48 protein-coding genes and 1 pseudogene (2 of these 49 cut by a window edge) are annotated in these 57671 nt (G+C 47.5%); 41 read left to right on the top strand and 8 right to left on the bottom strand.

Features of this window, described 5'->3' with window-relative positions; genetic code table 11:
• From wecB to M1D71_RS23445, 6 genes and pseudogenes are all read left to right on the top strand, one after another.
• Nucleotides 1-850 carry the 3' portion of a non-hydrolyzing UDP-N-acetylglucosamine 2-epimerase gene (wecB, locus tag M1D71_RS23470; RefSeq protein WP_458123905.1) on the top strand. Its footprint begins 242 nt before the window's first position, so only the last 850 of its 1092 coding nucleotides appear in the window; the start codon falls outside the window, past its left edge; it ends in the stop codon at nt 848-850.
• Nucleotides 843-1829 (top strand): polysaccharide biosynthesis protein, encoded by a 987-nt coding sequence (locus M1D71_RS23465; RefSeq protein ID WP_458123904.1) that lies wholly within the window; start codon nt 843-845, stop codon nt 1827-1829. Before wecB ends, M1D71_RS23465 begins: the two co-directional genes overlap by 8 nt.
• Entirely contained in the window at nt 1826-2653 is an 828-nt protein-coding gene (locus M1D71_RS23460) for a dTDP-4-dehydrorhamnose reductase family protein (protein WP_458123903.1), read from the top strand. Before M1D71_RS23465 ends, M1D71_RS23460 begins: the two co-directional genes overlap by 4 nt.
• A complete protein-coding gene (locus M1D71_RS23455; RefSeq protein ID WP_458123902.1) occupies nt 2635-3576 on the top strand; it encodes an NAD-dependent epimerase/dehydratase family protein in 942 nt (313 codons plus the stop codon). Before M1D71_RS23460 ends, M1D71_RS23455 begins: the two co-directional genes overlap by 19 nt.
• Entirely contained in the window at nt 3573-4289 is a 717-nt protein-coding gene (locus tag M1D71_RS23450) for a glycosyltransferase (RefSeq protein ID WP_458123901.1), read from the top strand. The genes M1D71_RS23455 and M1D71_RS23450 overlap by 4 nt, the downstream gene beginning before the upstream one ends.
• A 587-nt stretch (nt 4290-4876) precedes the next feature.
• Nucleotides 4877-6015: pseudogene (locus M1D71_RS23445) on the top strand (IS3 family transposase).
• Between the two features lie 415 nt (nt 6016-6430).
• Here the strand turns inward: M1D71_RS23445 and M1D71_RS23440 are convergent.
• Complete coding sequence (locus M1D71_RS23440) at nt 6431-8146, bottom strand: ABC transporter ATP-binding protein (protein ID WP_458123900.1); 1716 nt, start codon at nt 8144-8146, stop codon at nt 6431-6433.
• A 1215-nt stretch (nt 8147-9361) separates the two neighbouring features.
• Between M1D71_RS23440 and M1D71_RS23435 the strand changes: the two genes are divergently transcribed.
• On the top strand, nt 9362-10078 hold the full coding sequence (locus M1D71_RS23435) for a glycosyltransferase (RefSeq protein ID WP_458123899.1): 717 nt from the start codon (nt 9362-9364) through the stop codon (nt 10076-10078).
• A gap of 158 nt (nt 10079-10236) precedes the next feature.
• Here the strand turns inward: M1D71_RS23435 and M1D71_RS23430 are convergent, their stop codons facing one another.
• Nucleotides 10237-11124 (bottom strand): putative RNA methyltransferase, encoded by an 888-nt coding sequence (locus tag M1D71_RS23430; protein WP_458123898.1) that lies wholly within the window; start codon nt 11122-11124, stop codon nt 10237-10239.
• A 322-nt stretch (nt 11125-11446) separates the two neighbouring features.
• Here M1D71_RS23430 and M1D71_RS23425 point away from each other — a divergent pair, with 322 nt between their 5' ends.
• Complete coding sequence (locus M1D71_RS23425; RefSeq protein ID WP_458123897.1) at nt 11447-11977, top strand: GNAT family N-acetyltransferase; 531 nt, start codon at nt 11447-11449, stop codon at nt 11975-11977.
• 262 nt (nt 11978-12239) lie between these two features.
• Here the strand turns inward: M1D71_RS23425 and M1D71_RS23420 are convergent, their stop codons facing one another.
• Nucleotides 12240-12410: a hypothetical protein gene (locus tag M1D71_RS23420; protein WP_458123896.1), complete on the bottom strand. Its 171-nt coding sequence runs from the start codon at nt 12408-12410 to the stop codon at nt 12240-12242.
• Nucleotides 12407-13645: a glycosyltransferase family 4 protein gene (locus tag M1D71_RS23415; protein WP_458123895.1), complete on the bottom strand. Its 1239-nt coding sequence runs from the start codon at nt 13643-13645 to the stop codon at nt 12407-12409. The genes M1D71_RS23420 and M1D71_RS23415 overlap by 4 nt, the downstream gene beginning before the upstream one ends.
• A 184-nt stretch (nt 13646-13829) precedes the next feature.
• Between M1D71_RS23415 and M1D71_RS23410 the strand changes: the two genes are divergently transcribed.
• Nucleotides 13830-14189, top strand: a complete 360-nt coding sequence (locus M1D71_RS23410) for a hypothetical protein (RefSeq protein WP_458123894.1) — start codon at nt 13830-13832, stop codon at nt 14187-14189.
• Between the two features lie 263 nt (nt 14190-14452).
• Nucleotides 14453-15934, top strand: coding sequence for a DHA2 family efflux MFS transporter permease subunit (locus M1D71_RS23405; RefSeq protein ID WP_458123893.1), 1482 nt, complete (start codon nt 14453-14455; stop codon nt 15932-15934).
• Between the two features lie 59 nt (nt 15935-15993).
• Here M1D71_RS23405 and M1D71_RS23400 read toward each other — a convergent pair whose 3' ends face one another.
• Entirely contained in the window at nt 15994-17067 is a 1074-nt protein-coding gene (locus M1D71_RS23400; RefSeq protein WP_458123892.1) for a glycosyltransferase family 4 protein, read from the bottom strand.
• Nucleotides 17068-17311: 244 nt separating this feature from the next.
• Between M1D71_RS23400 and M1D71_RS23395 the strand changes: the two genes are divergently transcribed.
• The 10 genes from M1D71_RS23395 (at nt 17312) to M1D71_RS23350 (ending at nt 26845) form a co-directional block, all read left to right on the top strand.
• Entirely contained in the window at nt 17312-18439 is a 1128-nt protein-coding gene (locus M1D71_RS23395) for an ABC transporter ATP-binding protein (RefSeq protein WP_458123891.1), read from the top strand.
• Complete coding sequence (locus tag M1D71_RS23390) at nt 18436-19152, top strand: ABC transporter permease subunit (RefSeq protein WP_458123890.1); 717 nt, start codon at nt 18436-18438, stop codon at nt 19150-19152. Before M1D71_RS23395 ends, M1D71_RS23390 begins: the two co-directional genes overlap by 4 nt.
• A gap of 4 nt (nt 19153-19156) precedes the next feature.
• A complete protein-coding gene (locus M1D71_RS23385) occupies nt 19157-20551 on the top strand; it encodes a GldG family protein (RefSeq protein WP_458123889.1) in 1395 nt (464 codons plus the stop codon).
• The gene (locus tag M1D71_RS23380; RefSeq protein ID WP_458123888.1) at nt 20548-21561 is read left to right on the top strand and encodes a DUF4340 domain-containing protein; all 1014 of its coding nucleotides are present in this window, start codon (nt 20548-20550) and stop codon (nt 21559-21561) included. Before M1D71_RS23385 ends, M1D71_RS23380 begins: the two co-directional genes overlap by 4 nt.
• 186 nt (nt 21562-21747) lie before the next feature.
• Nucleotides 21748-22728, top strand: coding sequence for a YhcN/YlaJ family sporulation lipoprotein (locus M1D71_RS23375; RefSeq protein ID WP_458123887.1), 981 nt, complete (start codon nt 21748-21750; stop codon nt 22726-22728).
• 245 nt (nt 22729-22973) lie between these two features.
• Complete coding sequence (locus tag M1D71_RS23370; RefSeq protein WP_017692532.1) at nt 22974-23198, top strand: helix-turn-helix domain-containing protein; 225 nt, start codon at nt 22974-22976, stop codon at nt 23196-23198.
• A 301-nt stretch (nt 23199-23499) separates the two neighbouring features.
• Nucleotides 23500-24363 (top strand): MurR/RpiR family transcriptional regulator, encoded by an 864-nt coding sequence (locus M1D71_RS23365; RefSeq protein ID WP_458123886.1) that lies wholly within the window; start codon nt 23500-23502, stop codon nt 24361-24363.
• Nucleotides 24364-24366: 3 nt separating this feature from the next.
• Nucleotides 24367-25095, top strand: coding sequence for a glucosamine-6-phosphate deaminase (gene nagB / locus M1D71_RS23360; protein ID WP_458123885.1), 729 nt, complete (start codon nt 24367-24369; stop codon nt 25093-25095).
• Complete coding sequence (gene nagA, locus M1D71_RS23355) at nt 25092-26306, top strand: N-acetylglucosamine-6-phosphate deacetylase (protein ID WP_458123884.1); 1215 nt, start codon at nt 25092-25094, stop codon at nt 26304-26306. The genes nagB and nagA overlap by 4 nt, the downstream gene beginning before the upstream one ends.
• Before the next feature lie 167 nt (nt 26307-26473).
• Nucleotides 26474-26845, top strand: a complete 372-nt coding sequence (locus tag M1D71_RS23350; RefSeq protein WP_458123883.1) for a hypothetical protein — start codon at nt 26474-26476, stop codon at nt 26843-26845.
• A 632-nt stretch (nt 26846-27477) separates the two neighbouring features.
• Here the strand turns inward: M1D71_RS23350 and M1D71_RS23345 are convergent.
• The gene (locus M1D71_RS23345; RefSeq protein WP_458123882.1) at nt 27478-28833 is read right to left on the bottom strand and encodes a dipeptidase; all 1356 of its coding nucleotides are present in this window, start codon (nt 28831-28833) and stop codon (nt 27478-27480) included.
• A 214-nt stretch (nt 28834-29047) separates the two neighbouring features.
• Here M1D71_RS23345 and M1D71_RS23340 point away from each other — a divergent pair, with 214 nt between their 5' ends.
• The 8 genes from M1D71_RS23340 to M1D71_RS23305 all read left to right on the top strand — a co-directional run bounded on the left by M1D71_RS23340 (nt 29048) and on the right by M1D71_RS23305 (nt 43400).
• Complete coding sequence (locus M1D71_RS23340; RefSeq protein ID WP_458123881.1) at nt 29048-31453, top strand: AraC family transcriptional regulator; 2406 nt, start codon at nt 29048-29050, stop codon at nt 31451-31453.
• A 274-nt stretch (nt 31454-31727) separates the two neighbouring features.
• Nucleotides 31728-32714 carry an ABC transporter permease gene (locus tag M1D71_RS23335; protein WP_458123880.1) on the top strand — a complete coding sequence of 329 codons (987 nt, stop codon included), beginning with the start codon at nt 31728-31730 and terminating at the stop codon, nt 32712-32714.
• Between the two features lie 12 nt (nt 32715-32726).
• Nucleotides 32727-33614: a carbohydrate ABC transporter permease gene (locus M1D71_RS23330; protein ID WP_017692544.1), complete on the top strand. Its 888-nt coding sequence runs from the start codon at nt 32727-32729 to the stop codon at nt 33612-33614.
• Between the two features lie 18 nt (nt 33615-33632).
• Nucleotides 33633-35138: an extracellular solute-binding protein gene (locus tag M1D71_RS23325; RefSeq protein WP_458123879.1), complete on the top strand. Its 1506-nt coding sequence runs from the start codon at nt 33633-33635 to the stop codon at nt 35136-35138.
• A 238-nt stretch (nt 35139-35376) separates the two neighbouring features.
• The gene (locus tag M1D71_RS23320) at nt 35377-38673 is read left to right on the top strand and encodes a glycosyl hydrolase (protein ID WP_458123878.1); all 3297 of its coding nucleotides are present in this window, start codon (nt 35377-35379) and stop codon (nt 38671-38673) included.
• Nucleotides 38674-38685: 12 nt separating this feature from the next.
• On the top strand, nt 38686-40302 hold the full coding sequence (locus tag M1D71_RS23315) for a glycoside hydrolase family 43 protein (RefSeq protein WP_458123877.1): 1617 nt from the start codon (nt 38686-38688) through the stop codon (nt 40300-40302).
• Between the two features lie 41 nt (nt 40303-40343).
• On the top strand, nt 40344-41165 hold the full coding sequence (locus M1D71_RS23310; protein ID WP_458123876.1) for a polysaccharide deacetylase family protein: 822 nt from the start codon (nt 40344-40346) through the stop codon (nt 41163-41165).
• Nucleotides 41166-41222: 57 nt separating this feature from the next.
• Nucleotides 41223-43400, top strand: a complete 2178-nt coding sequence (locus M1D71_RS23305; RefSeq protein WP_458123875.1) for a glycoside hydrolase family 88/105 protein — start codon at nt 41223-41225, stop codon at nt 43398-43400.
• A gap of 186 nt (nt 43401-43586) precedes the next feature.
• Here the strand turns inward: M1D71_RS23305 and M1D71_RS23300 are convergent, their stop codons facing one another.
• Nucleotides 43587-44462, bottom strand: coding sequence for a DUF72 domain-containing protein (locus M1D71_RS23300; RefSeq protein WP_458123874.1), 876 nt, complete (start codon nt 44460-44462; stop codon nt 43587-43589).
• A 225-nt stretch (nt 44463-44687) separates the two neighbouring features.
• Here M1D71_RS23300 and M1D71_RS23295 point away from each other — a divergent pair, with 225 nt between their 5' ends.
• The 5 genes from M1D71_RS23295 to M1D71_RS23275 all read left to right on the top strand — a co-directional run bounded on the left by M1D71_RS23295 (nt 44688) and on the right by M1D71_RS23275 (nt 48949).
• Nucleotides 44688-45428, top strand: a complete 741-nt coding sequence (locus tag M1D71_RS23295) for a class I SAM-dependent methyltransferase (protein WP_458123873.1) — start codon at nt 44688-44690, stop codon at nt 45426-45428.
• Nucleotides 45429-45453: 25 nt separating this feature from the next.
• Nucleotides 45454-46437, top strand: a complete 984-nt coding sequence (locus M1D71_RS23290) for an MBL fold metallo-hydrolase (RefSeq protein WP_458123872.1) — start codon at nt 45454-45456, stop codon at nt 46435-46437.
• Between the two features lie 368 nt (nt 46438-46805).
• Complete coding sequence (locus tag M1D71_RS23285) at nt 46806-47222, top strand: hypothetical protein (protein ID WP_458123871.1); 417 nt, start codon at nt 46806-46808, stop codon at nt 47220-47222.
• Nucleotides 47219-48259: an FAD:protein FMN transferase gene (locus M1D71_RS23280; protein ID WP_458123870.1), complete on the top strand. Its 1041-nt coding sequence runs from the start codon at nt 47219-47221 to the stop codon at nt 48257-48259. Before M1D71_RS23285 ends, M1D71_RS23280 begins: the two co-directional genes overlap by 4 nt.
• A 36-nt stretch (nt 48260-48295) precedes the next feature.
• Nucleotides 48296-48949: a ferric reductase-like transmembrane domain-containing protein gene (locus M1D71_RS23275; protein WP_458123869.1), complete on the top strand. Its 654-nt coding sequence runs from the start codon at nt 48296-48298 to the stop codon at nt 48947-48949.
• 161 nt (nt 48950-49110) lie between these two features.
• On the opposite strand, the gene M1D71_RS23270 is transcribed toward M1D71_RS23275, so the two are convergent.
• The gene (locus M1D71_RS23270) at nt 49111-49677 is read right to left on the bottom strand and encodes a phosphatidylglycerophosphatase A family protein (RefSeq protein WP_458123868.1); all 567 of its coding nucleotides are present in this window, start codon (nt 49675-49677) and stop codon (nt 49111-49113) included.
• Nucleotides 49678-49950: 273 nt separating this feature from the next.
• Between M1D71_RS23270 and M1D71_RS23265 the strand changes: the two genes are divergently transcribed.
• From M1D71_RS23265 to M1D71_RS23230, 8 genes are all read left to right on the top strand, one after another.
• Nucleotides 49951-51006: a GerMN domain-containing protein gene (locus M1D71_RS23265; RefSeq protein ID WP_458123867.1), complete on the top strand. Its 1056-nt coding sequence runs from the start codon at nt 49951-49953 to the stop codon at nt 51004-51006.
• Nucleotides 51007-51124: 118 nt separating this feature from the next.
• On the top strand, nt 51125-51880 hold the full coding sequence (gene rph / locus M1D71_RS23260) for a ribonuclease PH (RefSeq protein WP_017692572.1): 756 nt from the start codon (nt 51125-51127) through the stop codon (nt 51878-51880).
• Between the two features lies 1 nt (nt 51881).
• Nucleotides 51882-52505, top strand: a complete 624-nt coding sequence (locus M1D71_RS23255) for an XTP/dITP diphosphatase (RefSeq protein ID WP_458123866.1) — start codon at nt 51882-51884, stop codon at nt 52503-52505.
• 348 nt (nt 52506-52853) lie between these two features.
• Nucleotides 52854-53696, top strand: a complete 843-nt coding sequence (locus tag M1D71_RS23250; RefSeq protein WP_458123865.1) for an STM4015 family protein — start codon at nt 52854-52856, stop codon at nt 53694-53696.
• 21 nt (nt 53697-53717) lie between these two features.
• Nucleotides 53718-54965: an STM4014 family protein gene (locus tag M1D71_RS23245; protein ID WP_458123864.1), complete on the top strand. Its 1248-nt coding sequence runs from the start codon at nt 53718-53720 to the stop codon at nt 54963-54965.
• Nucleotides 54958-55743: an STM4013/SEN3800 family hydrolase gene (locus tag M1D71_RS23240; RefSeq protein ID WP_458123863.1), complete on the top strand. Its 786-nt coding sequence runs from the start codon at nt 54958-54960 to the stop codon at nt 55741-55743. The genes M1D71_RS23245 and M1D71_RS23240 overlap by 8 nt, the downstream gene beginning before the upstream one ends.
• A gap of 16 nt (nt 55744-55759) precedes the next feature.
• A complete protein-coding gene (locus tag M1D71_RS23235; protein ID WP_458123862.1) occupies nt 55760-57148 on the top strand; it encodes an STM4012 family radical SAM protein in 1389 nt (462 codons plus the stop codon).
• Nucleotides 57145-57671, top strand: the 5' portion of a protein-coding gene (locus M1D71_RS23230) for an STM4011 family radical SAM protein (RefSeq protein WP_458123861.1). The gene runs 370 nt beyond the window's last position; 527 of the gene's 897 nt are visible here — the first part of the coding sequence; it begins with the start codon at nt 57145-57147; its stop codon lies off the right edge, out of view. Before M1D71_RS23235 ends, M1D71_RS23230 begins: the two co-directional genes overlap by 4 nt.

The following is a 57671-nucleotide window of genomic DNA, read 5'->3' as shown; positions in this document are numbered from 1 at the left end:
GATATTACAGGAGAAGCCCGATAAATTACTGCTGCTCGGAGATACCAATAGCGCATTGTGTGCTGTGCTGGCTGAGCGCATGGGCGTTCCTGTTATTCATATGGAAGCAGGCAATCGATGCTTCGACCTGGATGTGCCTGAGGAGAAGAATCGCAAGGTGATTGATGCTATCTCCACCATTAATATGCCTTACACGGAACAGAGCAAGAAACATCTGGTTAGCGAAGGGGTGCCCAGCAGGCGGATCGTGCTCACGGGCAATCCCATCTATGAAGTGATGCAGCACTATGACGCACAGGTAAGCTCCAGCAAAATACTCAAGAAGCTCAAGCTGAAGTCCGGGCAATACTTTTTGGTTACTGCCCATCGGGCTGAGAATGTGGATCACCCTCCTCATTTGCTGGAGATTATGAAAGGACTGAACCAGGTCGCTGAGGAACATGGGTTGCGTGTGATCTGTAGCATTCATCCACGAACAGCGATCCGGATTGCGGAACATTTGCAACTGGAGATGAACCCGCTGGTGGAGTTTCATGAGCCGTTTGGATTCTTCGACTTTGTAATGCTCGAACGTCATGCTCGCTGTGCACTCACGGATAGCGGTACCGTGCAGGAGGAGTGCTGCATTATGGGTGTACCGACCGTGACCATGCGTCGAACGACAGAACGCCCGGAAACAGTAGATTGCGGTAGCAATGTGGTCTCCGGTCTGGATGCGGCACGTATCGCCGATTGTGTGAAGGTCATGACTCAGATGTCTAACGATTGGGACTGCCCGCAAGGTTACAAAGCAACAGACGTATCCAGTAAAGTGGTTAAATTTCTGCTTGGAGGGAAAATGCATGTTTGAAAATAAGCGTATACTCGTGACTGGCGGTACGGGATCATGGGGTTATGAACTTGTGGCTCAACTGCTGCCCCAGCAGCCCAAAGAAATTATTGTGTATTCCCGGAACGAGTCCAGCCAAGTGGCCATGAGTCGTGAATTTGAAGACTCGCGTCTTCATTTCCGGATTGGAGATATCCGTGACAAGGAGGCCTTGACGGCTGCCTGCCAGCATGTGGACTATGTATTCCATCTGGCTGCGCTCAAGCATGTTCCGGTGTGTGAAGATCAGCCGTACGAAGCACTCAAAACCAATGTCATTGGTACACAGAATGTGATCGAGGCGGCTATTGAAAACAGGGTGAAAAAGGTTATCTATATCTCGACTGACAAGGCTGCCAATCCGTCCAACTTCTATGGAATGACAAAGGCCATCGGCGAGAAATTAATCGTATATGCGAACTTGTTACACAGCGATACCAAGTTTGTTACAGTGCGGGGCGGGAATGTATTGGGAACAAATGGAAGTGTGGTGCATCTGTTCAAAAATCAGATCCGCCAAAAAGGCCAGGTATCCATTACGGATATGAGCATGACTCGATTCTTTCTTACCTTGAAGGACGCGATTACCCTGCTGTTCAAAGCATCGGTGGAGAGTGTCGGTGGAGAGATCTTTGTCATGACGATGCCGACATGCAAAATCGTGGATCTCGCTGAAGTGTTGATTGAGGATTCCGGCGTGGATAACGTGGCCATTGTGGAACGTGGTATTCGCCCAGGTGAGAAAATTCATGAAATACTGATGAGTGAATTCGAGAGCATGACTACCGTTGTTTACGATGAGCAGTACCTGGTCATTCTCCCAACACTCGGTATACCGGGGCTACGTGAACATTACACGAATTGTCCTCCGGTCTCCTTCAACAGCTTCAGTTCAGAACATCAACTGATGACCAAAGAGGAGATTCGTGAAATTCTGAAACGCGGAGGATTCCTGTCATGAAACTGCTGATACTTGGTGGGAACGGAATGGCCGGCCATATTCTGGTCGACTATTTCCGCCGTCAAGGTGTACACAGCGTCTTCTACACAACTCGGGATGTCACGGACCCGAATGGTCTGCTCCTGGATGTGAACGACAGCTTCATGGTCGACCGAATGGTAGAAGCGGTGCACCCGGATGTGGTTATAAATGCAGTAGGTGTATTGAACAGCTTCGCAGATGAGGACAAAATTACCGCATATCATATTAACGGTTTCCTGCCGCATCGTCTGCGGCGGGTTGCGGATACGGTTGGTGCACGTCTGATTCATATCAGCACAGATTGTGTGTTCAGCGGGGACCGGGGAGCATACCGGGAAGATGATGTCACAGACGGGACCTCTGCTTACGCCATCACCAAAGCACTTGGCGAAGTTCAGGATGAAGGCCATCTGACGATCCGTACGTCCATCATTGGACCCGAGATTCGGAAAGGCGGCATTGGTCTGATGCAATGGTTTATGTCCAGGACAGGTGAAGTTGGCGGATATACCCGCGTATTCTGGAACGGTGTGACCACGCTTGAGCTGGCCAAATGGGTAGACCATTACCTGGCTTCATCCGTTAATGGTCTCATCCACCTGGCTCATCCGGTACCTGTGAGCAAGCATGACCTGCTTGTGTTGTTCAAGCAGACCTGGGATAAGCAGGATGTGACGATTGTGCGTGATGACAGTATGGTGCAGGACCGTACGCTGGTGTCCACTCGCGAGGATGTGAAGACAGACCTGCCGGATTATTCTACAATGCTGAAGGAGCTGGCATTATGGATGGAGCAGAGCTGACAGGCAAGAAAGTACTGATCACAGGCGCCTCCGGATTTACCGGGCGACATGCCGTGTCTTATTTTCGGGAAGCAGGTGCAGTGGTTGCAGCGGTAGTCCGGAGACCCGACGTGTATTCATTCGGTAAAGGCGCCCAAGTCCATGTCTGTGATCTGAATGATAAACAGCAAGTGCGTCATCTGATCGACAAGGTGCAACCCGACTATGTGCTGCATCTTGCCGGCAAAAATTCCGTACCTGATTCTTGGGCAGATCCATTGTTGGTTCTGGAGACCAATGTAATGGCCGTTCTGTATTTACTGGATGCGCTTCGCAGTTGTCCGGCAGCACGCACCGTTATTGTGGGATCAAGGTTAAAATATACGCCGGAACCCGGCCGGATTCCCCAGCCTCCGCATCCGTACAGTCTCAGCAAAGCACTGGAAGAGATGGTGTCTTTGTCCTGGATGTCGCTCTTCGGACAACAAATTATGTTGGCGGAGCCGGGCAATCTAATCGGAGCCGGTCCATCCACAGGTATCTGTTCACTGCTTGCACGTCATATTGTTGCCTGTGAGCAGGCGGGCAAAACCGAGGCATTCCGCCTGTCCGGGCGAGATAGTACTCGTGACTTTCTGGATGTGCGGGATGCCGTCAGGGCATATGCGACTCTCTTGGTACAAGGAACCAGTGGTACGGTATATCCTGTGGTGTCCGGAGTCGAGCGCAGTCTTGGTGAAATTGCAGATCTGCTGTTGTCCATGACAGAAGCAGAAGTCCCTGTTCGCTGGGATGGAGCGTCTTCCGGTCCGGATGGTGCGGGGAAACAGGAGGAATTATCATTGCTGCGCAAGATAGGCTGGCTGCCGCTGATTCCATTTGCCACATCGCTACAGGATATTCTGAATGATGTTCGTGCCCAGCAAGGGAGGACGCCAAGTTGAGTCCAAGAGTGTCCATTGTGATTCCGTTCTACAACTGCCCTTACGTGCCACAGGCGATTCAGAGTGCACTGAACCAGACGTATCCCGATGTGGAGATCGTTGTCGTGAACGACGGCGCTACCCGGCACGCGGAGTTGCTTCAGCCCTATCTTCCATATATTAATGTGCTTGGCAAAAGCAATGGAGGTACAGCTTCGGCACTTAATCATGGCATCCGCCATGCCTCTGGTGAATATGTGGTTTGGCTTAGTTCGGATGATTATCTGTACCCTGATAAAATCCGGTATCAGCTTGCGTTTATGCAACGCGAGAATGTGCTGGTTTCTCATACGAATTTTCATTACATCAATGAACATTCTGCCGTGACCAAGTTGAACGGAGGAGCTGAACCGATGGCCGATCTGGATTGGCTGCGATTGTTCGTTAACGGCAATCCGGTCAACGGTTGTACCGTCATGATCCGCAAGGATCTGTTCAGCGGGGTAGGTCTGTTCGATGAGCTGCTGCCATATACGCACGATTTGGATCTCTGGCTGCGTATTCTTCTGAACGGTCATCGTTTTCCTTACCTGAACGAGCCACTTACTGCGTATCGTTGGCATGGAGGAATGGGATCAGTTCGTCATGCGGATGTCATCGGCAGAGAGGCATCCATGGTATGGTCCAGATATCGTGAACCGTTATTGCAGCGTATAGCGGCGCTTGGCGGGTAGCGTAGGAGGGCAGTTATGAGGCCGCAAGATGGCTGATTAACGCCCTCTTTGCGCAGCAATTTTGTCAAAGATAATGATGCTAAAGAGGGATACTTAATTGTGCTATCATAATTAGTGAGAATGTACTTATAATTAATAAGAGAACTATTGCAAATTTACTGATAAATATATAGTTATGTATTTTTATGCCGTTTTCCACTTTATAAGTATTTTGATGATTTTATTGATATGGCTAAAAGACTCACTATCTGCGTTGAGCATGATCAAGAACATGAGTTCAAAATCATTATGATATTAACATAGAAGTCCGTCATTTTTATAGACAACATAAGAAAACTTACTAAGTCTGTATACTATAATGATGGATTCAAAAGGGTTTATAGTGAGTTTAGGATATAACACGGGGCCACAAGTGCAGCAGAGACAGAGATTAGTCCTAAATGGATTAACTAACTTTTTACTAAGCGACTTGTAGTAGCCTATTTGTGGGATTTCACTGGTGTAAAGGTTCAGTCTCATCTCCTCAGCGATTTAAAAACGAATAGATTTACTCCTCACTTACTGGTAGTATCCCCTCAAGGTAGACAGTGAAAAAAGGCCAAACCTTTATCAATATAGTGAAGAACGAGAAAGAGGCTGTTCGTCTGCGATTGGAAGAAGGTTGGGCGTAACGTCGGATCATGGAGAAGTTTGGTATTAAGGAGTGAGAGCCAGATTATTACTTGGGTACGGAAAAGCCAAAATGGAGAGAGTTTTGAGGATTACCCTGGACGTTGGACGAAGAAGCATTTTAGCAGTGCAGAAGAAGAAAATGCTTATTTGAAAGCGCAGGTAGAATATCTAAAAAAGCCCAATCCGAATTTGCACGGAGAGTGAAGCTGGATTTCGAAGCCCGGTGCCAGTCCATTCAAGAAATAAGCAAGTGGGGACCTGTGGTTTGGTTGTGTAAAAATGCTGAAATTTCTCGTGCAGGGTACTACAAATGGAAGAAGAATGTTGTCCTCAGAGAGAAACGAGCAGATCGGGATGCGGATCTAAAAGCACATTATTTTAGGCATTCACCGGCTTCGTCCTTATTCGGCTACAAACGTATGAGAACCGCGTTAGGAAAGGAAGGCCTCGTGGTGAATCACAAAAAGGTACGCCGCTTAATGAGAGAACTTCAAATTCGTTCCGTGATTCGCAAGAAACGTCCATTTGCTGGCCGGAAACCGTCAGTTCTGTTCCGTAATGTCTTAAATTGGGAATTCTCGGCGGAAGCTCCTGTGCAGAAGCTCGTGACGGATATTACGTATGTCCGGATTGGACATGATTTTGCTTATCTATCGGTTGTGATGGATCTGTACAACAACGAAATTGTAGCCTGGGAATTCTCCGGGCGAAATGACTTAAAAATCGTTATGGACACAGGGAAGAAACTGAAATGTGGACCTACCTTGCTCCATTCGGACCAAGGGTTTCAGTATACAACACAGAGTTATGCCAAATTGCTTGAAGAGAAGAAGCTAATAGGAAGCCATTCTCGGCGTGGAAACTGTTATGACAATGCCTGTATTGAGTCGTTCTCCCATTTGAAGACGGAGAAGTTATATTTGGAGAAGCCTCAAAATCTGGAACAAGCAAGGACCCAAATTATGGAGTATATTTCGTTTTACAACAAGGAACGTTTCCAAAACAACTCGGCGACCTCTCCCCGATTGAATTCAGGGAAAAAGTCGCCGCTTAATGAAATTTCTCTTTTTTTATTGTCTACTTGACGGGGCTATGACCATACCGGGCAGTGTTGGATACCGCTTTTTTAAGTGCTCGATATTTGCTCTAAACTCCGCGATGTCTTTCTACGCTCGCGAACTTCGTCTTCGGTCATCCTTCATAAAGTATCTTGCTCAAATGGCTATCCTTTCCGATAACGCTTCACTCATACTTCGACTTGTATCTTATTTCGAATCTTAATTTTCCTGGATACCTTAGGTTACCAGTTTAACGCCTTACATTGTCAACTGCTCATGAGTATGAGAAATAAAGGAATATCAAGCTATTGATCCCAGGAGTTAAGAGTTAAAATAAAGACAACTAAATGCCTAAGAACAGTGCTGTAGAAAAAAACTACTTGAGCACTGTCCGCATACTCAATTATGAGTTTAGTTTGCTGTTACTAAGTTTTTGTTGTACAAATTAAAGTAGTGTGTCTGTCTTTTCAGCAATTCATCATGGTTACCACTTTCGACGATTCGACCGTCCTTCATAACAAGAATCCGGTCTGCATTTTGAATGGTAGATAATCGGTGTGCAATGACTAAGGTTGTCTTTCCAATCATCATTCTATTCAATGCTTCCTGAACAAGGCGCTCCGACTCATTATCTAAAGATGCCGTAGCTTCATCTAAAAGTAAGATCGGTGCATTACGAAGAAATGCTCGTGCTATAGCAATGCGTTGCTTCTGGCCACCTGAGAGGTTTGAGCCTCTTTCACCAACTTCAGTTTGGAAGCCATCTGTCAAGTTAGTGATGAATTCATAAGCATTTGCATGAATTGCTACCTGAACTATTTCTTCCTCTGTAGCATTCGGATTTCCATAGATGATGTTTTCAAGAATAGTTCCGGAAAAAAGGTAAGGCTCCTGAGGTACCATAGAGAAGTATCTTCGGATGTCTTCCTCACTCAAGTTTTCATAAGAATGGCCATCCACTGAAATAGTTCCTTTTGAAGTTGAATATAAGTTTAGTAATAGTTTGAATAAGGTAGATTTCCCGCTCCCACTTGGCCCAACAATGGCGACAAACTCACCTCTGTTAATATTAAAGGATAAGTCTTGTATTACAGATTCATTATCGTATTCAAAGTGAACTTGATGTATTTTTAAATTGTTAAACGAACTATGGACTGATTTCGCATCTTGTGGTGCGCTTGATTGTTCTGGTGATCCGTCCAAAATTTCAGAAATTCTGTCTGCAGCTCCCATAGCATACTGAAAATATCCCCAAATGCCTGAGAATGCTATGAAGGGCATAATTAAGTAATTCATAAGTTGGGTAAAAGCGAGTAAGCTTCCTATAGTCATATCGCCTTGAGAAACGAAATATGCACCAAGAATGAATGCAACAAGGAATGCAATGTTTGCTACGACTTGTGTAGTGGAGTCTAATGCGCCTCTCATTCTACCGTTTTTAAGTTCCAATTTAAATATTGTCTCTGCTTGTTTCACGAATTTTTTATGGAAAGTGTTTTCTAGTGCAAAAGTTTTGAAGATAATACTTGATCCCAGAACATCCTGTAAAAAACTAGAAGTCTGCCCGTTTTGATTTTGTAAATCGTTAGAAAGTCTTCTCATAGCTCTACCGAAAACGATTGCAACAGCTAAAGTGAGAGGGCTAATCAATAAGCATATAATCGCAAGCTTCCAGTTTATCGAAACTAAATAGATAAAAGAAAAGATAGCAAGAAGAGGGTTCTTAATTAGTTCTATAAGTGTATTCCCAAGAGCATCACCTACCATTGAATTGTCATTGGTCAGTCGAGTAACCAATTGTCCAGAATGATTTTTATCATAAAAAGATTGTTTTAATTGAAGAAGTGTGCTCATTGTCTTTTTCTTGAGATCGTTTCGGATCATACTGGCCACTTTAGCTTTTAAATATGTATCAGCATATGCATTAAAACCGAGTACAGCTAGAATAATACATCCTGCATAAATCATGAACATCAATTGTGAGGAGTCTTGTAATATGGCCGCATCAGTTATTCTCGAGATAAACCAAGCAAAGGATAAATTTAGTGCAATGCCGACAAGCATTGTAAGGGCTAAGGGTACATAGAGATACCAGTACTGTTTTAAATACGCTCCAATAAATTTCATAGTGGTTCACCTCTTTTAAAATTGATTAAGTTTCAGATGAGTTACAGGAAATTATTATTTTTTATTGTATCCAATGTAGCGCTTTACTAGCGGGCTAGCTTAGATCTACCCCAAATATTCTATTTTCACTGTTTCGAGTGTTGTTCTGGGTAACATCCAGTTCGAAAATTGAGCATTCCTATTAATCTCCAGACTTTGATTTGTGGTGCACTACTCTACTAGTTCAGATTGTTTATAATTAAATTGCAGCAAGGACCCTACTGGACATCTGGTTGGATATATGCGTTGAAGTTAGATTTCGCACCGAAGTTTAATGAGAGCGGTTCGATTTGAGTAAAATCCTTGTCGACCAGAAGATCAATGTAACAGAGATAAACAATATCAATATTAATCGTGATCTTCTCTATTTATCAATATTGTTCATTTTTGAATTAATTCCTCACCACGGTTTCTATATTGAAATAATCATTCAAAATCTATCTATGAATGCTTAAAACACAATCATCAAACATCCGTGTACCACCCAAGTAGATTATATGTAAAAGAGAATCGAAACTCAAGATCGATAGACTATGTCTTTTTTAGGAATTGTAGGATTTTTTTTAGATTATACTGTTAAATATACATGAGGTTGGACTAATGCAAAATATGTGGTAGGAATGGGGAGGCGAGACATGTTGTACCAAAAATAGCATTAAAGATTTTAGAAGGTAGGTTTAAATGTGTGCTTTCTAGAATTTAGAAATATATTATTGTTGTTTCTATGAAATCGTTAACTTTATATAAAATGTTACCATAACTGTCATATATGATATGACTAATCATTATTCAAGCAAAAAAATAAAATATTGTATATCGGGCAGCTTACCAATTTTTGATAATGTCGAGGAATCAAATCTGGTAGTTTTAAGATTGAAGTCTTTGAATTTCTAAAATATCTCTGTTAAAAAGACTGGAGCGTGATTTGGTTGTATATAAACTTAAATTCCAAAAGTATCGACGAATGTTGCGAGAAAAGGCGATATAACTATAAGGCTTTTGCAGTTTTCCCACTAATTTTTGAAAGTCAGAAATGATTTTTTAACATTAGTCATGACAGCTACTTAAATGTGCTTATACAGCACTACAGATGTCCGATACCGATTGAAACGTTCTTCATATAATAGAGAAAAAGCAATGGCTGTGCAGAGACAAGCGGAGGAAGGGGAGGCCCGAATGGAGCCGAAAGTATCGATCGTCATTCCTTTTTATAATTGTGCGTATATCGAGCAGGCTGTTCACAGTGCCATTCACCAGACGTATCCGCATATTGAAGTCATCGTGGTGGATGATGGGTCAACGGAGCACGTGGAGAAGCTACAACCATTCAAGGATTCTATCTGCTATATTCGCAAAGAAAACGGTGGAACCGCAACAGCATTGAACGAGGGGATCAAGCAGGCGACAGGGGAATATTTTGTCTGGCTCAGTTCAGATGATGTCATGCTGCTGGATCGGGTGGAGAAGCAACTGAAGTTTATGCGCGAGGCCAAGGCTTCATTCTGTCACGGTGCCTACCATTATGTGAATGAAAACAGTGAGTGGTTGGATACAGTGCAGCCTGAAGTGGGGAGCCGTCTGGAGATGTTGCAGGTACTGCTCGAAGGTTGTCCGATCAACGGCTGTACTGTCATGGTAGAGATGGATGCATTTGAGCGGTTTGGCTTGTTCGATACCGATTTTCGCTACACGCATGACTATGAGATGTGGATGAGACTATTTCCGATGTATGAGCTGTTCTATTACAATGAACCGCTGATGTGCTACCGTTTGCATGAGTCGATGGGGACCAAACGCCATTTCAAAGCACTGGTGGCCGAGATGGAGCGGGCTCAGGCGAAGCATCGTCCAACGCTGCTTAATCTGCTGCATGTGGGCGGATATTGGAAGTAAGAATATTTAACCGAGTGCAAATTCCATATTGAATACCGGCGACTTAACTTTGCCAATAATTCATGCTGAAAAAGGAGCAGCCTGCTTATAAACTGCAGACTGCTCATAGATTATAGAACTAACGGTTACCGTTAGTTTAATGAATTAATCATGTGGTGTTAATTTTTCGCCGATCCGATTAGAACTTTAAAGTCCATAGTGACCTGCTTCAGATTCAACTGAAGAACTTTTTCAATGCGCTCTTCAGAAGTCCCCCATGATAATGGCGTCATACCCAACAACGGTTTGATTAATTGTGTATTTAAGTTCACCTGATATTGGATGCTCTCAACATCAATTAAATTGAATTGTTTCTTGAAGTGGTTGATTGTAAGTGAATTGGAATAATTTTGCTTCTTAGACCCCATATAAAGGATTTCTCTTAACTCTTTTAGATAGTCCTGATTAGGCACGACTTTAATCACCAAACCATGATCACTTAATAACCTCTGAAATTCCGAATAATTGGCTGGCGAAAGGATGTTCAAAATGAATTCGAACTTTTGACTTTGAAAGGGGCAGTTTGCAATATCCGTGACACACCAGATAGCATTTGGATGTTCTGCTGCAGCAGAACTAGTTCCCTCTTTAGAAATATCGATTCCTACAGCCAATAGATCCATAGGTTTTGTTCGGTTTATTTCGGTGTGTATGTTATTTAAGTGAGACCCCTCTCCACAACCTGCATCGAGCACCCTTATCGGCTCATTGCTCAAATGGTTATTCATTATAATCTGACTTACCGCACCATATAATGGATTGAATATACCGTCTTTACTGATTAATCTTCTGTACTCAAAAATCTTTTTATCATATTTCGTACGCATACCTCGGGACAATAAGTTTACATATCCTTGCTTTGCTATATCGAAACAGTGATGATTGCTGCATACTAAACTCTGTAAATAGACAACTTGCATTGTTTTTTTACATAACGGACATCTAAATATGTCTTGATGCTTTTCAAGTATTGCAGCACTGATTAACTTTTTACTTTTTTGGAACACAAAGAAGCACCCTCTCATTCATAATAGGTGAATGGAAAAAAGGCACAGTCAAACAAACCCTAGCTATTTTGTCAAAATTGCCGGGTTATGTGATCTGCACCTTACATTACCTATAGCGAATGAATTGGATGATCATGGTCAAACTCTCCTTCATGAAATACATTTTGAACACTATTAGTTTAACATGTTTCGCTTATATAAAAATACTTGCACGAATAATTCCCTGTATAATGAAACGTAATTGTACACAGAAGGGAATGGACTATGCGCAGATATCAATATCTTAAACCTAACTATTAATAAACTGATGGAGGTAAAAGTATTGATTACAGAGTTACACACAGAACGGTTACAATTGCGAAAAATGAAAGTATCGGATTCGGCCAGTTTGTTTAAGATTTGGTCTGATCCGGATGTTACGAAATTTATGAATGTTAGTTGTTTTACGGATGAAAATCAAGCCACGGCAATGATTAATCTTCTGGAGGAGCTTTCTCAGGAAAACAAGGCTATCCGGTTTTCTATCATTGTACAAGAGTCCAATGAAATCATTGGTTCCTGTGGTTATAATTCGCTGGATTTTGAAAATCTAAAAGCAGAGATTGGGTATGACATTGCCAGATCCCACTGGGGGAAAGGATACGCTACAGAAGCGATCTTTTCTTTGTTAACTCACGCATTCTCGACTTTGAAGCTGAATCGAATTGAAGCAAAGGTTGATCCCGAGAATGTGAATTCGATCAAGCTTTTACAGAAGCTTAATTTTACATTTGAAGGAACACTTAGAGCATACGAGAGGGCGGGCGAAACGTTCAACGATCTGAGTATGTATTCCAAATTGGCAGCAGATTAAAAGCAAATTCTAACGAATCTCAGTCACGTTATCCCTTTGAAAAATGGCTTTCGAGCTGGAAAACTGACCATGATGGACGAAATAACGTCTCTGTGATTCGTTACAAGTCAGACATGCGCAAAAGAAAGCAAATAGCGTGTTCTGGTTCCGTTAGACACATGAAAGTAAATAAGGGGTGTCCCCTGTCATTCTTATGACATATGGGACAGCCCCTTGTTTGGTATTCAGGCATGTTATTTAAACATGGCGTGGTAGTGGAAACTTAATCTTTTGAATTCAGTATCATCATGGATGCAGGATCAGGAAATACGTATCCTTTGGGAAGCTTCTTCATCAGTTCATTCATTGTAGCGTAATCCACGTCAATGTGAGGTGTGGAGACAGGCGTAGAGAACCAGCGATTGTACAAATCACTAGGCACAAGCAGTGTCATATGGAATGCCCTCCTCTATAAATGGCTTCCTGGTAGACATGTAATGTACGAAGTCCCATCTCTTCCAGAGAGCGGTTTTGTTCGGCCCAGGCTTTGGCCGCAGCCCCTACTTGTTTACGGGTAATGTCATCCTCCAGAAGTGCATCCAGCAGTTCACGGAGGGAATCAACGTCCTGCGGAGGAACGACCCATCCTGTACGTCCGGGTTCAACCATCTCAGGCATGCCGGCTGTACCACTGACGATAACGGGTACACCCGCGAGTTGTGCTTCGGTGACGGAGAAAGGTTGCGTGTCCTGCAGACTTGGCTGGACATAAATGTCGGCATGTCGCAGGAAGGAAGGAATATTGTCCAGCTTGCCCCAGAATACAACATCGGCTGAAATACCAGCCGCCGTGGCCTGGGCCCGCAATTCATCAAACAGATTGCCTTCTCCTGCGATCCAGCAGACCCAATCAGAACGTTTACTTTTCAGACTGGCTAAGGCTTTGATTAACACATGAACGCCCTTGATATATTCAAGCCTTCCGGTAAAGGCAATGACTTTCTTGCCGGTGGGTGGTCGCTGGCGGAACTTCGTCGCTGCTAATGCACGGTAGGCCGGTAGATCCACGGCATAAGGGATTATCCGGAACTTCGATTCGGGAACCGCAAGCTCTGTAAGCGTACTCTTGATCCAATGACTGGACACCAGAATGAGCTCAGACAGGGCTGCACTTCGTTCTTCCAATGAGAGAAAGTAACGTCCGCGTTTCGATTGCAAATATGCAGAGAGGGTTAGCTGCGGGTTGGAATTTTGAGCATCATAGAAGGCTTCGCGTGCAAGTGCTCCATGATAACTGGTGACAAGCGGGATATTGCGGTTCAAGATGCGTTTTATGGCGACGGCAGCTACCGGATCTTGCGCATGGATGACATCATAGTGGTCCACCCCCAGATAAGCGGCGGCCATCTCGAAGGCATATCTGTTCAATTCATAATAAGCCAGAAGAGGATCAGCTGTGAATTGTGGCAGATCGGTCGGATTGAGCTTCGCTTGCAGCATAGGCCACACTTTATCCTTGGAGAATGCCCGGTTCAGATTACGAATATATACTTCGTTATTGGCACCATTCGTGCCCATGATATCAACTTCAACACCAAGTGCGATCAGCCTGTCAGCCAGCTGTTTGACATATGTCCATATTCCACCCATATGTGTAAGCTCCCAATACGTAACGAGCAGAACTCTCATAGCTACCTCCTTGTCACGGCCTCCATAGGCCGAGCTTCTATCCTTTTATTCTATGAAAAAAGAGGACCGGAAGGTCGGGCATTTCCGTTTAATTGCTTGGAAATGGGTGAATGCAAATGGCAATGGACGAGAGGAAGCATATCCTATCTACAGGAAGTTTCATGCAATGAAGGAGGGATCTATAGTGGCCGCATATTTACTCGAAATTCATGAGAATCTGCTACAGACTTTTGTTCCCGTGAAATATATTGACGTGGAATTAGCCTATGTTGGCGGAGAGGAAGGGACAGATGTATTTGTTGGTGGGGCCAGTATCCACGGGGAGCTATTCCGACATCTTTTTCATATCGGATCGGGATCGGGGGGAGCGGGTGGTAACCAGGTCATTCATAATCTGGATGTGTCATCCGAGCCTTATGAAATGAGGATCATCAGCAACAGTTCAGCACCGAATCTTCTGGTTATTCGAATGTATTGCAGGAGTATTCACGGTCAGACGTTGGGCATACTGTCAGAATATCAGATGATTAAACTTGCAGATTGATATGGATATCATTGAATAGGCATGATCAGCCAATGTGTGGAACAGGGAAGTACCTGTTCCATTTTTTTGTGGTGCATTCATAGTAGAAAGTTCTAAAAAAATAGCTTGACAGCAAAGGTATTTTCATTAAAATTAGATCAGTGTTAAACGAAAGTTTAAAACGACGGTTTAAAACGATAGTTTGAAATTAGCCGTAAAATATAGGCTGAGCAAGACGCAGAGATAAACCTGTGCTCGGCTGGCTGGAAAAGAGTGTGGAGAACGTGAAAGAACAAACAACAGTATCCCAGGAGCTCGCAGAGTTTTCAATCAAAACGATTATACTGCCACTCCTGGCCATTATCGTCGGAATGATTATGGTCATTCTGGACAGCACGGTGGTGAACGTGGCCATTCCGAATCTGGTTCAATATTTTGAGACAGATCTAAAGACCATTCAATGGACGGTTACGGGTTATACCCTCGCTTTGTCTGCGGTTATTCCACTGGCAGGCTGGTTAACTGACCGGTTTGGTGCCAAAAGAGTATTTCTGTTCACGATTGTCATGTTCACCTTGGGTTCTGTATTATGCTCGATTGCTCAATCGCCTGAACAATTGATCATTTACCGTATCATTCAGGGCCTCGGTGGAGGCATGGTTGCTCCTATTGGTATGGCGATGGTCTTTCGTCTGGCTCCTCCTGAGCGAAGAGGCTCCATCATGGGTATGCTCGGAATTCCCATGCTGCTTGCCCCTGCATTGGGTCCGGTATTGTCCGGTTGGTTTATTGAATCACTGAGCTGGCACTGGATCTTCCTGATCAACTTGCCAATTGGTATTGCAGCTTTCATTCTATGTATCAAGTTCTTGCCTGATACGGATCGTGGACGCACGCCTGCACTGGATCTGCTCGGCATGATTCTGGCTCCAATTGCATTCTCGATGCTCGCTTATGGTGTGAGTGAGGGAGGAACGAGCTGGACATCTGCAACAACACTGACGGGTGTAATTGTGGGTGGTGTAGCGCTCATTTTGTTCATTATTGTAGAATTACGTCATCAAAATCCGTTGCTGGAACTCCGGGTGTTTAAATCATCTGACTTCTCGCGGGGGATTGTTCTCGCATGGGTGTCACAAGTGGCGCTGTTCGGTGCGATGATTCTGATCCCGCTCTATTTGCAGCAGATCAAAGGCTACACTGCACTGGAGACAGGACTCATTCTGCTGCCACAGGCTCTGGCTTCTGGAGTAGGTATGCCGCTTGGCGGTCGATTGTTTGATAAAATTGGTGCGAGACCTTTGGCTTTCGTGGGTCTGGGCATTATCTCGGGTGCATTATTTATTCTGTCCTCCATCACGGCAGAGACAGGTCTTGGTCTGATTATTACGGCTCTGATCATGATGGGCCTGGGTATGGGCTTGTCCATGATGCCGCTCAATACGCATGTATTGAATGCCGCACCACGTAAGTTGGTTGGACGGGTTACGCCGCTCACGGCTGCAGCACAGCAAGTGGTCGTATCCTTCGCAGTTGCAGGGCTTACAGGCTTTCTTACTTCAAGAATCGCAGACAATACAACAAGTACGGAGCCGACGGCTATAGTGCAAGGTCTGGTGGGTGGCTTCAATGATACATTCTTCCTGGCTGCTTGTATTGCATTGTTCGGATGTTTGCTCAGTCTGATCCTGCGCAAACCGAAACCAATGCCGAAGGAAGACCTTCATGGCGACGAGCCTGATCCTGCAATGATGATGGGACACTAAAAATATCAACCCTATTAAGGCAGTTCAGAGCATCCCTCTGAGCTGCCTTTTTGCGATCCTCAATGGAAAATACGCAAGGCGGTCATCATTTCACGGAAAGAAACGGCATACCGATCTGGTGAGAAAGACAAGCTCATATGCTGTCTGCCCTGGATGCGAATATATTCACGCAGTTTCTTGTTGTTCATGAGGTCCATTGCTTCGGAGACAGCTGCCATGACATTGCCAATCGGATAGAACTTTCCAGTCATGTTATGTGTGATAAATGAACGTACACCGTCCGAATCTGTACTGAGTACCGGGCAGCCACAAGAGATGGCTTCAGCGACGGCATAGCCGAACCCTTCAAGTAGGGAAGTGGATAACATGATGCCCCCTGAAGCGGCAATCATGGAATAGAAGGTAGGCATCTGAGAATGGGGAACATTGATGAAGATGCCAATCTTATCTTCAAGCCCGTATTCTGCCAGCATATGCCGGAACATGACTTCATCTTCAGGATTAGCCAGAGTGGGATCGTGGAACAACCATAGTCTGGCTTGCGGATTTTTTTTGATGACTTCACTGGATATGGTTAGGTATTCACGCCAGTTTTTGTTGTGTTCGAGTCGGCCTACCCATGCGAGTACCGGATAGGGTGGGGTATCCACCAAGATCGGGGCAAAGGTGTCCGTATCCAGCATATTGGGAATCACAAACCGATGAAGCCAAGGGCAGATATGAATGAACATATCCAGCAGGTGGTCTGTGGGGGGCAAAACAGCAGCATCGCAGTGGGCTTGAAGGTAAGGTACAGCCATTTGGATGGTTTCCAGAGCCTGGTCGCGCGTTCCAAGTCCTTGGGCTTCAAAAATAATTCGTCCGGTATAACCGAGTCCTCTCAAGCGGCCGGGCATAGCGATATCTGATGTGGCAATGATGGCATCATAATGATGTGTCTGAATTAAATGATGAATATCCTCGTCACTGGACGCGGTGAAAATGGGCGTATCACTGTTGTTTTGTAATCCCGATCCAGTGATGAGATACAATAAGTGCGCTTCTATGCCATGACGTTTCAGAACGGCGGTGCGTAGTCGATTTAACGTATCCACGCCACCGCTTGGAACATAAAACGTGAATAATACTTTCACACGATTCACCCTCTGACTTTTGGTCAGGAGCACATTCTCCTGTACTCTATGGTACGTTGGCTTTAAGCGCAGGGTGTGGGTGTTACTGCGAATGTTCACATTTTAGACAATTATTTTTAAGCTTTCTTTCAAGTGACATTAAGCTGAGTTTAGGATAGTTCACGTAAGATACAAGGAACTTCCCGTGCCCAACATCTACTGTAATGATGGTGCACGGGTATTTTAACGGGAAAGGATGAATGATGTGCTCGAAGTGAAACAGGTCAGCAAAGTGTACGAAGGGCAGCGCGGCGTGCATCAACTCGATTTCACCATGGAACGTGGTGAGATTGTCGGGTTTCTCGGGCCCAATGGTGCCGGAAAAACAACTACAATGCGTATGATTACGGGCTATCTGCATCCAACCGCGGGTTCCATTATGGTGGATGGTGCATCGGTGCATGAGCAGGGCCAGCGTGTTCGTTCGAAGATTGGGTACCTGCCAGAAACGCCGCCCCTCTATCCGGATATGACAGTGCAGTCCTATCTCCGATTCGTAGCGAATCTGAGAGATGTCCCGGCCCGTGAGGTTAAGTTGCGGGTCAGTGAGATGGTTAGCAGATTGGGACTTCAGGGTCGGGAAAAACAATTGGTGCGTGGATTGTCCAAGGGGTACAAGCAACGTCTTGGACTGGCGGGAGCCATCATTCACAAGCCAGATCTGCTGGTCCTGGATGAGCCAACATCGGGACTTGATCCGAATCAGATTATCGAGATTCGGGATCTGATCCGGGAACTGGGCGAGAACCATACGGTACTGCTCAGTACGCATATTTTGCCGGAAGTGAGCACGCTCTGTAATCGAATGTTGATCATTAATCAGGGGCAGCTTGTGCTGGATGGTTCACCACAGCATTTCGGCTCAGCAATGGGGGATCAGTTCAAGGTTTCGATTGAAGTGAAGGCCACTGCGGAGCAACTACATAATGTGCTGACACCATGGGAGAAGGTACGGAGTGAAGTCATTCAGGCACCGGATACGAATACCGCCAAAGACACTTCACTTACATCAAGTTCAGTGGATACGGTTAAAATGCTGCTCACAGGAGAGAGCGCGGAAGATTTTCGGGAAGAGTTGTTCTACCTTTTGTCCGGTGCAGGATTACCGATACTGGAGATGAAGAAGGAGAATCTGAGTCTGGAGCAGATCTTCCTGAAGTTGACTACAACCGAAACAACAGACACGGACGTGAATTCGGCAGATGTGGATAAGGTTGCAGGGGCACAAACGGATCGGGACGTAACTTCGGACATCGACTCGTCGAGTATATCGGGAACAAGTACATCAGCGGATTCCTCGTCCCATTCTCGCAAAGGGGAGGGCTCCAAATGAGACGAATGATGGCGGTATGCAATAAAGAGCTGCAAGCTTATTTTCTGTCCCCGACGTCCTATTTTGCTTTTGCGGTATATGTACTGATGACCAGTCTGTTGTTCTACTCCAGCTTCGTGTATTATCAGCCGAGCATTGTCGATTATCGTCTCGTACTGGGGGACACGTTATCTATGCTGCTTTTTGTAGTTCCATTATTAACGATGCGACTCGTTGCAGAGGAATTCAGACAGGGAACGGATGAAATATTGCTAACCTCTCCGGCACGTGTCACGGAAATTATTTTCGGCAAATATCTTGCTTCTCTCGCCATCCTGGTTGTACTCATTCTGTGCAGTCTGGTGTACCCCTTCATCATGTCGTTCTATGGGACACTGGATATGACGACGGTATGGATGTCTGCGCTGGGTCTGTTCTTCCTCGGCGGAAGCATGATGGCGATAGGACTATTCGCTTCTACGTTATCCCAGCATCAGATGGTGTCTGCGGTCGCTGGTTTTATTATTTTGCTCGTTTTGTGGATGCTTGATTCATTCGCAGGCAATACGGGATCTGCTTTGCAACAGTGGCTGGATCCGTTTGCTCTGACCAACCGGTTCGACAGCTTCATGAAAGGTGTGCTCAGTGGACCGGATATATTGTATTATGTCACCCTTTCGGGTGTGTTTCTGCTGTTAAGCATTCAAATTGTGGAACGGAAGCGGTGGAGGTGAGAAAATGAAAAAATGGTTAAGTCATACCAACAGTACCGTGCTGTCCGTAGCGGTGATTGGCATCTTTATTTTGCTAACACTGTTCCTGAATTCACTTGGCGGTTTTCAGCTGGATCTAACCTCGAACAAACAATATACGTTATCTGACCAGTCTCTTACTGCGATCAAAAATGTGAAGGATGACGTCAACATTCTGGTGCTAACCGTTGAAAATACCAACAATACCGTCCTGAACCGTGAAGTCACGGATATGGTGGAGGAATACACGAAACGTAATAGCAAGTTGAAGCTAAAACAGTATAATCTGACGCAGGAACCTGCGCTTGCATCCAAATACGGCATAACTGGCAGTTCCATTGTTCTAGAGCAAGGAGATCAACACAAAGTGATTGATATCGCCAGTTTGTTCACCGCAACAGGCGACGGCAGTGATGGATCATATCAGTTCACAGGTGAGGAGAAGTTAACGCAGGCGTTAATGAATATGTCCTCTACCGAGATGCACAAGATGGTATTCCTGACTGGGCATGAAGAGCTGAGTCTCGCTCAGATGACTACGCTACAGTCCTCCCTGGAACAGAACAATGTGCAAACGGAGGAATTGCAGCTGAATCAAGCTGGCAAGGTTCCCGAAGATGCAGATGTGCTGGCCATTATTGGGCCACAACGTGATCTCAGTGATACCGAAATGAAGGCTATTCGCACGTATCTGAGTAATGGAGGCAAGTTGTTATTATCCCTCGGATTCGTGGAAGATATGAAATCCAGTTGGAAAAACATCGATGCCCTCATGGCTGACTATGGCGTTGTTGATGAGCATGCGGTCATGGTGGATAATCAGCAGGCCAGTACGATGGGGCCCCTCTGGGTGGTACCAGAGTATGGTACACATGCAATCACGGACAAACTCGCTGCCAGCCAATTGTATCCGATGTTGTCGCTGTCGATTGCGTTGACCAGCAAAGAACAGGATAAATATACACTTTCCCCATTAATTCATTCTTCGAATGATAGTTACGGTGAGACAAATATCGGCGGCTTATTGCAAAATGAAACGACCAATGATCCGGAAGAGGACATTCAGGGTCCAGTGGAACTAGGATATGCAGCCGATACGACGGATGGCCAACCGAAGGCGGTTATTCTGGGCTCGTCCATTTTCATGCAGGATTCGGAAATTGCGAATGGCGGTAATCGGGATTTTATTTTGAATACCGTGAACTATTTGAGTGAAAAAGAAGATGGATTGACGATTCGACCACGGGTACAAGCCGGTTATGAGATGGCATATCTGAATGGTGAACAGGCCAGAACGATCTTCTTCGTGGCGATTGTCGCGTTCCCGCTTATCTTTGTTATAATCGGTGTACTCTTATGGTGGAGGCGCAGACGGGTATGAGAAAATGGGTTCCAACGATATTGGTGGTCATCGTACTGATTGTGGGTTGGGTGTACGCAGCCAGTCAAAATTATTTTCGGGAAGAAGAAGCGGTACAAGAAAAGTTGCTTGGCATTCAGTCCGGGGACATCCAATCTATCACGATACATGACACAACGGAGGATACAACTGGTGCAGTAGCATCGTCGACTGTAGAGCTTGAGAATGGCGTCTGGCAGATGGTTGAACCGAAAGCCTATCCTCTGAACGGTTACAGTGTAAGCAGTTGGCTGGATGCTCTGAGTGGTGCGAACCAGGAACTGTTGGTAGAAGAAGCACCGACGGATCTGAATAAGTACGGATTAGGAACAGATGCTACACGAATCGATATCAAACTAAAAGATAACCGGGAGATTAAACTGGCTATTGGCGGCCAGCTTCCAGCAGATGATGCACGTTATGTGCGCGTTGATTCGGGCCCCGTGGTTGCCGTGCAGACAGAGACGATGACCAACATCAACTTGTCACGTCGTGATCTGTTGGATACAACCCCTTTTAACATGGATGAGACGAATGTTGCTTCTCTGGAGTGGGAGGGTGAAGCTGCCACCTGGATGTTGAAATCGACATCGGGGGATGGTGCGGCAGAGCAGGTCTGGACACTGAATGGAAAATCCATTGAAGCCACAGATGCCGTATCGCTCATTGGCAAAATCAAAAACCTGTCTACAGCCGATGATGTGCGCAAAGCTTCGGAGCTGAAGGGTACTGTTCCCCGATTCACCCTGTCTGTTGAACAGACGGTAAGTGGGCAACAAGTTCGAGATGTGTACCGGGGGCTTACACTGCCATCCGAACCGGATCAGATCTGGGTCATTACGCCGGATGGTCAGTGGGCATATGTCATGGATGCGACGAGTCTGTCGGAAGCGGAGAAATTCCCGGATACGATTAAAGCATCAACAACTTCTTCAGAAGAGTCATCGAATGCCGCAGATGAGTCAACGAATTCCTCATCAGATGAGGAATGAACGTTAAGTAAGAAAAGTGAGTATGACAAACTTAAAATGAAATTCAAGTTACCTTAAGGCAGTGCTGCGAATAAGCGGCACTGTTTTTTTATAGGGAAAGGTACCATATCCTTTCAGCATATCGGTACGTACAGAAGCGCATCCTATCTTTGTGACCAAAACCAACAAACATTGGAGGATGAGTACATGCCAGCAGTCAAAAAGGCAACAGCTATTACGTTATCATTGTCTACTGCAATCTTTGTAATGGCCGGTTTGACAGGTTGTGGTACGAATCGGGATACCAACAATATGCATACGCAAAGTGTTCGTGAGCAATCCAACGGGATTAACCGTTATGGTGTGGAAACGAATGGCATGGATGGTATTCGTGCGCAAAGCTATCGTATGCATAATGTGACTGACCTGAAATCCAGTGAAGAGCTGGCCAAACGCATTACGGAGATGAAGGAAGTTCAATCTGCCCGTGTCATGCTAACGGATCGTAATGCGTATGTCGCTGTTCGTCTGACAGATGGTCATGCAGGCAAGTTGGATAACAAGTCGAATGGTCGTACGAGCATGCTGGGTGGAACGATGCGTAATCATGCCAGTAATACCATGCGTGGTGGAAACATGAATCAAGATATGGGTGGTATGCGTGTGAATGGCGGCACGGGAACCACATCCCCATACAGTACCAGCGGAATTGCTCCAGGATTGAACACGGGCTCAGCAACAGATCGTGGGCATATGGGGAATGACCGCAGCATCTATGGCACGATGGGCACAGGTACAGTTGGTATGATGCGTGGTCTGACGAACAGTGGCAGAACTAATACGATGAACGAAGGAATGCAAAGTGAAGGCCAACGTGTAAATAGCACGGACGATAACACATCGGATGAGATCAAAGGTAAGATTTCAGCCAAAATCAAGCAGTTTGCACCGAACATCGAGAATGTATATGTATCAGCCAATCCGGAGTTTGTGGAGCATGTGGAGAACTATGCCACAGATATGCGTAATGGTAAACCGGTGAGTGGCATGATCGATACGTTCCAATCGATGGTAGAGCGCATTTTCCCAACGAACGGAACAGATACAAATAACCGTGATGGCATCCTTAACGATGGTCTGATGAACCGTAATAATAATGACGGCATGATGAATCGAGTGAACCGGTAGTTTAGAATCAGACAGATAACCAATGTGCCTTTGCGGGGATGACAACATCAGCTGCAAGGGCATGTTTGGTTTAAATAATTTTTACATAAAAATTGGAACATGTTCTATTGGGACAGTGAAACACATAATTACTGCCCATTTTTCTTATAAAACTGAACCAACGCCCTTGACCTGACATAAGATGAGTTGACTGTATCCCCTTAACCTTGTTACACCAACACAACCCGAGCAAGGAGGGGTGAACATTGAAGGGTATCGATCATAAAAGCAAATTTTTGTTGACCCACCGTGAACGCGAAGTATTCGAATTACTAGTTCAAGACAAAACAACGCGTGACATCGCAGGGCAGTTATTCATCAGCGAGAAAACGGTGCGTAACCATATTTCGAATGTGATGCAGAAACTCAATGTTAAGGGTCGTTCGCAGGCAGTTGTCGAGCTGATTAAGCTTGGAGAACTGAAGATCTGATGCGAATTACAGTTAGGATTAAGTAGCAGCATGAAAGCCTTTCTCTATTCTTTGTCATGAAGAATGGGGCAAGGCTTTTTTGCTGTTGATATATAGTTAATTAACCTCTGATTATGCGTAGTTCCGGGATTGAGTCACCAAACCATGTGGCCAGGGATCATTTTACACCGTTCCTTCACTTGAAAGTTGTGTGAAAATCCTCTTGATTTGCAGGATCGTCTTGATTAAAATGAAGTTATAAAAATGATTTTCTTATTTAATTGAAAATAAATAAAAATAATTTTCATGAAGTGAGGTCCTCATGGCAGCCATATTACGTGCGTTGCAGCAAGAACTGAATAACCTTCCGTCTCAGGAGCGACGTATTGCCGAAGTCATTATGCAATCTCCATCGGATATTCCCGGCTGGACGATTAGCCATCTGGCAGAGCAGAGTGGAACAAGTGCGGCGACAGTAACCCGCTTTTGCAAGTCGTTTCATTTCAAAGGTTTTCCCGATTTCAAAATGAAGCTCGCCGCAGAGTTATCACACGCTTCGGATGAAACGGCATATCAGGATATCGTCGCTGGCAACCCGCTCTCCAAAATTGTTGAAGCCATTGAAGCCAATCACCTTGCATCTATTGCAGATACTACTCGTTTACTGGATTTGGGCAGATTGGAGCGTGCGGTTCAATTATTGTGCCAGGCTCGCCGCATCGATCTGTACGGTGTGGCTACCTCGTCGATTGTTACGCAGGATTTCTATCAGAAACTGGTGCGGATCGGCAAAAGCTGTACGGCTTTCTCCGACTCACACATGCAGATTACATCGGCATCTTCGCTCGCTGAGGGAGATGTGGCGATGGCCGTATCCTATTCAGGCGAAACACCAGAGACTATCGATGCCCTGCATTGTGCCAAAGAGGCTGGAGCTTCTACGATTTCACTGACTTCTTACGGCACGAACACACTTGCAGCTGTATCCGATATTCCACTATTCACGTCCTCTCTGGAAGAAGGCATGAGGCGTGGAGATATGGCTTCACGTATTGCACTTCTGCATGTGGTCGATATTTTGTTCACAGGCATGGTAAGTGCCGACTTTGACCGTTTTATCCCCAGACTGGAACAATCCTATCACAATGTGCAGTCTTATCGAGTACAACACAACGGAGGTGCCTGACAGATGAATATCCGCATTTTTGAAAATGAAGAAGATTTGAACGCCACGGGTGCTGGCCTTATTGCCAGTTTGTTGCAGACCAAACCACGGGCTGTATTGGGACTTGCGACAGGAAGTTCTCCTGTAGGCATATATAAACAGCTTATCACATTGTATCAGAAGGGGCTTGTCAGCTTCTCACAGGCTTCTTCTTTTAATCTCGATGAGTATGTCGGACTTCCAACAGAGCATCGTGAAAGTTATCGCAGTTTTATGAATGAACAATTATTCAATCATATCGATATAGATCTGGCTAGAACCCATGTGCCTGATGGTCAGGCTGCCGATCTGGAACAGGTATGTAATTCCTATGAACAGCGCCTGGAAGAGCTTGGACCGGTAGATCTGCAATTGCTCGGCATCGGACATAATGGTCATATTGGCTTCAATGAACCGGGAACGGAGCTGACTGGGCGGACACATGTTGTGGATCTGAAAGAAGAGACCAGAAAGGCAAACGCACGCTTCTTTGACAGCATCGATGAAGTTCCGGCTCAGGCGATTACGATGGGTGTCGGTACCATTTTGAAAGCCAAACAGATTCTGCTCATTGCCCGTGGTGAGGGAAAAGCGGAGATTATCCGCGAAGCTTTCATGGGCCCAATTACAACGGCTTGTCCTGCATCGCTTTTACAATGTCATCCGAATGTGGTGGTATTGCTGGATCGTGCCGCAGGGAGGCTGGTAAGATGATTGCATCCAGTAACCATGTTGACGGAAGTAATCGAGAAAAACACACATCGCTTCTTCGAGGCCAGCTGCTCCTTGCAGATGAAATGTTGGAAGACGGTGTACTAGCTTGGAGGGATGGGAAAATCCTCTATGCAGGGATAGCGGAAGGTCTGTCTGAACAGATTAGGAAAGAGGCCTTGCCTATACCTGTACCCGAACGTGGTCTCATTGTGCCTGGATTCATTGATATCCATGTGCATGGTGGGAACGGAGAAGACTTTATGGACGCAAGCCCGGAGGTATTGGACAAGATCACTTCTTTCCATAGTACACAGGGCACAACAGCCATGCTTGCGACTTCCATGACGGCTCCAAAAGAGCAACTGGCAAGCGTACTTGCGGAAGTCAACCGCTACCGTTCTGGTTCAATGCCATATGCACAGCTTGAGGGCGTACATCTGGAAGGTCCGTTTTTCAGTCCAAAATGGCCTGGTGCGCAAAATCCGGAACATATCATTCTGCCTGATGTATCTTGGCTCGAAGCATGGGAAAAGCAATATCCCGGTCTGATCCGTCAAGTAACGTTGGCACCGGAACGTGAAGGCGCACTGGAGGTTATCTCATGGCTGCGAGAACAGCGGATTACAGCGGCACTCGGGCACACGGATGCGACCTATGAAGAGGTGGAGCGGGCAGTCGAGGCAGGACTGCATCATGCAGTACACACGTTCAATGCCATGACACCGCTGCATCACCGTCTACCTGGGGCTGCGGGAGCCGTGCTGAGTGATCCACGCATCAGTGCCGAGGTAATTGCTGATGGCATTCACGTGCACCCTGCAGCGATATCAATCCTGGCTCAATTGAAGCAACATAACGATCAACTCGTGTTGATCACAGATGCCATGTCTGCTGCGGGTTTGGATGACGGAGAGTACAAAATTGGCGACCTGCCCGTGATCGTGAAGCATGGAGAGGCCAGACTGAAGGACGGCGGCGCGCTGGCTGGAAGCACACTGACGATGATTCGCGGTTTCCGTTATCTGGTGCAGGAAGTGGGCTTGAGTCTGAAGGCAGCTTCACGGGCAGCAAGTCTAACCCCTGCACGTCTGCTCGGCATTGATCACCGGACAGGTTCCTTGGCTCAAGGAAAACAGGCAGATCTCGTTTTGCTAAATGCGGAGTTGGGTATTGAGGGTGTGTGGGTGAAGGGCAGACGGATTGGTGAGTAAGATAATTTGTAGGGAGATGTGAGGAATGAGGACAGCGTAGTTGAAATCCATCTTCTTTGTTCGAACTTAGCGCAAGGACTTCCAAAGAGGAAATGGTATGGATAATATGCTAAAATAGATCTCAAAAAGACGGGATCTGCGGATCACGCATAACGGAGGCGTGAAACATGGAACGTAACGCTATGCTCGAACATGATCCGTTCATCACAGTGCTGGCGAAGAAGTTGCACATACACGGATACTATGCCTTTTATGGCGAGCATTACAATGAGACCGATATGGAGCAGTATCGCAGGCATCTGTTCACATCATTCAGCAACATCGTATGGGTAGAGCTGGATGCACGCAAAAAGTATATGATTGTGGATCATCGTGGACGTAACACCGTCATGAAACTGATCGAAGGTATGCTGAACACGCGCAGAACGCTGCGAGCGAACCAGGCTATGGCGGGCACGGATACCTCAGGAGTCCAGCAGGAGATTGCACACTTATCCCGGCTTGTGCACATGCTGAAGTTCACAACATTCCGCACATAATTGGAGGGAATGAGGTGAGTAGAATCTGGAGGATGTCCCGAAAGTGGGTTTCTCCTTCTAGTCACAGGGCTAATGAACGTCAGCCACGTTATTCCAGTAGAAAATTGATGAATGACATGCAAAACGAGGAAATAAAGCGTCTACGATTCGTTATTTCGTCAAAACTGCGGATTTTCGTCGAATAGCAAGTTCCCGGTTCGTTAAAAGTAAATAAACGAATATATCTAGATCTACCAATTACAAAAGGGGTGTACCGTCATGAAGTTGGACGGCACACCCCTTTTATATACTTATATACCTACACTACCCTTCATTTGTAAAGTAGGCTCAATCTTAAAATCAGTCATATGAGAAGCTGCATCGTAGTGAAGGGGACGAAATCGATTCAAACAAAAACGATGACCTGTAGGCCAGCGTTTTTGTAATATCTATCTGCCCCTACTCTATGAAGTTGAATAAATAATTTACACGTTAACGGAGTGGGGAGAAAAAAGCTGAGGAAGCAAAGCGTTCGCCTTTATCACCCGAATTTCTCCCTTTAGAAAAGGGAATCAAAGAAATCGGGGGATAACAGCGATCGGAAGCTTATTCTCCCCGCGTAGTGACCTCCGTGTAAGAGTATTTTTCAACTTTTACAAACTCTTCAAAAACTGAACAATCGTCAACAACCCTTTATCAAAGTTCTCCAGGTTGAAGTGCTCGTTCGGTGCATGCAGATTCTCATCCGGCAAGCCGAAGCCCATCATGACAGCAGGGATTTCGAGAACGCGTGAGAGCTTCTCAACAATCGGAATGGAGCCGCCATCTTTGGTAAAGAGGGCACGAACGCCATATACGTGCTCATATGCATCTGCCGCTTTTTGCAGAATTGGATTGGAAGGATCAGTATTAAAAGCAAAAGCTTTCTCGATCTGTTTCACATGCAGCGTTGCACCCGGTTGAACGTGAGCGCGCAGATGTGCTTCGATACGATCCAATACATGTTGTGGATCTTGGTCCGCAACGAGGCGACAAGTGATTTTGGCATGAGCTTCCTTCGGAATAACCGTTTTGCTGCCTTCACCCTGGAAACCACCCCATACGCCGTTCAGTTCCAATGTTGGACGAGCGCCAACACGTTCCACGAATGAGTAACCTTCTTCGCCGTACAATTGCTCCAGCCCGAGGTCTTGACGAAGCTGTTCCTCGTTGAATCCCTGTTTCACAAATTCTTCTCTCATCTCAGGAGACAATGGCAGAACGCCGTCGTAGAACCCGTCTACACTCACGCGGCCTTGCTCATCATGCAACGAAGCGAGCAGGGACACGAGTGCATGCAGTGCGTTGGGTACACCGCCACCAAATGAACCGGAGTGCAAGTCGGTATTGGCTGTGTTCAGATCTACGTGAAGCGAACAGAGGCCACGCAGGCCAGTGGAGATCGCCGGTTTTCCTTTTTCAAGCAGGGACGTATCCGAGATCAGTACCATGTCTGCACGCAGCTTGTCTGTATGTTCATTCAGATAGATGGGCAAGTTCGGGCTGGAGATTTCCTCCTCTCCTTCAATGCAGAACTTGACGTTAACCGGCAGTTCTTTGTTTTCGGCCAGAATGGCTTCTACTGCCTTGATATGTAGGAAAATCTGTCCTTTGTCATCCGTCGCACCACGGGCAAACAGCTTGCCATCACGAACGGTAGGTTCGAAAGGAGGCGTCTCCCACAGGTGAAGCGGATCAACAGGTTGTACATCATAGTGTCCATAGATCAGAGCTGTCGGTTTGCCGGGTGCATGCAGGTGATCTGCATAGACAATCGGATGTCCAGCCGTTTGAATGATCTCTACGTTTTCCATACCTGCACGTGTGAGTGCATCTGCTGCCCATTGTGCTGCACGATTAACATCCTCTTTATGCTCGGAAATGGCGGAAATACTCGGAATGGATAACCATTCATTCAGTTCTGCCAGGTGTTTTTCTCTATTTTGTTCAAAATAAATCTGTTCTTTCATTAAAAAGGCCTCCTTCATGTTTGCTTTATCTCATTGTAATCCATTTTGTCAGGTTAATAAAACATTGGTTAAAAAAATGATCGGTTACATATCGTTTCATTGACCTGATGATTATGCGTATAATACAAGAAAAGGATTTCATCCATATATTCTCAGGGGAGTTGAGGAAGTTTCCATGACAGTCAGACCGATGCGAGCAGGCAGGTGAGTACCGATGGAACCGACTAGGAGCGATCGAATATTGGGCACGTTCAATTGGTTATCCGGATTAAAGGCAGGAAGACACAAAGGGCGGTTTTATCGAAACAGCCTCATGCTTATTTTACTCATTGCCAGTATTCCCGGGCTAATCACAGGTATCGTCATGTATCAACAGGTTGTTGGCCGGATGGAGACCGAATTCAATCAGATGCATCAGAACCAGATTGAGAACCGGGCACGTAATGTGGATGATCAGCTGGCTTATCTGGAGATGAACTTATCCCATTGGGCTTTTGAGCCGAGGTTTGGCAATGCACTGCGAACGCTGGATTTTGTGTATTATTTTAATGAAACGCAGGAGATTGTGACTACCTTATATGTATTACAAGGTTCCCACCCACTGATCAAGTCAGCACAGCTGTATTTGCAGGAACCGAAGCCAATCTTGTTTAATCGGGATTATACCGAATTGAAAGATGAAGCCAAGATACAGGCATATGATCGTTACCTCTCCATGGGCAACCACGTGTACTGGACAGACTGGGTTTCCAACAACAACAGAGATACCGCACCTTTGACAAACGATAGTCTACTGCATACAGATGCAGGCAATGCACTGGTTCTTGTACATAAGATCCCGGGGGAGAGCATTAATCCATTTGGTGCACTGATTATTACGTTGGATAACGAGAAAGTCGCCAGTTTGTTGAAAACGCTTACTCCATATGACGAAGGGTTAACGTTCCTTATGGATCAGGAAGGGAACACACTGGTTACCGGTAATCCGGGAACGGCGGGAGAGGATTCTGCTTTTGAGCAGCAGCTAAAAGAAGAAGTGGCCCTGCACGCAGACAGCCGCTCATTCCTGTTCCGATATGAGGATCAGACCTATTCCGTCTCGTACGGGTCATTGAGTCGGATCGATTCGGACTGGACTTACGTCTCCGCGGCACCTTTGACATCAGTCACTTCGCCGGTCAAGCTGGTATCCAAAATCATCGTTATTGCCAGTGCAGGCAGTCTAATCCTTGGGTTACTGTTATCCTGGTTTGCTTCACGCCGAATCTATTCGCCCGTAGCGCGGATGCTGCATCTGCTTACGCCTGGTAGAAACGAAACAACACCAACGGATGCAGAGCTGGACGAGTTTGAGCTCCTGGAGCAACAGTGGAACGAACTGACCTCCCGCAGTGTCACGGCACATCGCCAATTGCAGGAGCAGCTACCCCATTTACGCGACAGTTTTGTTTTACAACTTGTACAGGGGCATCTATATGCCTATAACGAGCAGGATCTCCAGCAGCGGATGCGTAATCTTGGCTTTGAACTGGAGGGCCAGCAGTTTTTGCTGGTGCAGATGTATTTTACGGGATATGAGCAGTTGGAAGGCAGATTTGGAAGCCGGGACACAGGACTGGTTACTTTTGCAGCAGTGAATATCACTCAGGAAGTCGCCAAAAATTATTTCAGGCAGATTAGTGTCATGAACTTCCACGACCTGTCTTCAGCCATGCTTGTGATCGCTCCTCATGACGAACCTGTGAAGTCACAGGCGCTCTCATGGGGACAGGAACTGGTGGAGGTCATTGGGCGAACGCTCAAAATGAAGGTGACTCTGATGGTCAGCCGCCCGGCTGCTTCACTTCAGGAACTGCCCGGACGATTCGTCGAGATGGAACAGGCCGTTGCCTATCGCAGTGTGGAGGAAGGCAGTCAGATTCTGGACCTGGAGGATGAACAATGTTTCCATAGAAATGAAGCAGCTTCCTATCCATTGGGGCTGGAACGCGAGCTGATCCAGGCGATCAGGCTGGGCAAGCAAGCCGAAGCGGAACGTGTGCTGGAGCAATTCATGAGTGAGATTACGCAGACGGACAGTACCGAATTCCAGGTGCAACAGATGATGCTTCAATTACTGGGGAGTGTTCAACACATGATGCTGCAAACGGGGGTAACACCTTATAAGCTGTTTGGAGGTCGCAACATGTATGAGCAATTATCCGGTTTTCGTGAAGCCACGCAGATGAGACAATGGATGGCTAATGAGGTATTTATGCCGTATGTACAAGAGATCGAGGAACGGTCCCAGGAACCACTGAAGCTGGTGGTGGAACGTACGATGTTGTATATCGATAAGCATTACCAGAATGATATTTCGCTGGAGAACTGTGCGGATACAGAGCAGATGACACCCTATGCCCTGAGCAAGGCATTCAAACAGGTATCGGGCATTAATTTTATTGATTATTTGACACGTGTGAGAATGGATGCGGCGAAGCAATTGCTACGTGAGACAACGATGAAGATTAATGATGTTGCGGCGGCTGTGGGATATCAGCACAGTTATTTTAATCGGATTTTCAAGAAACAGGAGGGAGTTACGCCGAGTCAGTATCGCGATCAATGGTTCGGACAATAACCGTTCATACAGCTGTCTTTTCTGACCGGAATCCGGAATTAGCGGATACCGGTTTTTTCTTTTTTACCGTGATACAAAGAAAGATAAACCTGCAAAAATGTACAATTTTCCCTGCTACGATATATTCAATACCATGTGAAAATGGCGTTATAGCGGGCTTCTTGGTCATAGTACCAGAGGTATGCAAAAAATGAAGGTTGCCGGAAAAAGATCGGCTGTATAGTCTGAGTATCAGGTTAATTGATAACGCTTACATCGTTGAGGGAGGGGAGACATGATGAACGGGAAGACGGACTGGAATACCAATGCCACTGCAACTGTTCAAGGGGAGCTGGCTACAAGACCCTTAAAACAGGAGTCCAATTGGAAAAGGCAGATCAAACGAAACAAATGGTTATATGTGCTTGTGCTTCCCGGTTTTTTGTACTTTGTGATCTTTAAATACTTGCCTATGTGGGGGATCGTCATTGCCTTTCAGGACTATCAGCCTTTCTTGGGTATCCGTGAGAGTAATTGGGTGGGGCTGGAGAACTTTACGAACTTCTTCTCCAATCCGGACTTCTTCCGACTGTTACGTAATACGCTGGTCCTTGCCCTGTATGATCTCATCTTCTTTTTTCCGGCACCGATTATTATCGCCTTATTATTAAATGAAATTCGGGTCGCTTTCTTCAAAAGAACGATTCAAACGCTGGTCTATGTACCCCATTTTGTATCCATGGTTATTATCGCCAGTATCACGTATGTGTTCCTGACCCCGCAAGGCGGGGTGTTATACGACCTGATCGCCTGGATTACAGGCAAACCGATTGATGTGCTCTCCAGTCCGGGTTCGTTCCGTCCGCTCATTATTGTCCAGATGATGTGGAAAGAAATGGGATGGGGCACGATTATCTTCCTGGCGGCCCTCGCAGGTGTGGACACGGAGCAATATGAAGCTTCCATTGTGGATGGCGCAGGACGATTACGGCGGATGTGGCATATCACGCTTCCAGCGATTCGCACGACCATAGTCATTTTGCTTATTCTCCGATTGGGGAACTTCCTCGATACCGGGTTTGAGCAGATCTATCTGATGACCAACTCCCTCAACCGGGATGTAGCAGATGTGTTTGATACGTATGTGTACACGGTGGGGATTACGCAAGGTGCATTCAGTTACAGTACTGCTGTTGGACTATTCAAGTCTGTGGTGGGGATTATCCTGGTGCTTGGCAGTAATAAACTTGCGAAAAAATTCGGTCACCCCGGAATTTATTAAGGAGGAGCGCGCATGAACAGCCGTCTATACAACAGCCCTGCCGGCAAGGTATTTGATATCTTCAATTACGTCATGCTGGGGATTCTGGGCATATTAACCGTCCTTCCTTTCCTGTATATTATAGGGAATTCTTTCGCAACGGAAGCCGAGATCACCGAACGCAGTTTTTTCCTCATTCCGAAGGTGTTTTCCTTCAGTGCATATGAGTATATTTTTTCCTCGTCCACGATCTTTCGCAGCATTGGTGTTTCCATTTTCATCACGGTGGCAGGTACACTGGTCAATCTGTTCTTCACACTAACGATGGCTTATCCACTATCCAGAAGTGACTTCTGGGGCCGTAATGTCATGATGAACATGGTGATCTTCTCGATGTTATTCGGCGGTGGCATGATCCCGACGTATCTCGTCATTCGTGGACTGGGACTGCTTGATTCCTACTGGGCCCTTATGCTTCCTGGCGCGATCAGCGCTTTTAACTTAATTGTTGTCAAAAACTTTTTTCAGCAAATGCCGCCTGGGCTGGAGGAAGCGGCCCGCATCGACGGCTGTTCGGATCTCGGGGTGCTGTGGCGAATCGTTCTGCCATTATCGAAGCCGGTCATTGCCACGTTCGCCTTGTTTTACGCCGTAGGACACTGGAACAATTTTTTCTCGGCACTGCTGTACATTTCCGACAGTGACAAATGGCCGCTGCAAGTCATGTTGAGGCAGATCGTATTACTCTCGCAGGCCAGTGTCGGAGATATGGCGAACATGGACCCCAATTTTGTGCAGCCACCAGAGCAGTCAATCAAAATGGCGGTGATCGTTGTAGGTACCATTCCGATTTTGCTGGTGTATCCGTTTTTGCAGAAGCATTTTGCCAAAGGTGTCATGTTAGGTTCAATCAAAGGCTAAAGCCAAGGGGGAGAACGTATGGGACAAAAAACGGGATTCAAAAAAGGTGCACTGCTACTCTCTGCTTCACTGGTACTAAGTACAATTCTGGGCGCATGCTCCACCGACAAAGAAGGTTCAGGAACCGCTACGGGTAGCACCGATCAGATTACAATCATGCTGCCGAACTTTGAAGCGGAGAATCCGCCGGAGAATAGCCCAGTCATCCAGAAGCTTGAGGAATTGACCAAGGTGGATGTGAACCTGCAATGGGTGCCGAGCAGCTCGTACGAAGACAAATTCAATATTACACTGGCCTCGGGAAAACTGCCTCAGATTATGGTGGTGTTAGGGAAGTCCCCAAGTTTCATTAATGCGGCACGAACCGGAGCATTCTGGGAGCTTGGTCCATATCTGAAAGACTATCCGAATCTGAGCCAGATGAATGAAATCATCACCAACAATGCGTCAATCGATGGCAAAACCTATGGGATCTACCGGGCACGCGCCCTAGGACGTAATGGGGTCACAATCCGCAAAGATTGGCTGGAGAATCTGGGGCTGGAAGAGCCGAAGACGATTGACGAATTTTACAATGTATTGAAAGCGTTCACGAAGGATGATCCGGACGGTAACGGCAAGGATGATACGTACGGTCTGGTTGCCAGCAAATTCACGGGCCCATGGGATAACATGCAGGTATGGTTCGGTGCACCGAACAAATGGGGAGATGATGGTAGCGGAGGCCTGATCCCGGCGCATGAGACACCAGAATATATGGAAGCCCTGAAATTTTTCCGTCAAATCTATAGTGAAGGTCTGGTAAACAAGGATTTTGCCGTGATGGATGCGACGAAACTGCCTGATCCATTTGTAAACGGTCAAGCAGGTGTCATGGTGGATGTGGCAGATAATGCGCAGCGCATGGATCAGAAAATACTGGATAAAGACCCGAATGCGACAGGACGTGTAGATGTGCTGCAAGCAATGGAAGGTCCAAAGGGATTGCGCGATATGCCAACGTCCGGCTACTCCGGCCTGATTGCCATTTCCAAAAGCAGTGTCAAAACGGAAGAAGACCTGAAGAAGGTACTGAGCTTCCTGGATCAGTTGAACGAACCGGAATTGCAGGCATTGTTGTACAACGGATTGGAAGGTAAGCAATACGAGAAAAAAGAAGACTACATCGTACCGAGCACTGACAAGCTTGCACTCCGCGACCTGCAGGGCTTAAATCAGATTTTGATGTTTGTGCCGGAAGACAGAACGCTTCGTGTACAACAGACACCTGTCCGTGAAAAGGTTGCACAGGTGCAGAAAGCCAACGAAGAGATTGTCATCGCCAATCCTGGCGAACCGCTGATCTCTGATGTTTACGCTCAGAAAGGACCGCAGCTGGATAATATCATTAACGATGCACGGATCAAATATATCGTAGGTCAGATTGATGAGAAAGGATTCGAAGATGCTGTTGCCCTGTGGAAGAACAACGGCGGAGACGATTATGTGAAAGAAGTCAATGAACTGTACGCTGCACTGAAATAGTTTTATAAGCCAAAGCCCGGTAGCCGTGCTTTCAGCGTAACGGAGACAGCCGGGCTTTTTCTTATCGCTGTAATGGCTTGATCCGTGAACAAAAATTTCATCCAACTTTCTGGAAATTATGACTTCCTGAATATGGTTTTTGATGTATAATCAAAGCGAAACAAACCTATTTGAACTCAAATGAACGTTATTGGTAAAGTTTAACGACCACTCTTGAACATGCAGGGAGGAAGGCAACATGTGGAACGGGGATGCATTTGAAAATCCCGAGGCGCAGTACAGGGTCCATCCCTTTTGGTTCTGGAACGGGGACATGGAAGAAGAGCAGATTAAGCGGCAGGTGGCTGAGATGGACGCGCAAGGTGTAGGCGGATTCTTCATCTGTCCGCGTCAGGGACTACAGATTCCCTATCTCTCTGAAGCATGGTTCGATAAGGTGCGGGTTGCAGTGCAGGCAGCTGCCGACCATGGCATACAGGTATGGTTATATGACGAATATCCATATCCAAGCGGGATGGCTGGCGGAGAAGTGACCCTTGATTTCCCTGAAGCGAAGCAGCGACAGCTCATACATCACCAGCTGGTGGTTCAGGGCGGAGAAGCTGTGGATCTGGAGTTGCCGTGGGGACGAGTGTTGGTTGCCAAGGCGATTCCCAAGGATGCACAGGGCAAACGGTTGTGGCAGGAATCCATTGACTTGCGCAGTAAAATCGGCAATATCCAGACCGATCAGGTCTATCAGGAGACCGGACTCACCTCGTATAATCGCAAGCGGTTTTTCACCTACCGAACAGCGTTCCGTCTATTGTGGGATGTTCCCGCGGGTGATTGGGAGCTTGTTGTTTTTCAGGAAAAGGAGATGGATGATTTCAAATATTACGGCAACTTCGTTGATCCTTGCCACAAGGAAGCGATGAGTCGATTTATTGAACTGACACATGAGCGTTATAAGTCAGCGGTTGGAGAACAATTTGAAAGCGTAATCAAAGGCATGTTCTCAGATGAGATCGCACCGCTGGGCCGTATCCCCTGGTCACCACAGCTTGCCCGTTATTTCAGTGAGCGTTGTGGTTATAGTCTGATCGATTCGCTACCGGCCCTGCTATATGGTGATGTTCCGGACGCGCATCGAATTCGGTATGACTATTACCAGTCACTCCACCTGCTTCTCAGGGAGTCCTATCACAAACAGGTGCATGATTGGTGTGAAGAAGCAGGAATCCAATATGCGGCTGAAGTGCCTGGCGTACGGATGACGACCCAGTTGTTCAGCCATATGCCAGGGGGGGATTCGGCACATGAGAAAATCGGACGATCCTTATCGTGGATTCTGGAACGATACGGCCAAAAGATGCGAGACAATCCCAAGATGGTCAGTTCGCTTGCCCGGCAGCTTGGACGAAGCCGCAATCTGATTGAATGTTTTCACAGTGTAGGCTGGTCCATGACACTGCAGGATGCCAAGTGGATGATTGATCGAATGGCCGCCATGGGCACCAATTTTTATAACTTTCACGCCTTTTTCTATACGATTGGCGGGCTTGCGAAGCATGACGCACCGCCATCTCAATTTTTGCAGAATCCTTACTGGAAGCATTTCCGGCAGTTGGGGGATTACACCGGACGTTTGAGCTATCTCATGAGCACCGGAGCAGCAGACATTCGTATTGCTGTGCTTGACCCAACGACGACATTCTGGAGTCTGATGGGTAATCCGCTGCATGGATTTGAGTATAGCGGTGAAGACGAAGCAGAGCGGATCCAACTGAATCGTCTGACGAAGGACTGGATGAGGATCACGACACATCTGCTCGAAAACAGACGAGATTATGATCACCTTGATCCCGAATTGTTGGCTGAAGCTAACTTGACGGATGGTATCATTCAGATCGGTATAGCCCGTTATGATGTGTTGATCCTGCCACCGATGCTGAATCTGGAGACTGCGGCATGGGAACAGGTGAAGCGATTCGTTCAGCAGGGAGGAACCGTCATTTCTGTTGGGATGCCTCCGCATATTGCGATCCAGCCGGGAAGTCCGGAGGGAGATGAAGCTGCCCAGTTCTTTGGTGCGGGCGAGCAGCCGCAAGAGGTGTACTGGGGCCGTAGCGGGTCAACAGATCATGATGACCGTGAAATCATGTGGCATCAGGGTGAGGGGAATGCCTATTTTCTACCCGCAGGAACGGGGCAGGGAGATGACTTTTCGCTGGAGCTAATCTCTCTCCTGCTCGATCAGGTATTGCCGGAACCCATCTGCTGGATCATGGAGGAAGAAAGTGCATCCCTGCTGATGCACACCCGTCAATTGTCCGATGGGGAGCATATGGTTTTTTTGACCAATCAGGAGGGGCTGGATCTGAAGGGGCAATTAAAGCTGGTCGCCAGACAGCTGTGGGATGGGACGGAGCTCACAGAGAACACTTGTCTCGTGGCAGAACGACTCGATCTGGAGACAGGGCAGCTTAAGGCATTACCGTATACGAGCAGTGGCGGGGAATGGTGCATTTCACTAACGCTGGCGCCTTATGAAGCGCATGCTGTTCGTCTTACTTTACAAGCTGCGGGGGCAGAGGTATTAACAACAGGAGTGGAACAAGCCAGTAAGATCAGAATTCCTGCGGAAGGGCCATGGCGACTCGAAACGGTACAGCCTAACATCTTGCGAATGGGACAATTCCATCTTCAGGCTTCCAATGCTAACGGTGTAATTCTGGAAAGCCTGCATGCAGCTGTGAAACCATTTATTGATCAGGCGGCAGAATTATCGGAGCAGCAGCATCTGCCAGTCCAGTTTAATCAGGTATTTGGCACACCGAAGAACGCATCCGTAGCCTATCCCATCGAATGCCGATATACAACCACATTCGAGCTGAGAACGGCATTGCCTGTATGTCTGTTATTCATGGACAGAGCAGCGATCTCGGGCACTTGGTCCATGGAGATTAATGGTCAACCGCTTGGGAAGGAACAATTCAATCCAATCGAAATAACCGACCACAATAACATCGCTTGTGATATCACGGCGTTGCTGCGCAGTGGTCTCAATGAAATGACAGTGATTGTTGAGGTAACGAAAGATGAGGATGGCATCGTGGATCCCTTGTATCTACAGGGAAGATTCGGCGTGGAGTTCCATCATGGAGGCATGGCTTCGCTCGTGCGGGAGTCGGACACGGCCCTTCGCATCGGACCTGAACCTCAGCCGCTGTATCCCTATTTTGCCGGGGAAATGAGTTATAAACGCACGTTCTGGCTGGATGAACCAGAAGAAGCCACCATCTTCGAACTGGAATTTAGCGATTGGCGTGTGCAGGATGTGGTGGAAGTGCGGGTGAACGGACACAGTCTTGGTGTACGATGCTGGTCTCCGTATTGCTGGAAGGGGGATATCTCATGGTTGCGTCCGGGAGACAACGACATTGAAGTGCGTGTTACCAACACGTTGATTGGCCTGTTGGAAGGCACTTATTTTGATTCGGAACATCATCGATTGCAGGATGCAGGTCATGTGCCTGCTGAAGAATTCAGATGAAGGAGTGGAAGTATGAATACAACCCAATTTGACCAACAAAGACTGGGCTCGGTCTGGGTCGCAGATCAGGGTGACGGTACATACCGCAATCCGATTCTGCATGTGGATTATTCGGACCCGGATGTGATTCGTGTAGGAGATGACTTTTATATGACGGCCTCCAGTTTCTCCCATACTCCGGGGCTACCGATTTTACATTCGAAAGACCTGGTGAACTGGAAGCTTGTAAGATATGCCATTGAACGGCTGGATCTGCCAGGATATGATGTGCCTCTTCATGGCAAAGGCGTATGGGCACCCAGCATTCGGTATCATGACGGGAAGTACTGGATTTTCTTCAGCACACCGGATGAGGGCATCTTCATGACCACAGCGGATCACCCTGAAGGCGAGTGGTCGCCGCTGCATCTGGTTCATGAAGTGAAGGGCTGGATCGACCCTTGTCCTTTATGGGATGAGGACGGGCAAGCATACCTTGTACATGCTTTTGCCCATAGTCGCAGTGGAATCAAGAGCAAAATCAAAGTGTGCCGGATGGCTACGAATGGCAGGAAGCTTCTGGACGAAGGCATGATCGTCTTTGATGGGACCGAACATCATCCGACCATTGAAGGGCCCAAGTTCTACAAGCGCGATGGGTATTATTATATCTTTGCTCCGGCTGGTGGTGTGAAGCCGGGGTGGCAGACCGTTTTGCGCTCTCAACAGGTATTTGGGCCATATGAGGACCGGATTGTGATGCATCAGGGATCTTCCTCTGTGAATGGGCCTCATCAGGGAGGATATGTGGAGCTGGAATCGGGGCAGTCCTGGTTTATTCATTTTCAGGATCGGGATGCATATGGCCGCATTGTTCATCTACAGCCGATGACGTGGATGGAAGACGGCTGGCCTGTCATTGGAATTGACCGCGAAGGAAATGGAACGGGTGAACCAGTGGATGTGCACATCAAACCAGATGTAGGAGCCTCCTATCCGATCACTGTACCTGAGGTATCCGATAATTTTCAGGCTGATCGTCTGGGGCTGCAGTGGCAATGGCAGGCGAACTCCCGTCCTGATTGGGCTGAGGCAGGTACAGAAAGAGGGATCGTATTGCCTGCTCATCCATATCCGGAGGGTGTTCAGTCTTTGTTTGGTACACCTCATCTTCTCTTGCAGAAGCTGCCTGCCTCTGAATTTGAAGCGACAACCCGGCTCACGTTCCTGCCTGGACAGGAAGGGGACCAGTCAGGTCTCATTATGTTTGGTGATTCGTATGCAAGCCTGTGCCTGTTACAGACAGAAGACGGAACCATTCGGTTATCCTTGATTCGCGGAGCCAAACGCGCAGACAGCCATCTGCATGCAGAAGAATGGGAGGAAACGGGATTAAACTGGGAGGGCCAGGGTTCTCAGGCAACCGGCTGGACCATTCATCTTCGGCTTACTCTGACAGAACCTGCTTTGTGCCAGTTTAGCTGGAGTGAGGACGGAGCGGAGTTTCAGCCGATCGGTACACCGTTTAACGCCACAACAGCACTCTGGGTAGGCGCGAAGATGGGCATCTATGCCGTAAACACACGGTTCGCGAATCGTGGAGGTCAGGGTGTTTTTCGCTATTTTAACGTGAAGGAAATTCAGAAATAGGGAGCAGGAAAAGAAGCAGGAGAAAGAGGAGGAGGAAGAGGATGGGACATCGTATTCAGTTTGACCGCTATCCAGGTGGCGTGATGAAAGCGTTAACGCTCAGCTATGATGATGGAGTGGTGCATGATCGCAGACTGGTGGATATCTGTAATCGGTATGGACTGCGGGGAACATTTAATCTGAATTCCGGTACCCTGGGCAATCCAGGCCGCATCGAGCCGGGAGAAGTCGCGGAACTGTACGCCGGACATGAAGTAGCTGTTCACACCGTTACTCACCCTACGCTGCCTTATGTTCCAAATGAATTGCTGACCGAAGAGATTATTGAGGACCGAAAAGCGCTGGAGAAGCTTGTCCATTATCCGGTACGAGGTATGGCCTATCCCAACGGAGGATATGACCGTACGTTAAGTACGAAGCTGGAGTGGCTTGGCATTGATTATGCCCGTACTGTTGAATCTCATGGCAGATACACCCTGCCAGAACGGCCGCTCGAATGGCATCCAACCTGTCATCATAACCATGATCTGGCGGCTCATGCCGAGCGTTTTATCCAGCATTCCAAAACAGGTACGCCACTATTGCTCTACGTCTGGGGTCACAGTTACGAGTTCAATGACAATGACAACTGGGAGATTATCGAGCAGTTCGGTGAGCAGATTGGCGGCAGGAACGACATCTGGTACGCGACGAACATCGAAGTGATCGCCTATTGGAAAGCAGTTCAACGACTGGAGTGTTCGGCCGATCGCTCCATCATCCATAATCCGTCTGCCATTTCGGTTTGGTTCACGGCAGATCAGCAGGTTGTTGAAGTACAGGGCGGAGAGACATTGCGGCTAAGCGAACGAATCAAGGTATAAGGAAGGGAGCTGACGATCATTCGTTATTTTCATGAGAACGAGGCGATTGCAGGCAAGGTGTACGATTCAATTCCGGATATATTGACTACGGTGGCTCAGCGTTATATTGGTGATCATCCAAAACATTCATTTTTGTTCAGAGCCTACCATCAGGGAGGTTTTCGCAGGCTTGGCGATTATCGCTACGACCTGAATCTGAATGAGAAATGCGTAGAGGCGCATGCAGGGCAGTACGTGTATGTATGGGGCAAGTTATGGAGCGAGCAGAATGCAACGTTAAATACGGGCCTGAACTGTTATAGTCCGGTGACGATCTATGTGAACGGCGAAGAGGTATTCAAGTCTGAGTTGTTGCAGGAATTATTTCCTGAGCGAAGAACCCAGATTCCGATTTCCGTTAACTATGGCTGGAATGATGTGTTGCTGTGTTTTGTCAAAACAGAAGTGGGATTCGGCGGTATTTACGGAACAGCCTCTTTCAAAAATTTCCCGCTGCACTTCCTCACACCTGGGACAGATCGTCAAGGACAGGAGGGCTGGTTATATTCGGAACCCGTCGATGAACCTGTATTATCTCTTCCTCGTGACGGCATGACGGAAGAAGAAACGGGCCTTTCCTGGTATCCGCGCAAGGCGTGGACAGACGAGGAGCGGAGCATGGGTTCTTTTGCCCGAATCTTTGGTACAGAACAGCCGGCTGTGGCCTACGCATGGTCCAAACTGGATGTAACCTTGCCAGGATCAACGCCAGTTATTTTAAAAGGCCGTCATGATGGTGCTTTGACCTTGTATGTGGAAGGCACGGAAGTATACTCTGCTGGAAGTAGCGGTAACTTTCACGTTGAACTCCCACGTCGTTACGGTTCCTCGGATTTGGTCGCAAAAGGTGAATTTCAAGCACCTGGTGGTTCTTGGGGATTCTCTTTGGAAGATGCCGAGCGTTCGGGTTCCACAGGCTGGAGACTGAAACCTCCTCATCCGGTTGCGGGATGCTCTGACCCCTGGCTGTACACAGGTGTGTTTGCTCCCGGCGCTGAGCCATCCCACGCCGACATCATGCGAACAGACACTGTATTTGATGATGGCGCACAAGGTGTGTATTGGCACGTAGATCTTCCCGATACGCATGTTCGTCCCTATCTGGAGAATACACATTACGGAAAGTGGAATTATCCGCTCGGCGTCACCCTGCTTGGACTGCTCCAGACGGGACAGGAATTGGGGCGAGACGATTACATTCAGTACGTGCGGCAACATATTGAACTGAGTACTTCATTTGATCGCTATGGTCTATGGGATCGGGAAGGGTACGGTGCGGCAGGAATCAATAATCAGCTGTCTGCCATCGACAGTCTGGATGATTGCGGTTCGTTCGGATCTACGTTGCTTGCTGCGATGGAATTCGGCGATATTCGTGGGGGAAGAGATACCGCGGATCGGATTGCAGGCTATATTACGGATAAGCAGGAACGTCTGGAGGATGGCGCCTTTTACCGGGTACGAGGCAGTGGGGAGATGCGTCAGGAGACGATGTGGTGTGATGACTTATATATGAGTACGCCTTTTCTTATGCGTTATGGTCAGTTGACAGAAGATGCAACGTACTGGGACGATGCGGTCAATCAGTTCCTGATGTTCCGTAAGTATCTTTACCTTCCCGAACAACAGATCATGTCCCATGTGTATGATTTTGTGCGTGGGCGCGCGACAGGCATTCCGTGGGGACGCGGGAACGGCTGGGTGCTCTTCTCCTTAACCGAACTGTTATCCATCCTGCCGCGTGATCATGTTAAACGGCCGGAACTGCTAACTTTCTACCGTGATTTAAGTCAGGGTTATCTGGTGCTGCAAGGGGAAAATGGACTTTGGCATCAGGTGTTAAACCGCCCGGATTCGTATGAAGAGACCTCCTGTACATCGATGTTCATCTACGCCTATGCCCGTGGAATCCGGGAAGGGTGGCTGGAACAACCGGAGCCTTATCTGGAGGCCGTACGTAAAGGATGGGAAGGCATGACGCGCTTGTCGATTGACTATAAAGGCAATATATACGGGGTATGTCGCGGTTCCGGGTACTCGTTTACCGCCTTGTATTATCGCGATGATCTGGGGTGGAATCTGAACGATACCCATGGGATCGGCATTGTGCTCTTGGCTGGCATTGAAGCACATAAGATGAATCAGCAGCTCTCCAAGGCGTCTATCGATTCTTCGGTTACGGCTGCGCAGCGCTAGTGCTTGACGGGACGGGACGGATATTTGCGGATAGCCTTCAATAGGAAGATACGAGCTGAAAAAGCGGCAAAGCCCAGGGCTTGCCGCTTTTAGTTGATTCCAATTTGAATTCCGATTCCCAACTTTATGAGAGCAGTGACAATAACACTTATCTTAAGATGTGAACAACTTCGTCGTTAATACGGATCAAAATAATTCCAGCTGCTCTGGTCCTTCTTCCTGCTCAGGCTCAGAACGGTCAGGAAAAGGCTTTACCGGCAGGTTCAGCAGGTCCATCATCATCTGGGCATTCGCCGCTGCATCGCCACCAGAGTTGTTGTTGAAAATAACGTAGACATCCTTGCTCTGCTCCTGCAATTGCTCCAGATACCCTTTCCACTCCAACAGCTCTTCCTTGTTGTAACGGTACAGGTAACGGGTCTCGCGCCAATTGGGCGCACCATTCTGATGCCAGCCGGACACGTTGCGCCCATGCATGCGAACCAGCGTCATCTCCGAATCCGTGGCCTGCGGCACGATGGGAATGGAACCTGGACCCGCCTGGGGTTCGTCACAGACACTGTGAATCCAGCCTTGTTCCTTCATGAACGCAAGCGTCCGCTCGCGCATGCCATCTTCATACCAGCTGCGATGGCGGAATTCGAGGGCGCTTGGAATACCCTCCATTCTAAGCTTCACTTCACGAAGCTCTTTCACGTTGTCCTTATTACACTCAAACCAAGGTGGATATTGAAACAAGGCTGCCTGCATCTTGCCAGCTTCAATGACGGGTTCCAGTGATTCTCGAAAAGCCTTATACATCTCCGACGTGCTCGTGAAGTAGGGTTTGCCTCGCAGATGTCCAGTCATTCCCTGATAGGCTTTGATGATAAAAGCAAAGGATTCGGGCGTCTCTGCAGCCCACCGTGCCATTCGATCCCGCGGTTGAACGGCGTAGAAGGAACTATCCACCTCCACAGTGGAGAAGTATTGACCGTATAGACTGAGCTTGTCTTTGGCTTTGGTACGGTTCGGATAGAGATCTTCCTGATCCCCCCATCCGGTAAGTCCGATGCGAATCATAAGAACACCTCCTGTTGCTTATAGTTAACCGATTCGCAGGGGTATGCGCATGTTAAACATTATATCGTGTACATTTTTGGTCTTCAATGCGGCTGATTTACTGGAATTTTTTGAGTTTGCAGAATAAAGACGTTACAATAACTTAAAGCTTAGGGGAAATGATCAGGCCTTTACAACAGCGTACTATAGACAGAGGGCCAGTGACCATGTGGAGGGCGAGAATTAATGGAATGGTATGAAAAGAGTTTTGGAGAAGATTATCTGCTCGTATACAAGCACCGGGATGTACAGGGTGCCTATCAGGAAGTACATAAAATGATCAAGTGGTTGAAGCTTAAGCCGAGCTCTGAAGTATTGGATCTATGCTGCGGTATGGGACGGCACTCACTGGCACTTGCGGACGCAGGATTGCGAGTGACCGGGGTCGATCTGTCCGATGTGCTTTTGCGCGAAGCCCGCCTAATGGATGACGAACATCGAGTAACGTGGTGCCATGCAGACATGCGTGAACTCCCCCTGAAAGGCGGCTTCGATGCCGTAGTCAATCTGTTCACATCGTTTGGTTATTTCCTTGAGGACGGAGAACAACTGAAAGTATTACGCGCCATTCACCGTATGCTTCGGCCGGGTGGCAGCTATATTATTGATTTTATGAATACGGCTTATGTGACTCGTCATCTGGTGCCGCACTCGGTTCGAGAGGATGAAGGGCAGCGGATTGAGGAGTTCCGCAAGATTGATGATGGATTTGTGCAAAAGGAAATACGCATTACGGATACCGCATCCGGACATGAACCGCGGGTATATCAGGAACGTGTGAAGCTGTATACCCGGGAGCAACTGAGTGAGCTGTTAAGTGAAGCTGGACTTCAGGTAGATCAGGTCCATGGCGGCTATGATGAAGAGAAATATGACGAGCAGGCTTCTCCGCGTATGATTTTTGTGGGTCATCGTCCTGTGGAGTGAACAGACGTCTGGAAGGGGAAAACGTATGAAGCGAACAGAAGAGATGTCCATGACAGAGGGCATACATCGGGTCAAGATTACCATGTCTTTTCCTCTGCGATGGGTGAACAGTTATGTGTTGTCTGAACCGGATGGAACGGTCACTATCATAGATCCGGGACCACGTAATTCGGAGACGGAACAGGAGTGGCATGAAGCGCTGGCAGATCTCGGCCGGACCTTTAGCGATATTCATCAAATTGTGCTGACCCACCACCATCCAGATCATCTTGGGTTGTCGGGATGGATACAACAGATGACGGGTGCACCCGTTCGAATGTCCACACGCTCCCGCCAAGAGGCCGATTATATGTGGGGATCTGACTCACGCATTAATACAATCTTACCTGATTTTTATGGTCGTCACGGTATGCCCGAAGACAAGACAGAGCAGATACATGAACATATGAAGGCATTTACTTCGCAGATCACACCACTTCCGAATGTGACTCCCATTGAAGACGGTGAGTGGCTCGATATGGGCGGGAAACGTTGGGTTGCTGTGGAGACGGGTGGACATGCCCCAGGCCATTTATCCTTTTATTCACCGGAGTCGATGGAGATTCTGTGCGGAGATGCAGTATTGCCACAGATTTCACCGAATATCAGTCTGCAACCGGGCAGTGACCCTCAGCCTTTATTTTCTTATATGGAAGGATTGCATCGTCTCGGAGCTCTGAATGTCAAGCGGGCGTACCCGGGACATCGAAATCCTTTTGCCCAGTTCAGCGAACGAACAGCTCACTTGCTTGCTCATCACGAAGAGCGCCTTCAGAAGTTGACGGAGCGAATTCAGGAGTCACCGGCCAATGCGTATGATATCTGTGAATACATGTTTGGTAATCGGCTCGGTACCCATCAACTGCGGTTTGCCATGAGCGAGACGATGGCCCATTTGCAGGAGTTGATTCGACGGGGGATGGCGAGACAAGAGCAGAAACCGGATGGCACGTTCTATTTTCGAATCTAACGAAATAATGATATGAATATGAAATGATAATACGCTCCTATATAAAGGCTTTGTACAGGCAATTCACCTGTTCAGGGTCTTTTTTTGTTTGAAACGACTCCCGTGAAATAAAGCTTTAGCCTCTCTTAACCGTTCATTCATCTATTTTTAAGCCAGCGCGCCTAAGATACACCTATGAACTTCGCTAGGGCGTGTCTTAGAACTCCGAAGGAAGCAGATTTTGCCGAGTTTTCGTTCCAAGCAAGGAAGTTTTTCGCAGGCGTGCCGGGGCACGTCAAGGGAAAGTGACGCGGCAGGGGGCGAAAAGACGGTAAAAGATGCACTTCAGCGAGTTTTGAGACACACCCTAAAGAAAGCAGGGAAGAGCGATGACCAGAAGAAAACGGAATCAATGGAGAAAATGGCAAGCTTCAGCGGCAGCAACGTTGACCCTGGCTGCACTCTTTCAATATGTAAGAACCTCGGATGCCTTTGAAGTGGCCTATGCAGCAGCGAATGGCACAGATACAAGCGTTACTGCTTCAAGCCAAGTGAATACACGTGATGATGTGATGGATGAATGGATCAGCAGTACAACGGACAGCAACAACTGGAACACGCAGGGCAATGACAATAACGATAATCAAGATAATGGAACATCCGATAGCTCACAAGCCGCTGTGCCGAATCAGAGCATGAGTAACAAGGGAAGTTATTCAGATGCTCAGCGCTTTGGGCAAAATAACCAGGATGCGAACTCCGGATACAGCAGTGGCAACTATCAGTCACGCACAGGTGCATCATGAGCCGCACGGAGCAAGTCGCTCGTCCGCTCAAATTTCAATTCCGTGCAATGAACACGGATGTTGAAGTACAATTGTCCGCTGGGCGGGAAGAAGCCGAACATGCAGCAACCTTGGTAAAGAATTGGTTTGAGACACAGGAGCAACGATTCAGTCGATTTGTGGCAGAGAGTGAATTGAATTGTCTGAATAATTCTACCGGATGGATGCCTGTCTCGGCTGCGATGGATGAAGTTTTGAGTCTGGCGTACGGTTATATTGGCCTGACCGAAGGGATTTTTCAACCGGGCATCTCGCAGGCTCTTCAGGCTTCGGGATACGATCTGTCCTTCGAGAAGGTGCAACAACGACAACAGCAACGTCCATTGTTTGAACGCATATTGCGAACGAGAACACCTGCATCATCAGGTATGGAAGATCGATGTGATCACAGTCGTCCGAGCTGGATTCAGCGGGAAGGTAGCCGGATGGTTCACCTGGACCCCGGAGCTGAACTGGACCTGGGAGGCATTGTTAAGGGCTGGGCAGTGGAACGCATTGCAGACTGGTTGCAGCGAACATTGCATATTCCGGCGGGTTTGATTAACGCGGGTGGAGATATTCAAGTATGGGGTACACCAGACCATCCCCAGTGGACCTTGGAAGTAGCAGATCCTTTGGAGGATCAGGGGAATGTGTCAGGTACGGTTCGCTTACAGCGAGGAGCTGTTGCCACTTCAGGTATTTCCCGCAGACAATGGCAGAATACGGACGGAAACCTTGCACATCACCTCATTGACCCCCGGACGATGGAGCCGGCGGATACGGACGTATTGCAGTGTACCGTTATGGGACAGCATGCTTCGCAATGCGAGATCATTGCCAAGACGGTCTGCATTTTGGGGAGTGCCGAGGCGGTAGGTTGGTTAAACCGACATTATGATCGGCATGACGTCCTGTGGATGACACGGGATGGGATTACTTATTTTAGAGGAAATACGGATACGCTCGCTGAGCACTGGCCCGGTTTTGATCCGGATCATCGCTTCAGTCTGATCTAAATCAGGACAAGTCTAACAGATGTGGGGGAGCCGGTTATGGCGCAATGGATTGTAGATTACCTGCCGACGTGGAATATCATTCGAATTAGTGGGATTGCTGCTTATGTGCTGCTCTTTGCTGGTGTGTTTCTGGGCATTGCTCAAGGGATGCCTATGGCTAAAGGCAAACCGAAAGCAGTTATGTTCAAATGGCATACCCGAACGACCTGGCTCGCCTTCGGACTTGGACTCGTACATGCGTTAACGTTATATATTGATCACTATAGCCCGTTTACCTGGGGAGACCTTCTGATTCCTTTTACCTCCTCCGTGCATCCGATCGGCAGTGGACTTGGAACGTTATCCTTCTACGGATTAGTGATCGTTCTGTTATCCAGTGACCTGAGGAACAAGCTGGGCCGCAAATGGTGGTTCATGTTCCACATGCTGTCCTACCCGGTGTTCATTGGTCTGCTGGTTCATGGCATGGTGACGGGAACAGATTCTGGCAATATCATCATGCGGATGATGTATGTATTCACTGGACTCAGCATCCTCGGCATCACTGTGCTGCGTGGTATGTTGCGAGAGCGCAAAGGCCCGGAAATCACGATTGGACCAAAATGGACACCATCTGAGCCAGCTGCCGAAAAGAAGTGGGTTGAAGGTTATGGTTTGGCGGGAACGGTACGACCTAAACATCTGAAATAATAACGTGTAAATCATCAAAAAAAGTATCGTACACATGCAAAAGAAGCGGCCATCAGGCCGCTTTTTTCATGAAAAGTTATTTCATCGAACAGCTATTTAACCAAGCATCCACACACATGTCCAATGTCCCACACGACTTCAGCTATGGAACGAGTTAAGTGTTATACAACATCATCGCTTACAGGTTTTTCTCCAAGTGCTTCTTCAAGCTCAGACTGTTTGCGATGGGCGATCCGACTGCTCGCTGCCGAGGCAATCGCGCCGACAATATCGTCGAGGAACGTGTGGATAGGACCCAGGTTCTTGTCATTCAGTCGTCCAAGCACCCCTGGCTTCAGCTTGTCCACATATCCGTAATTCGTGAATCCAATGCTGCCATATACATTGACGATGGAGAATGCCAAGATCTCATCCACGCCATAGAGTCCTTCATCGTTCTCAATCATTTCCTGCAAAGGAGATAACAGTTGACCCTGTTCTGCCAGGATATCGAGCTGAATACCGGTCAGAACAGCGTTCTGTACCTCGCGTTTGCGGAGAACCTTCTCCACATTATCGATACATTCTTCCATTGTAAGATCAGGGTAGTACTTTTTCTGCAACAACATGACCAGTTCAGCGATTTCAGGGACCTCGACGCCCCGTTTATGCAGCCATTCTCTTGTTGCCTCCTCGACTTTACGACTATTTAGGCTGTAGGGAATTTTTTCTTGCTCAGGATGTTCCATGGGTGATTCCTCCTCTGATGTTAGCAATGTCCTTACTCTTGCTTCCTAATACGTTATTAACCTGTTTACGTTTCTTTAAGATTATAGAATTTATACGTTTTCAGCGAAGCTGAACAATTCGATTATCGCAAGAAAAATTCCAGCTAAACGCGGTCTGTCTTCTGTGAAAGTGCGTCGATAGATGTTTTTCTTATGATCTTTTAGTTATTTTTTGGACAAAGGCTCGTATACATGGTAGTACAAACTGTAAAAATGATGAGGGGGAACGTGATCATGAGAAAGACCCATTCTTTGCGTACGGTATCGGCAGCAGCGCTGCTGAGCATTCCTATGGTATTGTCAGGCTGCGGCATGTTTGGAGCACAGTCTTCCGAAGCTGTTGACCCACCGCCGCCCATCCAGGAAGCAGCCATGATTCAGGCAGCCGAAGGGAATGGTGCACTCGCAACGCTCCCATTAACGACGGTATATCTGCAAGACCAGCAGGGGCTGCTCGCTCCGGTATCCCTGACACTTCCTTCCGGAACCGATGCCAGCAGTCCGAAGACAGCACTGGATACACTTGTCACAGGCGGGGCCTATGCGGGCATGTTGCCTGAAGGATTTCAGGGCGTTCTCCCACAGGGAACGGTTGTTCAGAATGTAACGATTCACGCGGATGACAAGCTGGCGGTCGTGGAGTTCTCGGGTAATTTTGCCAAGTATGATGCGAAGGAAGAACGGAAAATGCTAGAAGCTGTCACGTGGACATTAACGGGAACACCTGATGTGGAGAATGTGCAGATCTGGGTGGATGGTAAAAAGTTAACGCAAATGCCGGTGAACAGCACGCCGTTGCCTGAACCGCTGAATCGGGCTGTGGGAATCAATTTGGATCTGGGCGATGCGTTTGTGACCAATAGCAGTCCGGTAACGGTCTATTTCTCCGCTGCTTCGCCAGCAGGCATCCAATATTATGTTCCGGTTACACGTCTGGTTACCCCTGGTGAAGATCGGGTACAGGCGGCTTTAAATGAGCTGATCAAGGGACCTGACAAAGGCGGGGAATTGGAAGAGGTCATGACAGGTGGAACAGAGCTGCAATCGGTCAAAACGGGCGAGGATGGCACGGTAACGGTTGCGCTGAAAGACGATATGTTTGCTGAAGGGGATATCGTGCCAAGCGAGCTATTACAGTCCGTCGTATTAACTACTGCAGAGAATACAGCCAGCAAGGATGCCAAAGTGCAGATCGAATGGAACGGCCAAAAAACGGTCATGGGTGACGACAACAGGGATTACAGTGCGCCGGTTTCCAAGCCTGAATATATCAACGAAATTCCGATTTAATGAGCAAGGAATGCTTAAGGATGCTTTTAACCGAACTCTTTGGTAAAATATAAGGGATTAGTAAAAGTGTGAACAAGCTCAACATTACAGGATGCTTAAGTCGTAGGAGGCAGAAAAAATGAGATCAAACGGACGAACCAGCGAACAGCTGCGCCCGCTGAATTTAACAGTAAACACGAATAAATACGCCGAGGGCTCTGTACTGATTGAAGTTGGAGATACAAAGGTTATCTGTACAGCTACAGTAGAAGAACGTGTTCCTCCCTTTATGAAAGGGCAGGGTAAAGGCTGGGTAACAGCTGAATATTCCATGTTGCCACGTGCAACACATACCCGGAATCAACGTGAAGCCAATCGCGGCAAATTAACTGGACGCACCATGGAAATCCAGCGTCTGATTGGTCGGGCACTGCGCTCGGTAGTGAATCTGCAGGCTCTTGGTGAGCGTACCATTACCTTGGACTGTGATGTCATTCAAGCCGACGGAGGCACACGCACAACGTCCATAACCGGTGCGTTTGTTGCACTGGCGCTTGCCGTGAACAAGATTTCCCAACAGCACAAACTGCAAGTATTCCCGATTACGGATTTCATTGCAGCGGTAAGCGTGGGTGTTGTGGGTGAACAGCCTGTACTGGATCTGAACTATGATGAAGATTCCAAAGCCAAGGTGGACATGAACCTGGTGATGACAGGTGGCGGTAAATACGTCGAGTTGCAGGGAACAGGCGAGGAAGCACCATTTGATCGCCGTGAGCTGAACGCAATGTTGGAACTGGGCGAGCAGGGAATTCTGGAAATGATCGAGCGTCAAAAAGAAGTACTCGGACCGATTGCGCTCAAGATCGGCGCACGTGGATTAGGGGAAGCCTAAGATGAGCTTGGACAGCCCAATCCTCATTGTCGCAACCCGCAATGCGGGTAAAGTCCGTGAATTCGCTCATGCTTTCGCACCACTGGGCAAAGAGGTCAAGAGCATGTTTGACTATCCAGAGCTGCCGGATGTAGTAGAAGATGGCGTAACTTTTGCGGAGAATGCCTGGAAGAAAGCCAAGGCGGTTGGTGATGCGCTTGGATTGCCCGTTCTGGCAGATGACTCAGGACTTTGCGTAGATCTGTTGGACGGGGAGCCGGGAGTGTATTCAGCGAGATATGCAGGCGAAGGAGCAACGGATGCACAGAATAATGCGAAGTTGCTGGAGACGCTGGAATCATTGAAATCCGGTGAGGACACCGAGCAGCCACTATTGAGTCCCGCTCGTTTCGTCTGTGCGCTGGTACTGTACGATCCGACAACAGGTGATAAGTATGAAACAGAAGGCGCTGCGGAAGGCTGGATCACAGCTGAAGCTGCAGGTGCTGGTGGTTTTGGATATGACCCGCTCTTCTATGTCCCTGAATACGAGATGACAATGGCAGAGTTGACGCTGGAGCAAAAGCAGGCGATTAGCCACCGTGGTCATGCGCTGAGAGCGCTCGTATCCAGACTTGAAGGTTGAGACTAAACGGAACACCTTGATTTAACTTCATGATATGTGAACATCAAAGCGTTAATGGAAGGACAGAACATTCCGATGGGATGGTTCACCCGCCATTAACGCTTTTTGTATGAAATGAAGTATTTGATCGGGTTTGGCGAGGTCCATCCATATACCTAAATGAAGATGGCTATTTCTGCGACTATATAGTAGAGCATATGTTCCTATACCTGTATGAGAAATGGTTTACATTGCACGATTGGGAATCTACTTGGGACTGGAGTTGGAAGAAGTTGCAAGCCTTGTGTGGTATGGGTTAACATCTAAATTAACGAATCATATATGAACCTTAGACGGAGGGATTTGCTCATGCAAGAAGTGAAGCTGGTTGTATCCTACGATGATTATGAGGACGGCATTCGTATGGAGAAATTAATTAAGGAACTGGCAGCTAAACCAGAGGCCAGCTCACTGGAAAGTCTGGTCATCGGAGATTGGGGACAGGCTTATGAAAATTCGCCTGACGAGTTCATGGGTACACTCATCGAGTCGGCTCCAAGCTTTCCGTCATTGAAAAAACTGTTCATTGGAGATATGGGATTCGAGGAATGTGAAGTATCGTGGATTATTCAGACGAATCTCACCCCGCTGTTGGGTGCTTTTCCAGAATTAAAATCATTCTCTGTAATGGGGAGTAGCGGCCTTAGTCTGGAACCGCTTCAGCATGCCAAGCTCGAAGAATTGATTATTATTTGTGGTGGTCTGCCGAAAGATGTGTTATCTTCAATCACCCATGCCAAGTTGCCTCAATTGCGTAAACTGGAATTATATCTGGGCGTCGATAATTATGGTTTCGATGGTTCACTTGAAGATGTGCTTCCCCTTCTGGAACAAGGATTATTTCCAAAGCTGGTTTACTTGGGGCTGAAAGACAGTGAAATTCAGGATGAGATTGCGAAAGCAGCAGCTGAAGCGCCTATTCTGGATCAACTTGAAGTACTCGATTTGTCACAGGGCACATTGTCTGATGAAGGGGCTGAGGCCCTGCTTGCCAGTGACAGGATCAAGAAACTGAAACACCTCGATCTAAGTTACCACTACATGACCAATGAAATGATCAGTCGCTGGAACAGCTCTGGCATATCCGTAGATGTTAGTGACCAGCAACAGAGCGATGAGGATGACTGGCGCTACCCGTCGTTAACGGAATAGTTGATGTCAGGCGTAACGGAAATGAAGGAAAGCCTGCATCAACCCATAGATGTGCGCGATTCAACGGAAGATCAGCTCTTATTGTTGATTGGAAACCCAAATAATCGCCGAACCCAAGGGTTGCAAGAGGCCCGAAATAGATTGGGTTTGAAACCTGCGGTTGTACTGCCATATGCTCAATTGCTTCAGAACTGGAGACACGGCGGAACGATCGCTGATACAGTGCATTCCAATCTACCTGTACCCCTGATTCGGATTGATGCTCCTGGTGAGGATTGGGAAGTAGAGCGTGAATTGCTATTCCTTGGCGCTATGAACAATACGCCACTCTTATTGGATGGAATGGGTGCAGAGGCATTCTCCGCAGAACAGGTACTTGGACTGGAACAGGAGTGGGGAAGAATCTACGCTCCTGCCCAGTGGTTCCGTGGCTGGAAAGCATGTCTGGATCGAATGGGCCGTGAGGCTCGTGAAATATGGCCTGAAGTCCGATTCATGAATGATCCTGGTGACATCCAACTGATGTTTGACAAGAGAGCATGTCAGCAGCATCTATCTTCTCATGGGGTTCAGGTACCGCCTACGCTCCAGTCTTCACAGCCGATCCGAAGTTACACCGACTTGCGTACAGCTATGCAATATGCCGGTATGAACCGTGTATTTGTAAAGCTCGCATGTGGCTCCGGAGCTTCAGGCGTTGTGGCGTATCAAGTTAACCCGCGTACGGGTGACGAAATCGCTGTAACGACGATGGGAATGGAACAGGCACAAGGCAAGACGATTTTCTTCAATGAGGGACGTTTACGCAAGTATACCCGCAGTGAAGAGATTGCTACGTTGATGAACTGGCTATGTGCAGAAGGTGCACAGGTTGAACGGTGGATGCCCAAGGCCACACTTGATCAACGCGCCTATGATATTCGTCAACTGGTTGCAGGCCGACAGGCAGGTCATGCGATTATGCGGCTGAGCCGTACGCCGATTACCAATCTTCATCTGCGCAATGAGCGTATGCTGCCTGCTGAAGCAGGCCTGGATGAACAGCAGATGTCGCTAGTTCGGGCGGAAGCGCAAGCAGCCATGTCTGCATTTCCCAACTCGTGGTCAGCGGGGATTGATGTACTGCTTACTAGTGGCGCGAACCCGCTTGCTTATGTGCTGGATGTGAATCCATTCGGAGATTTACTGTACAGAGTCCAACATCATGGACTTGGAACCTACGAATGGGAAATGGAACTTTTACGAAAGGAGCCTATTCAACATGACTGATATGAACACCATTGTGGGCTCCCATGATCTGTTAATGATTACCTTGGATACTTTGCGATATGACGTAGCCAAGCTTGAAGAGGAGAATTGTCCTAATCTGTGTGGTTCGGGTCCATGGGAGAAGCGTCATACCCCGGGCAGTTTTACATATGCGGCGCATCATGCTTTTTTTGGTGGTTTTATGCCCACTCCTGCCAATACGGACAAGGCATCTCACATAAGGCTGTTTCATTCCCGGAATACCGGACTCAAGACACATCCGCACACCTGGCTGTTTGATACACCGGATATCGTATCTGGATTCGCGGCTGAAGGTTACCGTACCATCTGTATTGGCGGTGTCATCTTTTTTACGAAAAAGAATCCGCTTGCGAAAGTATTACCCGGCTATTTCCAACAGAGCTACTGGCGAATGAACTTTGGGGTAACCAATCCCAAATCGACAGAGCATCAGGTACAGCATGCATTAAAGTTGATTGAAAAGACCGCGCCGGATGAAAAGGTATTTATGTTTTTGAACGTGTCTGCTATTCATGGCCCCAATCGTTATTATGTAGAAGGAGCCAAGGAGGACTCGGTGGAGACTCAGCGTGCTGCACTTCGATATGTAGACGAGGCTCTTGGACCATTGTTCGAGGCGATGAGGAAACGTGACCGCCCTGCATTTTGCCTCGCTTTTTCCGATCATGGTACGGCTTACGGTGAAGATGGATATCAAGGGCACCGGCTTGCACATGATGTGGTCTGGACCGTACCTTATCGCGAATTTTTATTATAGAGACAGGAGGAAACCAATGGACAAACAATCACATCATACGACAACAGGCCATTCCACACCGTCTGGATCCAACGTCGCTACAGGTCTCAGTGAAGTACTGGCATTCCCGTATCGTTCTTACTTATATTCATACCCGCACAAGACCGCATATCGGGAGCTTGACCCACCGCTGCCGCTGGGGCCACTATGGGAAAAAGAGAATACCGATACATATTTTTTATATATGCACATTCCCTTTTGCGCTGCTCGTTGCGGTTTCTGTAATCTGTTCACACTGCCGGATCGACGGGATGATACCCATGAACGCTATGTGGATGCGCTGGAACGTCAAGCGAAGCAGTGGGCACCCATTACATCTCGCAGACCGTATTCGAGGTTCGCGATTGGTGGGGGGACTCCTACATTATTGAATGAGGTTCAGTTGAATCGTTTGTTTGATATTGCCGAACATGTGATGGGAATGGACCCTGCTCATGCATCGATTTCGGTGGAAACGTCGCCGGATACGGTTACGGAAGCCAAGCTTGCCATTATGAAGGAACGAAGTGTGGATCGTGTCAGTATGGGTATCCAGAGTTTTATTGAAGCTGAAGCATCCGCCATCTATCGTCCACAAAAACCGCAGGAGGTCGAACGAGCGCTTGAGAAGCTTACGCGTTATGATTTCCCATTGTTGAATCTGGATCTGATCTATGGTCTGCCAGGGCAAACGGTTGAATCATGGATCTATTCACTGGAGAGAGTGTTAGCCTACGAGCCGGGTGAAATCTTCATCTATCCCTTGTATACACGGGAAAATACGATCGTGAAGCCTGATGATATTCGCCGTCAGGGACCTGATATTCGGATGGAGCTATACAAAGCTGCGCGTGAGACATTAAAAAGCAAAGGTTATGTGCAATATTCGATGCGCAGATTTGCCAGGGAACAATCGTCCTCCAAAGCACTTCTGCCATACAGCTGTCAGGAGGAAGGCATGGTTGGTCTGGGATGCGGGGCACGTTCCTATACCAGTGAAGTACACTATGCTTCCAAGTATGGCGTGAGTTACAAGGCCACGCAAAGCATCATTGCCGATTATGTGGCTACTGAGCGCTACGATGTGGCGGACTATGGTATCGTGTTAAGCCGTGAGGAACAGAGACGGCGCTTCATTCTGAAAGCCTTGCTGCATCGGGAGGGATTGACGTTGTCTGACTACCATGAGCGCTTCGGTAACGCTGTGATGTCCGACTATGTCTGGTTGGCTGAACTGTTGACAGAGGGTATGGCCGAGCTGGAGAATGATGAGGGCAAGCAGGTACTGCGTCTGACTGAAGAGGGACTGGGTTACTCCGATGCGATTGGAGATTGGCTTATATCTGCCGAAATTCGTGAACAGATGGAAGGGTTTGTTTTCTCATGAGAGCGACTTTGTATTATCGGGGGAAGTTGTCTTCCTGTAATTACGACTGTCCATACTGCCCTTTTAGCAAAACGGTGGATTCCAATGAGACGTTGGAAGTGGATGAACAACAATTGCGTCAATTTGTGAATTGGGTGAGGGAGCAGGAAGTTGAGGGGCATCAATTTTCCATTTTCTTCAATCCCTATGGTGAAGCTTTGGTACGGCGCTGGTATCGTGAAGCCTTGGTTGAGCTGTCACATATGCCACATGTGGATAAAGTTGCGATCCAAACCAACCTGTCCGTCAAGCTGGATTGGGCGAGGGAGTTAGATGTGAATAAAGCAGCCTTTTGGGCGACGTATCATCCTCGTGAGACAAAAGAAGTTTCTTTTGTAAAACAATGTCTGACCTTGCGTCAGATGGGGCTTGCTTTTAGTTTTGGTACAGTGGGAATCCGCAGTGCATTCCCCGCCATCGAATCCATGAGACGGGCTTTACCGGATGATGTGTACATGTGGGTTAATGCATTTAAAGATCGTCC

Source organism: Paenibacillus sp. Z3-2 (assembly GCF_054161325.1).
The sequence above is the reverse complement of the archived record's forward strand: the minus strand, read 5'-3'. Positions and strand labels throughout refer to the sequence as shown.

Coding starts and splice junctions, on each gene's coding strand:
- M1D71_RS23245 (WP_458123864.1), top strand. CDS start 53,718: ATGAAGGAAAGCCTGCATCAACCCATAGATGTGCGCGATTCAACGGAA.
- M1D71_RS23415 (WP_458123895.1), bottom strand. CDS start 13,645: ATGAGAGTTCTGCTCGTTACGTATTGGGAGCTTACACATATGGGTGGA.
- M1D71_RS23465 (WP_458123904.1), top strand. CDS start 843: ATGTTTGAAAATAAGCGTATACTCGTGACTGGCGGTACGGGATCATGG.
- M1D71_RS23290 (WP_458123872.1), top strand. CDS start 45,454: ATGAAGCGAACAGAAGAGATGTCCATGACAGAGGGCATACATCGGGTC.
- M1D71_RS23420 (WP_458123896.1), bottom strand. CDS start 12,410: ATGACACTGCTTGTGCCTAGTGATTTGTACAATCGCTGGTTCTCTACG.
- rph (WP_017692572.1), top strand. CDS start 51,125: ATGAGATCAAACGGACGAACCAGCGAACAGCTGCGCCCGCTGAATTTA.
- M1D71_RS23345 (WP_458123882.1), bottom strand. CDS start 28,833: ATGAAAGAACAGATTTATTTTGAACAAAATAGAGAAAAACACCTGGCA.
- M1D71_RS23375 (WP_458123887.1), top strand. CDS start 21,748: ATGCCAGCAGTCAAAAAGGCAACAGCTATTACGTTATCATTGTCTACT.
- M1D71_RS23320 (WP_458123878.1), top strand. CDS start 35,377: ATGTGGAACGGGGATGCATTTGAAAATCCCGAGGCGCAGTACAGGGTC.
- M1D71_RS23455 (WP_458123902.1), top strand. CDS start 2,635: ATGGATGGAGCAGAGCTGACAGGCAAGAAAGTACTGATCACAGGCGCC.
- M1D71_RS23435 (WP_458123899.1), top strand. CDS start 9,362: ATGGAGCCGAAAGTATCGATCGTCATTCCTTTTTATAATTGTGCGTAT.
- M1D71_RS23285 (WP_458123871.1), top strand. CDS start 46,806: ATGACCAGAAGAAAACGGAATCAATGGAGAAAATGGCAAGCTTCAGCG.
- M1D71_RS23325 (WP_458123879.1), top strand. CDS start 33,633: ATGGGACAAAAAACGGGATTCAAAAAAGGTGCACTGCTACTCTCTGCT.
- M1D71_RS23300 (WP_458123874.1), bottom strand. CDS start 44,462: ATGATTCGCATCGGACTTACCGGATGGGGGGATCAGGAAGATCTCTAT.
- M1D71_RS23340 (WP_458123881.1), top strand. CDS start 29,048: ATGGAACCGACTAGGAGCGATCGAATATTGGGCACGTTCAATTGGTTA.
- M1D71_RS23365 (WP_458123886.1), top strand. CDS start 23,500: ATGGCAGCCATATTACGTGCGTTGCAGCAAGAACTGAATAACCTTCCG.
- M1D71_RS23275 (WP_458123869.1), top strand. CDS start 48,296: ATGGCGCAATGGATTGTAGATTACCTGCCGACGTGGAATATCATTCGA.
- M1D71_RS23280 (WP_458123870.1), top strand. CDS start 47,219: ATGAGCCGCACGGAGCAAGTCGCTCGTCCGCTCAAATTTCAATTCCGT.
- M1D71_RS23310 (WP_458123876.1), top strand. CDS start 40,344: ATGGGACATCGTATTCAGTTTGACCGCTATCCAGGTGGCGTGATGAAA.
- M1D71_RS23250 (WP_458123865.1), top strand. CDS start 52,854: ATGCAAGAAGTGAAGCTGGTTGTATCCTACGATGATTATGAGGACGGC.
- M1D71_RS23460 (WP_458123903.1), top strand. CDS start 1,826: ATGAAACTGCTGATACTTGGTGGGAACGGAATGGCCGGCCATATTCTG.
- M1D71_RS23330 (WP_017692544.1), top strand. CDS start 32,727: ATGAACAGCCGTCTATACAACAGCCCTGCCGGCAAGGTATTTGATATC.
- M1D71_RS23380 (WP_458123888.1), top strand. CDS start 20,548: ATGAGAAAATGGGTTCCAACGATATTGGTGGTCATCGTACTGATTGTG.
- M1D71_RS23315 (WP_458123877.1), top strand. CDS start 38,686: ATGAATACAACCCAATTTGACCAACAAAGACTGGGCTCGGTCTGGGTC.
- M1D71_RS23385 (WP_458123889.1), top strand. CDS start 19,157: ATGAAAAAATGGTTAAGTCATACCAACAGTACCGTGCTGTCCGTAGCG.
- M1D71_RS23350 (WP_458123883.1), top strand. CDS start 26,474: ATGGAACGTAACGCTATGCTCGAACATGATCCGTTCATCACAGTGCTG.
- M1D71_RS23235 (WP_458123862.1), top strand. CDS start 55,760: ATGGACAAACAATCACATCATACGACAACAGGCCATTCCACACCGTCT.
- nagB (WP_458123885.1), top strand. CDS start 24,367: ATGAATATCCGCATTTTTGAAAATGAAGAAGATTTGAACGCCACGGGT.
- M1D71_RS23265 (WP_458123867.1), top strand. CDS start 49,951: ATGAGAAAGACCCATTCTTTGCGTACGGTATCGGCAGCAGCGCTGCTG.
- M1D71_RS23270 (WP_458123868.1), bottom strand. CDS start 49,677: ATGGAACATCCTGAGCAAGAAAAAATTCCCTACAGCCTAAATAGTCGT.
- M1D71_RS23255 (WP_458123866.1), top strand. CDS start 51,882: ATGAGCTTGGACAGCCCAATCCTCATTGTCGCAACCCGCAATGCGGGT.
- nagA (WP_458123884.1), top strand. CDS start 25,092: ATGATTGCATCCAGTAACCATGTTGACGGAAGTAATCGAGAAAAACAC.
- M1D71_RS23440 (WP_458123900.1), bottom strand. CDS start 8,146: ATGAAATTTATTGGAGCGTATTTAAAACAGTACTGGTATCTCTATGTA.
- M1D71_RS23295 (WP_458123873.1), top strand. CDS start 44,688: ATGGAATGGTATGAAAAGAGTTTTGGAGAAGATTATCTGCTCGTATAC.
- M1D71_RS23390 (WP_458123890.1), top strand. CDS start 18,436: ATGAGACGAATGATGGCGGTATGCAATAAAGAGCTGCAAGCTTATTTT.
- M1D71_RS23240 (WP_458123863.1), top strand. CDS start 54,958: ATGACTGATATGAACACCATTGTGGGCTCCCATGATCTGTTAATGATT.
- M1D71_RS23335 (WP_458123880.1), top strand. CDS start 31,728: ATGATGAACGGGAAGACGGACTGGAATACCAATGCCACTGCAACTGTT.